This window comes from Cryobacterium sp. PH31-O1, from assembly GCF_030063455.1.
GTDB lineage: Bacteria > Actinomycetota > Actinomycetes > Actinomycetales > Microbacteriaceae > Cryobacterium.
Genome location: NZ_JASITB010000005.1, coordinates 229,504 through 286,111 on the forward strand (window position 1 = coordinate 229,504; position 56,608 = coordinate 286,111).

The 56,608-nt window shown below is 63.2% G+C and carries 53 protein-coding genes and 1 pseudogene (2 of these 54 running past the window's edge); 25 read left to right on the forward strand and 29 right to left on the reverse strand.

The genetic code is table 11. The features are described 5' to 3' along the window. Positions 1–2,000, reverse strand: partial view of a HelD family protein gene (locus tag QMK31_RS12195; protein ID WP_283501214.1) — the 5' portion only. 232 nt of this gene lie to the left of the window's left edge; the window shows 2,000 of its 2,232 coding nt (coding positions 1–2,000); its start codon is at positions 1,998–2,000; its stop codon lies beyond the left edge, outside the window. Positions 2,001–2,133: 133 nt separating this feature from the next. Here QMK31_RS12195 and QMK31_RS12200 point away from each other — a divergent pair, with 133 nt between their 5' ends. The 5 genes and pseudogenes from QMK31_RS12200 to QMK31_RS12220 all read left to right on the forward strand — a co-directional run. Further along, positions 2,134–3,330, forward strand: a complete 1,197-nt coding sequence (locus QMK31_RS12200; RefSeq protein ID WP_283501215.1) for a MalY/PatB family protein — start codon at positions 2,134–2,136, stop codon at positions 3,328–3,330. A 59-nt stretch (positions 3,331–3,389) separates the two neighbouring features. Further along, positions 3,390–4,757 carry an O-acetylhomoserine aminocarboxypropyltransferase/cysteine synthase family protein gene (locus QMK31_RS12205; protein WP_283501216.1) on the forward strand — a complete coding sequence of 456 codons (1,368 nt, stop codon included), beginning with the start codon at positions 3,390–3,392 and terminating at the stop codon, positions 4,755–4,757. Between the two features lie 20 nt (positions 4,758–4,777). Continuing rightward, a complete protein-coding gene (locus tag QMK31_RS12210; protein ID WP_283501217.1) occupies positions 4,778–5,347 on the forward strand; it encodes a hypothetical protein in 570 nt (189 codons plus the stop codon). Then, the gene (locus QMK31_RS12215) at positions 5,348–7,303 is read left to right on the forward strand and encodes an ATP-binding cassette domain-containing protein (protein WP_283501218.1); all 1,956 of its coding nucleotides are present in this window, start codon (positions 5,348–5,350) and stop codon (positions 7,301–7,303) included. Between the two features lie 209 nt (positions 7,304–7,512). Continuing rightward, positions 7,513–8,127 (forward strand): annotated as a pseudogene (locus QMK31_RS12220) (ECF transporter S component); the annotation flags it as partial. A 6-nt stretch (positions 8,128–8,133) separates the two neighbouring features. Here QMK31_RS12220 and metH read toward each other — a convergent pair. Further along, positions 8,134–11,751: a methionine synthase gene (metH, locus tag QMK31_RS12225; RefSeq protein WP_283501316.1), complete on the reverse strand. Its 3,618-nt coding sequence runs from the start codon at positions 11,749–11,751 to the stop codon at positions 8,134–8,136. A 488-nt stretch (positions 11,752–12,239) separates the two neighbouring features. Between metH and QMK31_RS12230 the strand changes: the two genes are divergently transcribed. The 3 genes from QMK31_RS12230 to QMK31_RS12240 all read left to right on the forward strand — a co-directional run bounded on the left by QMK31_RS12230 (position 12,240) and on the right by QMK31_RS12240 (position 14,196). Further along, positions 12,240–12,734 (forward strand): hypothetical protein, encoded by a 495-nt coding sequence (locus QMK31_RS12230; protein ID WP_283501220.1) that lies wholly within the window; start codon positions 12,240–12,242, stop codon positions 12,732–12,734. A gap of 131 nt (positions 12,735–12,865) precedes the next feature. Beyond that, positions 12,866–13,750 carry a DUF6545 domain-containing protein gene (locus tag QMK31_RS12235; protein WP_283501221.1) on the forward strand — a complete coding sequence of 295 codons (885 nt, stop codon included), beginning with the start codon at positions 12,866–12,868 and terminating at the stop codon, positions 13,748–13,750. Beyond that, the gene (locus QMK31_RS12240) at positions 13,747–14,196 is read left to right on the forward strand and encodes a hypothetical protein (RefSeq protein WP_283501222.1); all 450 of its coding nucleotides are present in this window, start codon (positions 13,747–13,749) and stop codon (positions 14,194–14,196) included. The genes QMK31_RS12235 and QMK31_RS12240 overlap by 4 nt, the downstream gene beginning before the upstream one ends. A gap of 11 nt (positions 14,197–14,207) precedes the next feature. On the opposite strand, the gene QMK31_RS12245 is transcribed toward QMK31_RS12240, so the two are convergent. Then, positions 14,208–14,534, reverse strand: a complete 327-nt coding sequence (locus QMK31_RS12245) for an antibiotic biosynthesis monooxygenase family protein (protein WP_283501223.1) — start codon at positions 14,532–14,534, stop codon at positions 14,208–14,210. 166 nt (positions 14,535–14,700) lie between these two features. Between QMK31_RS12245 and QMK31_RS12250 the strand changes: the two genes are divergently transcribed. Further along, positions 14,701–15,363, forward strand: a complete 663-nt coding sequence (locus QMK31_RS12250) for a histidine phosphatase family protein (protein WP_283501224.1) — start codon at positions 14,701–14,703, stop codon at positions 15,361–15,363. A gap of 105 nt (positions 15,364–15,468) precedes the next feature. On the opposite strand, the gene QMK31_RS12255 is transcribed toward QMK31_RS12250, so the two are convergent. From QMK31_RS12255 to QMK31_RS12265, 3 genes are all read right to left on the reverse strand, one after another. After that, positions 15,469–15,819 (reverse strand): MmcQ/YjbR family DNA-binding protein, encoded by a 351-nt coding sequence (locus QMK31_RS12255; RefSeq protein WP_283501225.1) that lies wholly within the window; start codon positions 15,817–15,819, stop codon positions 15,469–15,471. 9 nt (positions 15,820–15,828) lie between these two features. Further along, on the reverse strand, positions 15,829–16,827 hold the full coding sequence (locus QMK31_RS12260) for an LLM class flavin-dependent oxidoreductase (RefSeq protein ID WP_283501226.1): 999 nt from the start codon (positions 16,825–16,827) through the stop codon (positions 15,829–15,831). A gap of 68 nt (positions 16,828–16,895) precedes the next feature. Beyond that, positions 16,896–17,366, reverse strand: coding sequence for a methyltransferase family protein (locus QMK31_RS12265; RefSeq protein ID WP_283501227.1), 471 nt, complete (start codon positions 17,364–17,366; stop codon positions 16,896–16,898). Positions 17,367–17,650: 284 nt separating this feature from the next. Here QMK31_RS12265 and QMK31_RS12270 point away from each other — a divergent pair, with 284 nt between their 5' ends. Together QMK31_RS12270 and QMK31_RS12275 are read left to right on the forward strand one after the other, a co-directional pair. Then, positions 17,651–17,851 (forward strand): hypothetical protein, encoded by a 201-nt coding sequence (locus QMK31_RS12270; protein ID WP_283501228.1) that lies wholly within the window; start codon positions 17,651–17,653, stop codon positions 17,849–17,851. A 225-nt stretch (positions 17,852–18,076) separates the two neighbouring features. Further along, on the forward strand, positions 18,077–18,967 hold the full coding sequence (locus tag QMK31_RS12275) for a dihydrodipicolinate synthase family protein (protein WP_283501229.1): 891 nt from the start codon (positions 18,077–18,079) through the stop codon (positions 18,965–18,967). Positions 18,968–18,987: 20 nt separating this feature from the next. On the opposite strand, the gene QMK31_RS12280 is transcribed toward QMK31_RS12275, so the two are convergent. Further along, on the reverse strand, positions 18,988–20,463 hold the full coding sequence (locus tag QMK31_RS12280; RefSeq protein WP_283501230.1) for an MFS transporter: 1,476 nt from the start codon (positions 20,461–20,463) through the stop codon (positions 18,988–18,990). Between the two features lie 93 nt (positions 20,464–20,556). Between QMK31_RS12280 and QMK31_RS12285 the strand changes: the two genes are divergently transcribed. After that, positions 20,557–21,237, forward strand: coding sequence for a TetR/AcrR family transcriptional regulator (locus QMK31_RS12285; RefSeq protein ID WP_283501231.1), 681 nt, complete (start codon positions 20,557–20,559; stop codon positions 21,235–21,237). On the opposite strand, the gene QMK31_RS12290 is transcribed toward QMK31_RS12285, so the two are convergent. The 5 genes from QMK31_RS12290 to QMK31_RS12310 form a co-directional block, all read right to left on the reverse strand. Then, complete coding sequence (locus QMK31_RS12290) at positions 21,230–21,616, reverse strand: RidA family protein (RefSeq protein WP_283501232.1); 387 nt, start codon at positions 21,614–21,616, stop codon at positions 21,230–21,232. The genes QMK31_RS12285 and QMK31_RS12290 overlap by 8 nt on opposite strands. Positions 21,617–21,620: 4 nt before the next feature. Further along, the gene (locus QMK31_RS12295; RefSeq protein WP_283501233.1) at positions 21,621–22,394 is read right to left on the reverse strand and encodes an amino acid ABC transporter ATP-binding protein; all 774 of its coding nucleotides are present in this window, start codon (positions 22,392–22,394) and stop codon (positions 21,621–21,623) included. After that, positions 22,391–23,374, reverse strand: coding sequence for an amino acid ABC transporter permease (locus tag QMK31_RS12300; RefSeq protein ID WP_283501234.1), 984 nt, complete (start codon positions 23,372–23,374; stop codon positions 22,391–22,393). The genes QMK31_RS12295 and QMK31_RS12300 overlap by 4 nt, the downstream gene beginning before the upstream one ends. After that, positions 23,367–24,302, reverse strand: a complete 936-nt coding sequence (locus QMK31_RS12305) for a transporter substrate-binding domain-containing protein (protein WP_283501235.1) — start codon at positions 24,300–24,302, stop codon at positions 23,367–23,369. The genes QMK31_RS12300 and QMK31_RS12305 overlap by 8 nt, the downstream gene beginning before the upstream one ends. A gap of 275 nt (positions 24,303–24,577) precedes the next feature. After that, positions 24,578–25,846: an NAD(P)/FAD-dependent oxidoreductase gene (locus tag QMK31_RS12310; RefSeq protein WP_283501236.1), complete on the reverse strand. Its 1,269-nt coding sequence runs from the start codon at positions 25,844–25,846 to the stop codon at positions 24,578–24,580. A gap of 207 nt (positions 25,847–26,053) precedes the next feature. Between QMK31_RS12310 and QMK31_RS12315 the strand changes: the two genes are divergently transcribed. From QMK31_RS12315 to QMK31_RS12325, 3 genes are all read left to right on the forward strand, one after another. Next, positions 26,054–26,656, forward strand: coding sequence for a helix-turn-helix domain-containing protein (locus QMK31_RS12315; protein ID WP_283501237.1), 603 nt, complete (start codon positions 26,054–26,056; stop codon positions 26,654–26,656). Between the two features lie 39 nt (positions 26,657–26,695). After that, positions 26,696–27,550, forward strand: a complete 855-nt coding sequence (locus QMK31_RS12320; RefSeq protein WP_283501238.1) for a 3-methyladenine DNA glycosylase — start codon at positions 26,696–26,698, stop codon at positions 27,548–27,550. A 240-nt stretch (positions 27,551–27,790) separates the two neighbouring features. Beyond that, positions 27,791–28,345, forward strand: a complete 555-nt coding sequence (locus QMK31_RS12325) for a hypothetical protein (protein ID WP_283501239.1) — start codon at positions 27,791–27,793, stop codon at positions 28,343–28,345. A 54-nt stretch (positions 28,346–28,399) separates the two neighbouring features. Here the strand turns inward: QMK31_RS12325 and QMK31_RS12330 are convergent, their stop codons facing one another. Both QMK31_RS12330 and QMK31_RS12335 read right to left on the reverse strand, forming a co-directional pair. After that, positions 28,400–28,801 carry an ankyrin repeat domain-containing protein gene (locus QMK31_RS12330; protein ID WP_283501240.1) on the reverse strand — a complete coding sequence of 134 codons (402 nt, stop codon included), beginning with the start codon at positions 28,799–28,801 and terminating at the stop codon, positions 28,400–28,402. 276 nt (positions 28,802–29,077) lie between these two features. Then, on the reverse strand, positions 29,078–29,707 hold the full coding sequence (locus QMK31_RS12335; protein WP_283501241.1) for a phosphoribosyltransferase: 630 nt from the start codon (positions 29,705–29,707) through the stop codon (positions 29,078–29,080). 141 nt (positions 29,708–29,848) lie between these two features. On the opposite strand from QMK31_RS12335, the gene QMK31_RS12340 reads away from it, so the two are divergent. Beyond that, positions 29,849–30,625 (forward strand): alpha/beta fold hydrolase, encoded by a 777-nt coding sequence (locus tag QMK31_RS12340; protein WP_283501242.1) that lies wholly within the window; start codon positions 29,849–29,851, stop codon positions 30,623–30,625. Here the strand turns inward: QMK31_RS12340 and QMK31_RS12345 are convergent. Together QMK31_RS12345 and QMK31_RS12350 are read right to left on the reverse strand one after the other, a co-directional pair. After that, entirely contained in the window at positions 30,622–30,864 is a 243-nt protein-coding gene (locus tag QMK31_RS12345) for a toxin-antitoxin system YwqK family antitoxin (RefSeq protein ID WP_283501243.1), read from the reverse strand. The two genes, QMK31_RS12340 and QMK31_RS12345, sit on opposite strands and share 4 nt — an antisense overlap. Before the next feature lie 74 nt (positions 30,865–30,938). Then, complete coding sequence (locus tag QMK31_RS12350; protein WP_283501244.1) at positions 30,939–31,370, reverse strand: VOC family protein; 432 nt, start codon at positions 31,368–31,370, stop codon at positions 30,939–30,941. A gap of 246 nt (positions 31,371–31,616) precedes the next feature. On the opposite strand from QMK31_RS12350, the gene QMK31_RS12355 reads away from it, so the two are divergent. Further along, positions 31,617–33,473: a DEAD/DEAH box helicase gene (locus QMK31_RS12355; RefSeq protein WP_283501245.1), complete on the forward strand. Its 1,857-nt coding sequence runs from the start codon at positions 31,617–31,619 to the stop codon at positions 33,471–33,473. A gap of 66 nt (positions 33,474–33,539) precedes the next feature. Here QMK31_RS12355 and QMK31_RS12360 read toward each other — a convergent pair whose 3' ends face one another. Genes QMK31_RS12360 through QMK31_RS12375 form a run of 4 tightly spaced genes read right to left on the reverse strand, consistent with a single transcriptional unit; the run spans position 33,540 to position 37,751 of the window. Beyond that, complete coding sequence (locus QMK31_RS12360; protein WP_283501246.1) at positions 33,540–34,571, reverse strand: NADPH:quinone reductase; 1,032 nt, start codon at positions 34,569–34,571, stop codon at positions 33,540–33,542. A 45-nt stretch (positions 34,572–34,616) separates the two neighbouring features. Continuing rightward, positions 34,617–35,270, reverse strand: coding sequence for a YigZ family protein (locus QMK31_RS12365; RefSeq protein ID WP_283501247.1), 654 nt, complete (start codon positions 35,268–35,270; stop codon positions 34,617–34,619). Further along, positions 35,271–36,677, reverse strand: coding sequence for an APC family permease (locus tag QMK31_RS12370; protein WP_283501248.1), 1,407 nt, complete (start codon positions 36,675–36,677; stop codon positions 35,271–35,273). Between the two features lie 51 nt (positions 36,678–36,728). Continuing rightward, entirely contained in the window at positions 36,729–37,751 is a 1,023-nt protein-coding gene (locus tag QMK31_RS12375) for an EamA family transporter (protein WP_283501249.1), read from the reverse strand. Between the two features lie 79 nt (positions 37,752–37,830). Here QMK31_RS12375 and QMK31_RS12380 point away from each other — a divergent pair, with 79 nt between their 5' ends. Together QMK31_RS12380 and QMK31_RS12385 are read left to right on the forward strand one after the other, a co-directional pair. Next, complete coding sequence (locus QMK31_RS12380) at positions 37,831–38,391, forward strand: CGNR zinc finger domain-containing protein (RefSeq protein WP_283501250.1); 561 nt, start codon at positions 37,831–37,833, stop codon at positions 38,389–38,391. Positions 38,392–38,441: 50 nt separating this feature from the next. Beyond that, positions 38,442–38,939: a nucleoside deaminase gene (locus QMK31_RS12385; RefSeq protein WP_283501251.1), complete on the forward strand. Its 498-nt coding sequence runs from the start codon at positions 38,442–38,444 to the stop codon at positions 38,937–38,939. Positions 38,940–38,982: 43 nt separating this feature from the next. On the opposite strand, the gene QMK31_RS12390 is transcribed toward QMK31_RS12385, so the two are convergent. The 5 genes from QMK31_RS12390 to pxpA all read right to left on the reverse strand — a co-directional run bounded on the left by QMK31_RS12390 (position 38,983) and on the right by pxpA (position 43,327). Beyond that, positions 38,983–39,948, reverse strand: a complete 966-nt coding sequence (locus QMK31_RS12390; RefSeq protein ID WP_283501252.1) for a 5-oxoprolinase subunit C family protein — start codon at positions 39,946–39,948, stop codon at positions 38,983–38,985. Continuing rightward, a complete protein-coding gene (locus QMK31_RS12395; RefSeq protein WP_283501253.1) occupies positions 39,938–40,831 on the reverse strand; it encodes a 5-oxoprolinase subunit B family protein in 894 nt (297 codons plus the stop codon). Before QMK31_RS12395 ends, QMK31_RS12390 begins: the two co-directional genes overlap by 11 nt. Continuing rightward, positions 40,828–42,183 (reverse strand): acetyl-CoA carboxylase biotin carboxylase subunit, encoded by a 1,356-nt coding sequence (locus QMK31_RS12400; RefSeq protein WP_283501254.1) that lies wholly within the window; start codon positions 42,181–42,183, stop codon positions 40,828–40,830. The genes QMK31_RS12395 and QMK31_RS12400 overlap by 4 nt, the downstream gene beginning before the upstream one ends. Positions 42,184–42,273: 90 nt before the next feature. After that, positions 42,274–42,510 carry an acetyl-CoA carboxylase gene (locus tag QMK31_RS12405; protein ID WP_283501255.1) on the reverse strand — a complete coding sequence of 79 codons (237 nt, stop codon included), beginning with the start codon at positions 42,508–42,510 and terminating at the stop codon, positions 42,274–42,276. A gap of 73 nt (positions 42,511–42,583) precedes the next feature. Next, entirely contained in the window at positions 42,584–43,327 is a 744-nt protein-coding gene (gene pxpA / locus QMK31_RS12410) for a 5-oxoprolinase subunit PxpA (RefSeq protein WP_283501256.1), read from the reverse strand. Between the two features lie 98 nt (positions 43,328–43,425). Between pxpA and QMK31_RS12415 the strand changes: the two genes are divergently transcribed. Further along, the gene (locus QMK31_RS12415; protein ID WP_283501257.1) at positions 43,426–44,907 is read left to right on the forward strand and encodes a helix-turn-helix domain-containing protein; all 1,482 of its coding nucleotides are present in this window, start codon (positions 43,426–43,428) and stop codon (positions 44,905–44,907) included. A gap of 61 nt (positions 44,908–44,968) precedes the next feature. Here QMK31_RS12415 and QMK31_RS12420 read toward each other — a convergent pair whose 3' ends face one another. From QMK31_RS12420 to QMK31_RS12430, 3 genes are all read right to left on the reverse strand, one after another. Next, a complete protein-coding gene (locus tag QMK31_RS12420; RefSeq protein WP_283501258.1) occupies positions 44,969–46,357 on the reverse strand; it encodes a purine-cytosine permease family protein in 1,389 nt (462 codons plus the stop codon). Positions 46,358–46,628: 271 nt separating this feature from the next. Next, a complete protein-coding gene (locus tag QMK31_RS12425; RefSeq protein ID WP_283501259.1) occupies positions 46,629–48,626 on the reverse strand; it encodes a hydantoinase B/oxoprolinase family protein in 1,998 nt (665 codons plus the stop codon). Next, a complete protein-coding gene (locus QMK31_RS12430) occupies positions 48,626–50,662 on the reverse strand; it encodes a hydantoinase/oxoprolinase family protein (protein WP_283501260.1) in 2,037 nt (678 codons plus the stop codon). The genes QMK31_RS12425 and QMK31_RS12430 overlap by 1 nt, the downstream gene beginning before the upstream one ends. Before the next feature lie 187 nt (positions 50,663–50,849). Here QMK31_RS12430 and QMK31_RS12435 point away from each other — a divergent pair, with 187 nt between their 5' ends. Beyond that, complete coding sequence (locus QMK31_RS12435; protein ID WP_283501261.1) at positions 50,850–52,430, forward strand: helix-turn-helix domain-containing protein; 1,581 nt, start codon at positions 50,850–50,852, stop codon at positions 52,428–52,430. Position 52,431: 1 nt separating this feature from the next. Here QMK31_RS12435 and QMK31_RS12440 read toward each other — a convergent pair whose 3' ends face one another. Continuing rightward, on the reverse strand, positions 52,432–52,710 hold the full coding sequence (locus QMK31_RS12440) for a cupin domain-containing protein (RefSeq protein WP_283501262.1): 279 nt from the start codon (positions 52,708–52,710) through the stop codon (positions 52,432–52,434). Positions 52,711–53,075: 365 nt separating this feature from the next. Between QMK31_RS12440 and QMK31_RS12445 the strand changes: the two genes are divergently transcribed. The 4 genes in view from QMK31_RS12445 to QMK31_RS12460 are tightly spaced (at most 23 nt apart) and all read left to right on the forward strand, a layout consistent with a single transcriptional unit that may run on beyond the window. Next, positions 53,076–54,194 (forward strand): extracellular solute-binding protein, encoded by a 1,119-nt coding sequence (locus QMK31_RS12445; RefSeq protein WP_283501263.1) that lies wholly within the window; start codon positions 53,076–53,078, stop codon positions 54,192–54,194. A gap of 5 nt (positions 54,195–54,199) precedes the next feature. After that, entirely contained in the window at positions 54,200–55,108 is a 909-nt protein-coding gene (locus QMK31_RS12450) for an ABC transporter permease (RefSeq protein WP_283501264.1), read from the forward strand. Next, positions 55,105–55,890, forward strand: coding sequence for an ABC transporter permease (locus tag QMK31_RS12455; RefSeq protein ID WP_283501265.1), 786 nt, complete (start codon positions 55,105–55,107; stop codon positions 55,888–55,890). The genes QMK31_RS12450 and QMK31_RS12455 overlap by 4 nt, the downstream gene beginning before the upstream one ends. 23 nt (positions 55,891–55,913) lie before the next feature. Further along, positions 55,914–56,608: the 5' portion of an ABC transporter ATP-binding protein gene (locus QMK31_RS12460; RefSeq protein WP_283501266.1), read on the forward strand. 466 nt of this gene lie beyond the right edge of the window; the window shows 695 of its 1,161 coding nt (coding positions 1–695); its start codon is at positions 55,914–55,916; its stop codon lies off the right edge, out of view.

Consider the following 56,608-nt stretch of genomic DNA (forward strand, 5'->3'; position numbering starts at 1 on the left):
GCCCGCAGCGTCGCTTCGAGCGTATCGATACCGGCGTCGACGACGATCACGGCGAGGGTGCCGCCGGCCCCCAACGCACGGTCTCGGCGCACCGCCGTCGCGGCATCCGCTACCGTGTCGACCGGCCATTCACTCGAGCGCACCGTGCGTGATCGTGTGATCTGCAATTGATGCGACAGGGCCACCGTCTCGGCCGCCGTGGCGATCTGGCTCGGCGTGCGATAGTTCACCGTCAGCTCTTCGAGCCGCCAGCGATCGGCTTCGGGCGAACCGTCGAGCACCGGCTGCAACGCCTCTTTCCAACTAGCGGATGCCGCAGCACTCGCCGCCTGGGCAATGTCGCCAACGATCGTGAACGACCGACGCGGACCGCGCCGCAGCACCAGCCGCCACTGCATGGGCGAGAGTTCCTGCGCTTCGTCGATGACCACGTGGCCGTACGTCCAGCTGCGATCCCGCGCGGCACGCTCACTGGTCGTGGCCCGTTCATCGAGTTCGGCGAAACTGGCGGCGAGATCTTTCGCGTTGACCAGGCCCTTCACCTGCATGTTCTCGATGGCCGTTTCGGCGTTCTCCACGTCACGCTTGCGCTGCTCCTTGAGCGCGCGCTTCTTCGCCTGGTCGACCGCGTTGTACTCACCGAGCAGCTCGGCCGCCTCATCGAGCAGCGGAATGTCGGCGATCGTGAACTCCGCCGCTCGCCCGCGGGCGAGCAGCTTACGCTGGGCGTAGCGCCAGCGCGGGGTCAGCTCGGCCAGCCACTGCGGCCGGGCATAGAGGTCTTGCAGCAGTCTTTGTGGGGTCAGCGGCAGCCACGCGGTGTTGAGCGCCACCCGCACGTCATCGGCCAGGCGCAGATCTTCGCGCAGCATGGGCAGGTCGGTGTCGTCCATCGACCGGCCCTGCTTCTGTAATTGTTCGAGCCACACCCGGGAGAGGGCATTGATGGCGGTCTTCACGAACGTGACCCTGGCCTCGTTGTGCGTCTTGCCGGTGCCGCGAGCGCGCGCAATCGCGTGCGCCACGAGTTCCGACTGCAGCACGATGCGGTCGCCGTTCACGACCAGCACCTGCGGGGCCGACGGGGTGCGCTGCCGGGAATGCACGGCCCGGGCAATGAGGTCGGCCATGAAGGCCTGGCCTTTGAGAGCCGCGACGGCCGGGGCATCCTCTCTGGTCGCTTCGACGCCGGGAAAGAGCTGCCCGACCGACGCGAGCACAACGCCGGTCTCGCCGAGCGAGGGCAGCACCGCCTCGATATACTGCAGGAACGAGCGTGATGGGCCGATGATGAGCACGCCACTGTCGCGCAGGCGATCCCGGTGCGTGTAAAGCAGGTAGGCAGCCCGGTGCAGGGCCACGGCGGTTTTGCCCGTACCCGGCCCGCCCTGAACGACGAGAACACCGGCCAGCTCCGAGCGGATTATGCGGTCCTGCTCCGCCTGAATGGTCGAGACGATGTCGGACATGTGCCCGGTACGCTGGGCCGTGAGGGCCGCGAGCAGTGCGCCCTCGCCCTGATGTGTGGTGGCCGACGGGTCTGCCAGAAGTGCCGCGTCGAGAATCTCGTCTTCGATGCGAATGATGCTGCGACCCTTGGAGAGCAGGTGACGGCGGGCCCGGGCGCCGAGCGGCGTGGCGGCGGTGGCCTGGTAGAACGCACTCGCCTGCGGCACCCGCCAGTCCAACAGCAACGGCTTGTGGTCTTCATCGCGCAGCCCGACCCGGCCAATGTAGCGGTAGACCGAGTCGCCGGAGCCGTCGGGCATCGTTTCCAGCCGGCCGAAGGCGAGCCGATCGTCGACCTCGCGCAATTGCACAATGCGGTCTTCGTAAAGGCGCGCGAAGGTGTCGCGTTCGCTGCGGGACTGGTGGTTACCGCCCACGTCGAGGCGGCGCACCGCAATCAGCTGATCGGCGGCCTCTGACGCCAGCGCGTCCAGCCGTGCGTACAGCGCCTGCACATAGTTCTGTTCCCGAACAAGCTCCTGGTCGATCACGAACACCCCTTAAACCGAAGTCCCTAGTTTAGTCGCGGTCGGTGTGGGCCTTGCTGTGTGTTGCGAGGCCCGCATGTGTCGAATGTTTACGTACCTGTTCGCTTATTCGCGCCGGCGGGAACATGCTGTGGTCATGTCAGTCATCGAGGTCGCACCGCTGGATCATATCCGGCGCGAGCGCAGCAGCATCAAGTGGACTCGGTTTCCCGCCGACGTACTTCCCTTGTTCGTTGCCGAGATGGACTATCCCCTCGCTCCGGCCATCGTCGCCACCCTGGTCGAGCGGGTGCAGGCCTCTGACACCGGCTACCTCGACGGCCCCGGCCCGCTCGCTCCGGCATTCGCCGAGTTCGCCCTCAGCCGTTGGGGCTGGACCGTCGACCCGAGCCACGTGCACCTCGCGACCGATGTGAGCGTCGGCATCGTCGAGGCCCTCCGCCTGGCCGTTCCGGCCGGCGGTCGCGTCGCGATCACCCCGCCGGTCTACCCGCCGTTCTACGAACTCGTGGAAGAGGCTGCGGCATCCGTTATCGAAACACCGCTGCTCGAGCAGGGTGACAGCTGGGTGCTCGACCTGGCGGCACTGGAAACCAGCTTCGCGAGCGGCATCGACGCGTTTCTGCTGTGCAACCCGCACAACCCGCACGGCATCGTCTGGCACCGCTCGACGCTCGAAGCGCTCGCCCGCCTCGCGGCGCAGTACGACGTGTTCGTGATCTCCGACGAGATCCACGCGCCGCTGACCTACCCCGGTGTCGCGTTCACCCCGTTCGCCCCGCTGGCCCTGACGGCCGGAGCCCGCGCGGTCACGGTGACCTCGGCGAGCAAGGGCTGGAACGTGGCCGGACTCAAGTGTGCGCTCGTCATCGCCGTCGATGACGCCACCAACGCCCTGCTCAACACGCTGCCCGAGGAGGTTGCCTGTCGCACCAGCATCCTCGGCCTGCACGCGAACATCGCCGCGTTCGGTTGTACCGACTGGCTCGACAATGCCATCGACCAAATTGTCGCCAACGATTTACTGCTCTCTGAACTGCTCCGCGAACACCTGCCCGCCGTGATTTACCACCGGCCGCGCGCCAGCTACCTCGCCTGGCTGGATCTGCGCCATCTGGGTCTGGGCGAGAGCCCGTACCAGCGCATTCTCGACGACGCCCGTGTCGCCCTCAACAACGGCGAATGCTTCGGCCTCGGCGGCCACGGCTTCGCCCGCCTCAACCTGGCCTGCTCCCCGCACACCCTGCGCGAGGCCGTCGCCCGCATCGCGGCCCTCGTCGCGCGGGTCGCCACCGAGAAGTCGGCACCGCCGCTGGTTGCGCCGGCGGCCTGATGCCGCCGTCCACAACGGATGCCCCGCTCCAGTCCCACACCCACGCAACAGGAAGTTCCATGGCCACGCCAGCAGCAGCATCCGCTTCACTACTGAATTCTGACGCTACCGAGGTCGTGGCGCCGATCACCGACTGGGACGGCTTCAGCTTTGATACCCGCCAGGTGCACGTGGGCGAATACGCCGACGAGAACCGCGGCGCGCGCATTCCGCCGCTCACCCTCAGCGCCGGCTACGTCTTCGACTCGTTCGATGACGGGGCCGCCCGGTTCAACGGCGGGTCTCGCGAACCCATCTATTCGAGGCAGGGCAACCCGACCAACGCGGTCGCCGAGCAACGCCTCGCATCGCTCGAAGGCGGAACCGCCTGCGTCGCCGTGTCGAGCGGGCAGGCTGCGATCAGCGCCGCCCTGTTCGCCCTGGCCGAGTCGGGCGAGCACATTGTGTCGACCGCGAGCATCTACGGTGGTACCCGCATTCTGCTCGGCCGCAGCTTTCACCGCATGGGCATCGAGGTCGACTACGTCTGGGACACCGATTCCGACGCCGCCTGGGACGCTGTGATTCGGCCAGAGACCAAGGCCATTTTCACCGAAACCATTCCGAATCCGCGCAACGACGTTGTCGATATCGCCCGCATCGCAGCGGTCGCCCGCCGGCACGGCATTCCACTCGTGGTCGACAACACCGTGGCCACGCCGTACCTGATCCGCCCGTTCGAGCACGGCGCCGACATCGTCGTGCACTCAACCACCAAGTTTCTCAGCGGCCACGGCGCCGGAGTGTCCGGTGCGATCGTCGACGGCGGCACCTTCGACTGGGCGGCCAGCTCACGCCGCTACCCCCTGTTGACCGACTCGCTGCGCCCCGGCCTGCCCGCACTGCTCGACCGGTTCGGCCCGGCCGCCTTCGCCCAGTACGTGCGCGAAGCCGTCGTCAACGACGTCGGCCCATCCCTCTCTCCGTTCAACGGATTTCTGCTGCACCAGGGCATCGAAACCCTGTCACTGCGCATGGAACGGCACGTCGACAACTCGATCGCCATCGCGCACTGGCTCGAAGAACAGCCAGAGGTCGAGGTCGTCGACTACGCCGGCCTGCCGAGCAGCCCGCTGCACGAGGTCGCCCAGAAGTACTACAACGGCCGCACCGGGTCGGTGTTCGCCGTCACCGTGAAGGGCGGCACCGAGGGGGCCCGCGCCTTCACGAACGGCCTGCGGGTGTTCAGCCGCATGACCGGAATCGGTGACACCCGCTCGATGGTGCTGCATCCGCTCACCACCACTCACGCGTCGTTTGCCCCCGACCTCAACGCCCGCCTCGGCATTACCGCCGGGATGCTGCGCCTGTCCGTCGGTATCGAAGCACTGGATGACCTTCTGCTTGACCTACGCGGGGGGCTCGACCGAGTCGCCGGCATCCTCTAAACGCTAGGTACTCTGAAGTAATGAAGCTCACCGCGCCAACTTTCACCCTGCCCAAACGCACCTTCGCCCCACTGGGCGCCCTCATTCTGCTCGCCGCCCTAAGCGGATGCGCCACCGCCGATTCCCGCGCCGGCTCGCCGACATCCGCCGGCGCAACCGCAACCGCCGAAGCGGATGCCTCCACCGCCGACTGCGCCGGCGTCACCGTCGTCGTCGACTACGGCACGCTCGACGCCGCTACGGTCACCGACTGTGTCGACGCGACCGAGGCGTTGGCCGCGAGCGAAACCCTCGCCACGACCGGCGTCACGACCGAGGGCAGCGTGGAATACGGCGACCAGATCGTCTGCCGCGTCAACGACCGCCCGGCCGCCGACGAGACCGTCGTGGTCGAGGGCCAGCAGTCGTTCACCGAAACCTGCGCCTCGATGCCGCCGGCCTACGCCTACTGGGCCCTCTGGGTGAAGGCCACCCCCGACGCTGACTGGGATTACGCGCAGGAGGGCCTCGGCACGCTTGAGGTCAGGCCCGGCCAGTCCGTGGGACTCGTCTACACGACCGGCACCGAAACACCCACGCCCGGCAGCTAAGTGGTTCGTCTGCGCCTGGCCCCACTGCGCGCGGCAGTCGTGCTCGCCGTCGGCTTCGTGCTGCTGCGGGTCGTCTACCGCGTGGTGTTTGGTGGCGCCTCGGGCGTAGGAACAGTGCTCGTTGAGCTACCCCGGTTGCGCCTCGACGGGCCGTTCAGCCACGTAACAATGTTCGGTCCGATCGCCGTGGTCGGGCTCGGCAACGCCGCCCTGAGTGCGCTTCCAGTTGCCGCCGTGATCGTGTTCTTCGGACTGCTCAACGCCGTCGTCAACGTGCAGGCCCTGTTTGCCCGCGGCGCCAGCCGGGGACCACTGCGGGCCATTTCGCGCTCGCTCGTGATCGCCTGGGCCACCTTTCCGGCGCTCCTCACGGCGGTGCGGCGCGTGCGGGTCGCGCGTGCCCTGCGCGGTGAGCGGTCGATCGCGTCGCTGCTGGTGCCGGTTTTCGAGCAGACCATCGAGCGCGCGCTCGCGTTGGCGGCGTCGATGGAATCCCGAGGCTTCGCGGCCACCCGCGTCGTAACGGGCGTGTGCGAGGCACCCATAGTGCTCCGGGATGCTGCGCTCAGCTTCGGTGCCGGGCCTGACCAGACGAACTGGCACCTCGACGAGCTCACCGTCACGCTGGTGCCCGGCACCCTCACCGTGATCGTCGGCGCCACCGGATCGGGAAAGACCAGCCTGCTGCACAGCATGAGCGGCCTGTTTCAGCACTTCTACGACGGCGTTCAGCACGGCCGCATCGACATTGCCGGTGTCGACCGGGCGTCAACTCCCCCGCGTGACACCGCCGGATTCGTCGGGTTGGTCGGGCAGAACGTGCGGCTCGGCTTCGCCGCCGAAACCGTACACGACGAGATCGGCTTTGCCCTCGCCGTGCGCAATGTCGCCCCGCCGATCGTGCATGCCCGCGTACTCGAAGTGGCCGCACGGCTGCAGATCGAACACCTCGTCGATCGCCCGATCGAGCGTCTCTCGGCCGGTGAAGCCAGCCTCGTCGCGATCGCAGCGGCCCTCGTGAACCATCCCATCCTGTTGCTCGTTGACGAACCCCTCGCCAACCTCGACGCGGCCGCCCGCGAGCGGGTCGTCGCCGTGCTTGGCCAGCTTGCCCACGAGGCTGGCGTCTGCGTTGTCATCGTCGAACACAACGCTCGCGAGTTCAGCCGGGTGGCGGATGCCTGGCTGCAGATTCAAGGCAGCCGCCTGCACGAGATCTCCCCCGAGGAGATTCAGACGACGCCTATCGCCGAGATTGCCCCACCGACGCCGATCCCGAGTGTTGCTGCAGAGCCGCTCGCGAGCATCCGTCAGCTGAGTGTTCGGCATCGAACCGAGCTGGCCGTCGACGAGGTGTCCTTTCAGGTGCAGGCCGGCGAGCTCGTGGCACTTTGCGGCAGCAATGGCGCCGGCAAGAGCAGCCTGTTGCACGCGATCGCGCTGCCGACGGGTGCCGACATCGTCGTCGTCGCCGGGCGCGATGTTCATTCGCTCAAGCAGCGAACGCGTCGGCAGGCCGTGGCGCTCGTGCCGGAGAATTTCGATGACCTGTTGTTTGCGATCACCGTGGCCGAGGAATGCCGCCGCGCCGATCGCACGCTGGTCGGCGCTGACACGGCAGCGACGTTCGCCCACCTGCTCGGTTTCGACAGCACAGCGGATGCCGCGCCCCTGTTGCAGCGCCACCCGCGCGACCTCTCCGCCGGCGAACGGCTCTGCCTCGTGATGGCGCTTCAGCTCGCCGCCCGGCCCGCCCTGCTGCTCGTCGACGAACCCACCCGGGGTCTCGACCACCGGGCGCGTGCCCTCGTCAGCTCGGCGCTGCTCACGGCCGCCGGTCAGGCCTCGGCGGTCATCTTCGCCACCCACGACGACGACTTTGCGCGCGGCCTCGCCACGCGAACCCTGCGCATGCGCGCGGGCCGGCTCGAGACCCCAATCGAGGTGCTGTCGTGACCGTTGTGTTGTCCCCGCGCCGCAGCATCCGCTGGACCTCGTTCATTCTCGGTGGGGGTAGCCTGCTGGCCGCGGCCGCCTTCGCCTGGCCGTTCTTCGTCTCTGCGGTGCCGGCCGACGCACAGGTCGCGGTTCCGATCGTCGCGTTCGCACTCATTCCAGCGCTCATCGTGGCCCTCGCCCTCACCGTGGACCGCGAAATATACACGGCGAAAACCGTGGCGCTGCTCGGCGTGCTGTCGGCGGTCGGCGCTGCGGTGCGCATCGCCGGTGCCGGCGTTGGCGGGGTCGAGGCCGTGTTCGTGCTGCTCATTCTGGCCGGCCGAGTCTACGGCGCGCGGTTCGGTTTTCTGCTGGGTCTGCTCACCATCGCGGTATCCTCGCTGCTCTGGGGCGGCTTCGGTCCGTGGACCCCGTTCCAGATGTTCGCCTGCGGCTGGGTGGGCGCCGGTGCGGGGCTGCTCCGCCGCCGACCGAAAGCGTATTCGTCGAACGAGCGACCGCGGAGTGCGACGGCCCAGCGCTGGGGTGCCCGCGGGGAGATTGCCCTGCTCGCCGGCTACGGCGTCATCTCTTCATATCTGTTCGGGCTTCTGATGAACCTCTGGTTTTGGCCGTTCGCGGTCGGCGCTGGCACCGACATCTCCTACACGGCGAGCGCGGACCCCGGGCAGAACCTGGCCTCGTTCGCGCTCTACTCGCTCATCACCTCAACGCTCACCTGGGACACAGTGCGTGCGATCACGACGGTGGTCGGTATCGCCCTGGTCGGGCCAGCCGTGCTCGCCGCACTGCGCCGCGCCCGACTGAGTCCCGCCCGTTAGGCGAGGTCAGACCGAGAAGTACTTCGCTTCCGGGTGGTGAAAGACGAACGCGTCGGTGGACTGCTCCGGGTGCAGCTGCAATTCCTCCGACAAGACCACACCCATACGCTCCGGCTTCAGCAGTTCAACCACCTTGCGACGATCCTCCATCTCTGGGCAGGCCGGGTAGCCCAGCGAGAACCGGGCGCCACGATACTCGAGCTTGAACATGCCGGCAATATCGGTGGGGTCCTCGCCGCCCACACCGAGTTCAGAGCGGATGCGCGAGTGCCAGTACTCGGCGAGGGCCTCGGTGAGCTGCATGGTCAGTCCATTGAGTTCCATATAGTCGCGGTACTGGTTCGCGGCGAACATCTTGGCCGTGACCTCGTCAACGTGGGAGCCGGCGGTGACCAGCTGGAGGGCGACGACATCCGTTTGGCCGGCGTCTCTGGAACGCACGAAGTCGGCCAGGCAGAGGTGCTTGTCGCGGCGCTGGCGGGGAAAGTTGAACCGCAGGCGATCGGTGCCGAGCTCGTCGCCCGAGCCGCCGTCGGGTGCGAGCAGGCCGGCCTGGCCGACGAGCCCGGTGGGGTCGTCGCCGTGGTGGAGCACGACCAGGTCGTCGCCCTCGGCGACGACCGGGAAGTAACCGTAGGCTACGGAGGCGTCGAGCATGCCTTCGCCGAGGATGCGGTCGAGCCAGTAGCGCAGGCGCGGCCGACCGACGGTGTCGACCAGCTCCTGATAGCTGGCGCCGTCTTCGGCCCGGCTTGGTTTCAGCCCCCACTGGCCCATAAAGGTGGCGCGTTCGTCGAGAAAGGCCGAGAACTCGGCGAGGGCCACGCCCTTGACGATGCGGGTGCCCCAGAACGGCGGTACCGGAATGGGGTTGTCGCGGGACACCTCGGAGCGGCCGGGCATCTCTTCCGGCTCGGTGAGGGTGAGGAGGCTCTTCTTGTGAATGCGTTTTTTGAGCGCGGGCAGACCGACCGTTGACGGATCGGCACCGCGAGCGATGGCCACGAGTGGCTCCATCAACGCCAGGCCTTCGAAGGCGTCGCGGGCGTAACGAACCTGCCCGGCGAAGACACTGTCGAGGTCGTCTTCAACATAGGAGCGGGTGAGGGCGGCGCCGCCGAGCAGAATCGGCCATTTGTTTGCTAGTCCGCGCGACTCGAGTTCGAGCAGGTTCTCCTTCATCACGACCGTGGATTTCACGAGCAGGCCGCTCATGCCGATCACGTCGGCGTTGTTCTCCTCAGCGACCCGAATGAACTCGGCTATCGGCTGCTTGATACCGATGTTGATCACGTCGTAGCCGTTGTTGGTAAGAATGATATCGACGAGGTTCTTGCCAATGTCGTGCACGTCGCCGCGCACGGTGCCAAGCACGATGGTGCCCTTGCCGGCCGCTTCGGATTTCTCCATGTGCGGCTCCAGCAGTGCCACGGCGGCCTTCATAACCTCGGCGGATTGCAGCACAAACGGCAACTGCATCTCGCCGCTGCCAAACCGCGCGCCGACAACCTGCATGCCCACGAGCAGGTGCACGTTGACGATGTCGAGGGCGCTCAGGCCGCCGGCCCGGGCGAGGTCAAGATCGGCCTCGAGCCCCTTGGCCTCACCGTCAATAATGCGGCGTTCCAGCCGTTCCCCAACAGGTAGGGCGGCGAGCTCAGCGGCGCGTTCATCTTTCAGGGCGGCGGAGTCGACGCCCGCGAACAGGTCGAGGAGCGCGACCAGCGGGTCGTAGGTGAGGGTACCGTCGGCGTCGTATTCCCGGCGATCCCAAACCAGGTCGAGGGCTACCTTGCGGCGGTCGTCAGGTACAGAGGCGAGCGGCACGATCTTGGCGGAGTTGACAATGGCGGAGTCGAGGCCGGCCTCGGTGGCCTCGTGCAAAAACACCGAGTTGAGCACCGACCGGGCGGCCGGGTTCAGTCCGAACGACACGTTCGAGACGCCGAGGGTGGTGTGAATACCGGGGTACTTGGCCTTGATCTGCCGAATCGCCTCGATGGTCTCGATGCCGTCGCGACGGGTTTCTTCCTGCCCGGTCGCGATCGGAAAGGTCAGGGCATCCACGATGATGTCCTCGACGCGCATGCCCCAGACGTTGACGAGCGTGTCGACCAGGCGGGTGGCGATGCGCACCTTGTGTTCGGCGGTGCGGGCCTGGCCCTCTTCGTCGATGGTGAGGGCGATCACGGCGGCGCCGTGCTCTTTCACGAGCGGCATGATGCGCCCGAACCGCGAGGTGGGCCCTTCGCCGTCTTCGAAGTTGACCGAGTTCACCACCGGGCGTCCGCCGATGAGTTCCATACCGGCCTGCAGCACGGCCGGCTCGGTGGAGTCGACGACGAGCGGCAGGGTCGACGCGCTCGCGAGCCTTGAGACGACCTGCTTCATGTCGGCGATGCCGTCGCGGCCGACGTAGTCGATGCAGACGTCGAGCAGGTGGGCGCCGTCGCGCACCTGGCTGCGGGCGATGTCGACGCAGTCGTCCCAGTTTTCGGCGAGCATTGCGTCGCGAAAGGCGCGGGAGCCGTTGGCGTTGGTGCGTTCGCCGATGGCGAGAAAGGCGCTGTCCTGGTCGAAACTGACGTGCTGGTACAGGCTCGCGACGCCGGCATCCGCTTCGAGAACGCGCGGCTTTGCGGTGACGCCGCGCAACCGCTCGACCACCTTGCGCATGTGTGCTGGAGTCGTGCCACAGCATCCGCCCACCAGCCCCAGCCCGAACTCCTTCACAAACTGTTCGTGCGCCGTGGCGAGCTGGTCGGGGGTCAGCGGATAGCTCGCGCCGGTTTTGGTGAGCTGCGGCAAGCCGGCGTTCGGCATACAGATCACGGGCACGCGCGAGAACTTCGAGAGGTGCCGCAGGTGCTCACTCATCTCGGTCGGCCCGGTGGCACAGTTCAGGCCGATCGCATCGATGCCGAGCGGTTCGAGCGCGGTCAGCGCGGCGCCGATTTCACTGCCCATGAGCATGGTTCCGGTGGTCTCGACCGTCACCTCGACAAAAATCGGCAAGCGGATGCCGGTCTCACTGATTGCCTGCTTGCAGCCGTTCACCGCGCTCTTGGTCTGCAGCAGGTCCTGCGAGGTTTCGATGAGAAAGGCGTCAGCGCCGCCGTGAATGAGCCCGAGCGCCTGCTCGGCGAAGGTGGCCTTGAGATTGGCGTAGGTGGTGTGGCCGAGGCTCGGCAGCTTGGTACCCGGGCCCATCGAGCCGAGCACCCAGCGCATTCGACCATCACGGGCCTCGAATTTTTCAGCGCTGGTGCGGGCGATCTCGGCTCCGAGCCGGGCGAGTTCCTCGATGCGGTCTTCGATGCCGTAGTCGGAGAGGTTCGACCAGTTCGCGCCGAAGGTGTTGGTCTCGATGGCGTCGATGCCGGTCTCGAGGTAGACGTCGTGAATGGCCGCAATGATGTCGGGGCGGCTCACGTTCAGGATCTCGTTGCAGCCCTCGAGCTGCTGGTAGTCGTCGAGGGTGGGGTTGTGCTCCTGCAGCATGGTGCCCATGGCGCCGTCGGCAATCACCACGGAGTTCGTGACGGCAGCGAGCAGGGCCTGGGACCGAGCCGGGCGCGCCGCTTCGACGGGGGATTCGGCGTCGGTTGTTCGCTCGGTACTCATTGGCTCGGTGCTCATTGGATCAGCTTAACGGCGGGTGTGAACGGCCGGCTTCGCCGAAGTAACGTTTCTTAGCCTGAGCGGGTGCGCGCGGCTCCGGTTGAGACCGCCGCAACTCGGCGCCGACCCAGACTGCCGCCGCAACTCGGCGCCGACCCAGACTGCCGCCGCAACTCGGCGCCGACCCAGACTGCCGCCGCAACTCGGCGCCGACCCAGACTGCCGCCGCAACTCGGCGCCCCAGGGGCGCCGAGTGTCGTGCGGGCCGCGTGGCACGCGGTAACTACTCGGTGAGTGACGAAAGATCCTGTGCCAGGCACAGAGATCGGAGCCCCCGCATATTTCGCAATTCACGAGCGTCACCGCAGCCGCTTCCCCCCGGAAGCCACGTTAGACATGTCTATCGTAACCCATGGGGAGATGCCGCTGCACGCATCCGCTCTGGCCGCATCAGGCGGGCGGTAGGCTGGGTGGGCCAACAGGGGGTATCAATGAGCTATGCGTCACGCCAGAAACAGGCGCACGCCATGGTGGTTGCGCTGAACCTGCCCCGCCCCCTGACGGCCCAATTGCTGCACCAGCATATGGAAACGGTGCGTGGTAAGAAGATCGTGGTGCAGATCGCGACCCCGGCCATGCTCGAGGTTGGTCTCTGCGGGCTTTGGATTGCCGTGGCCGGGGAGAGTTTTGAGCGAATCCACCATGCGCCGACGACCTCCATGGTGCACCGTCAGCAGTTCATCAATCACGAATTCGGCCACATGATTCTCGACCAGGAACAAGTGCTGCTCTCGGCGGAGCGGGTCGCTCTGCTGGCACCGCTGATTCCGCTGGATGCCATCGCCTACGCACTGTCTCGCAGCCGGTTCACCGACGAGCAGGAGGCCCTCGCTGAGGTCATCGGCGATCAACTGGCATTGATGATGTTGCACGATGGGCCCGCAGCGGCCTATGGCACCCAAACCGGATTCGGACGAGTTCTCTAGTGCAGGCCGTCCTTATATCTCTCTCGACCGCGATCTGGATTGCCGCACTCATCTGCGTGCCTTCCGCCATTCATGGGCGGCGCCGACCCGTTCTACTGTTTCTTGTCGTATTCGCATTGTCCACAACGCTTATGCCCCAACTCGTCTACAGGCCAGTGGATGCGCTCCTCGGTGGCGGCAACGTGACCTACTTCGCTTTCCACGCTTTGAGTATTGTCGCCATCGCCATCCTCGATGTCATCGTGCAAGAAGCAACCCTGCCGAACGGTCCAACGCGTGCTCGTAAGCGTGCCACCGTGGGGATTGCTGCGGCGATAATTGTGGCCCAGTCCATTCTGTTCTTTGGAAGCGACTGGCGTGTCACAAAAAATATTTCTGCGGCCTTCATGTCCCGTTGGGACTTTGCTGCTTATGCGGCTACTACCTGGATCGCCATGGCAATCTTTGCGGTAACTTTTACCATCGCGTGTCTCTTAGATATGCGGCGGCAACACCGCTTGGTCACGCGAATCTCGTTGGGACTTATGGTGCTCGCCGGCCTCGGTGTTCTCGCTTACGTAGCAATCAGCCTGGCGAGCGCCGTGCTGGCCGTTCTATACCCGGACTTTCGCCTCATCGGCTGGGCTTTGACGCTCTATACCCTGATACTGCTCGTTTCACCGATCAGTCTCGTCGTCGGCCTGGGGCTCACAACAACGGTCGACGGACTCGCCGCCGGTCGAAAAAACTACCGCGACCGCACACTGCTCTGGCGCATCACTCCCATGTGGCAGCGCATACTAGGCGACACTCCGTACCTCAGCATCGAGCGTCACCTGTCCCCCCGGCAACTGCTCACGGTGCGTGCACCGGGCGTTCACCTGTATCGGCGGCATGTCGAAATTCGCGACAGCCTGCTGCTGCACCCCGGGCAGACCCTTTCTCTGGCCGAGCAGACCACCCTCGATTTGGCCGAAGCTCGTACCCGGGCCATATCACCGGTCGAACCCAGCGAAGTCTTCGGACGCAACCGATGATGGCCACGCCCGAATCCCACCCCGTGAGCCCGCAGCTCGAGCTGGCGCGCAAGCTCAACCTGCTGCTCGACGTCGTCGTGGCCGAGGGCAACACCCCCTACACGTATCGCCAGATTGAAGCAGGCTTGAACGAACGCGGCCTGACCCTGTCACGGGCACGCTGGGCTTACATGATCACCGGCGAGGGGCCTCTCGTTACCGATCCGGCGTTGCTAACCGGCATAGCCGAGTTCTTCCGCATCCCCCCGGAATACATGCTCGGCGGAGGCGGGGACCTGCCCGAACGCGTCGACGCTCAACTCGCGTTCGTGAAGAGTCTCCGCGTTCAACGCGTGGTGAGCTTCGCGGCGAGAATGCTCGGCGACGTCTCCCCCGAGACGCTGCAGTCGATCACCGAGCTGCTGGCGAACGAGAGCCCCCCTCCAGAGGCCAGCCCGCCCGTCTGAGAGCGGCCGGGTCAGTGCCCGGTACCGCCGGCGATCGTGTACGACCACAGCTCACTGCTCACACCGACGGGGCGTGCGGCCGGTTCGCCTTCCTTCGGCGTCTCGCTGCGGTGCCCGTGCGCGAAGGACGGGGAGCTCAGCCAGGCCTGAAACGATTCCTCGTCGGCCCAACGAGTCACGACGAGCCAGGTCAGGCGGTCATCCGTGGGCTTGAGCAGTTCGAAGCCCTCAAAACCGGGGCGGTCGTCGACGGCACCGGCACGGGCGGCGAAGCGCTGGGCCAGCTCGTCGCCGCCGTCGCTCGGCACGGTAATGGCGTTGATTTTGATGATCGTCATGGGGCTGCTTTCTGTTCGAACGCTCGAAGGTATTTCCACCATGCTGCCACTTTCCGCTGCGAGGCCGCGCCGTTTCCTCGGCGCGACCTCGCCGGGGGCCCATCCGGCTCCCCGAACCGAGCTGCGTTCCCTATTCGTAAAGACCATTGCTTATGCTGGAGAAACCATGCGACTTCTCCTGATCCGCCACGGCCAGACTCCCGGCAACGTTCTCGGACGGCTCGACACCGAACGTCCTGGCCCAGGCTTGACCGATCTCGGCCTGCGCCAGGCCGCGGCTATTCCCGACGCCTTGCGCTCCGACCCCATCGACGCCATTTTCGTGTCGACGCTGCTGCGCACCCAGCTGACGGCGCATCCGCTCGCCGCCGATCGCGGCCTCGAGCTGCAGGTCGCGACCGGCCTGCATGAAATCGAAGCCGGCGCGCTCGAGGGACTTCGCGATCGAGAATCCGTGCGCAGCTATCTGCAAACCGCAGTGGCCTGGGGTTCTGGTGACCTCGACCAGCGAATGCCCGGCGCTCACGACGGTCACCACTTCTTTCGGCGGTTCGATGCCGACATTGCTGTGGCGGCCGCGAACGCAGACGTCGCCGCGGTGTTCAGCCACGGCGCGGCCATTCGCGTGTGGACCGCCGCCCGCGCTCAGAACGTGCCGGCAACCTTCGCGGGCGAGAACGAGCTCGACAACACCGGGGTGGTCGAGCTCACCGGCTCGCCCGACGAGGGCTGGACCCTGCTGTCCTGGGCCGGCCTGCCGGTTGGCGGAATGGCTCTCGCCGACCTCGGCGCCGCAGACCCCCTGGGCGAGCCGCTCGACGAGGTCTGAGTTCGCGGCATCCGCCCGCCGACCCGTGAGTTTCGTGCGCCGACCCGCATCCGCTGGCCGAGCTTGTAGAGACCGCCAGAGGTGGCGGCGATCGATCTCGAAAGGCTACTGCGGCCCGCGCCGGGGCACTCGCGGGCGCACGAGCGCGTGGCTGTCGCGCAATAACTGCTCGACGAGCTCATCGGGTACGTGGCCGTCCTGCACGATCGTGATCCAGTGTTTCTTATTGAGGTGATAGCCCGGTGTGATCCACTCCGGAAACTCCTCGCGCAGGGCGCGGCTCTCCTCCGGATCGCACTTGAGCGACACAGTGAGCGGCTCGCTCGCCAGCGCCGCGAGGGCGAAGATCTTGCCGTTGCCGCTGGTCTTGAACACGCTCGTCTCCTCACCGAATGGAAACGTCTCCACAGCCTGCGGCAGGCTCAGGCAGAGGTCGACGAGCGCGTCAGGGGTCATGTCGCCAATCTACGCTGCGACGAGGTTCATCGCGTCGGCGGTCAGTTTTACCGAACGCAGACGGCCGTCGATGAACGGCGACTGGTGGGCGAGAATGAGCTCGTCTGCCCCGGTTCCCTCGGCGAACTCCTCAAGGTAGGCGCGCACCTCCTCGGCCGTGCCGACCGCGGAATAGCGCATCATCTTGGCGATATTGCGGCCCTCCGGCGTGGTCAGAAAAACGTCGATCTGGTCGTCGCTGTACTCGGGGGTCGCCGGTCCGCGGGATAGCATGCCGCGCACCCGCGTGCGGCGAGTGGTCTCGAACTGGTGCACGGCATCCGCTTTATCATCGGCTGCGATCACGTTGGCGGCCACGATGAGGTGCGGGGCGGCGAGCTGCTCCGACGGGGTGAAGTCGCGGCGGTAGAGCGCGATGGCGTCGTGCAGCGCGTCGGGAGCGAAGTGCGACGCGAAGGCGTATGGCAGTCCGAGCGCGGCCGCGAGCCCGGCACCGAAGAGCGATGACCCGAGAATGTACAGCGGCACATTGGTGCCGGCGCCGGGTACCGCCTGAACGCCGGGCACGATCGACTGGCCGCGGAGGTAGGCCTGCAGTTCCATGACGTCCTGCGGAAACTGGTCGGAGGCGCGCGGGTCCCGGCGCATCGCCCTGGCGGTGTTCTGGTCGCTGCCGGGCGCACGCCCGAGACCCAGGTCGATACGGTCGGGGTAGAGCTCGGCAAGGGTGCCGTACTGCTCGGCAATGACGAGCGGAGAGTGGTTGGGCAGCATGACGCCGCCGGATCCCAGCCGGATCGTGCGGGTCTGCCCGGCCACGTGGCCGATCAGAATGCTCGTCGCCGACGATCCGATGGTTGGCATATTGTGGTGCTCGGCGTACCAGACCCGCTCATAACCGTGTTTCTCGGCGGCCTGCGCGAGCGCGACACTCGCCGCGAAGCTCTCCCGAGCGGTCTGCCCGGGGGCAATCGGGGCGAGGTCAAGGATGGAGAGCGGAATAGTCATACTGGGGCCAACACGTACGCGCCCAAATCGTTACCCGGCATGCCAAAGCAACGCGAAGTCGTCGTGACTCAGCCGGCCTCGGGCAGTCGGCCGACGCCGGGCATGAAGCGTCCGACGCGCGAACCGTAGGAGAGATAATCGGGGTGCTCGGCCACGAGCATCCGTTCTTCCCAGCGCGTCTTCACCGACAGCAGCCCGACCAAAGCGATCCACACCACGACGTGCCACGCGGATGCCCCCACCAGCACGAGCGCAAGGCCGCCGGTCATGAGTCCCGCGTAAATCGGGCTTCGCATGAGGCTGTACACCCCCGAAGTGATCAGCGGGGCACGCTCGCGGGGAATCGGACTCGCGGTCAAGGCCGGACCGAGTGCTATAACTCCAAGCACCGCCAGTGAGGCACCGACCAGTCCCAACGCGACAGCGGCCACGACGAGGCCGACGCCGGTCGACCAGAGCGAGCCGTGCGGCAGAAAGGCGAGCGCACCCAGCAACAGAAATTGCCCGGCAACCAAGCTGAGTGCGAGAGCACGTTTCATAGCTTGAGGGTACGCCCAATAGTGCACGGCGCCAACGCAGATGAGCACTGCCTCATCACGGTGTAACGAAATGAAACATTTTCGACATAATGCAGACAATCCGCACACGCGCGCCTTAACCTCGAACGAAGAGACCAGCTCCGCCGATGCCGCCGGAGAGTGACATCGGGCTTCGATGCCGATTGCGTGCTTCACATTCGCGAATGATCAATTCGGGGCAAGCGCGTGCTTTGCCACGTGCATCCGCCCGGCAGCTCACCGAGTTGCCCCGCTGAAGTGGAACCATGACTATGACCGACGACGAACTCCTGCTTGAGATTGACTACACCGGATACGACAGCTCCTGCCGCGACCCCCACGTCACGCCGGCCGAGGACCTCGTGGAATGCCGCCGCCTGCGCGGCCATGTTGACGACATGCACGGCACCCGGGCCGGGGTGCGCGCCATTCGTTGGGCGTCCGGTGCCACTCCCCTGGCTGCCTGACCTGTACGGCTGCCTGACCTGTACGGCTGCCTAACCTGTCCGGCTGCGCCCGAACAACACCATCGCGCCAGAAGAACGGATGCGCGCGCCCGATTTGGGTAGCCGCTACGCCGGTTACTGTAGCGGCTACCCGTCTGGGGCGCGCGCATGGCCGTTCTGACCGTGCACGGTGCGAGAGGATGGTCACAGCGCCGCTAGCGCGCTCACCGACGAAGGAGCACACCCATGTTCACGGGCCTTAGCGCATTTCCCCTGACTCCCACGGACGAGAATGGGATCGATGAGCGTGCGTTCGTTGGTCTGGTGTCGCGGCTCGCCGCCGCCGGCGTCGACTCGATCGGAGCGCTCGGTTCGACCGGTGGGTACGCCTATCTCAGCCGCGAGCAGCGTGCCCGCACTGCCCGGGCTGCGGTCGAGGGGGCAGGCACGACCCCGGTGATCGTGGGAATCGGCGCTCTCCGCACCCTCGACGTGCTCAACCTCGCAGCGGATGCGCAAACCGCCGGCGCCGCCGCGGTACTGCTCGCGCCCGTGACCTATCAGCCGTTGACCGACGACGAGGTGTTCGGGCTATATGAGACCGTCACGGCAGAATTGTCCGTTCCACTGGTCGTTTACGACAACCCGGGCACGACGCACGTCACGTTCAGCGACGAGTTGCACGGTCGCATTGCCGCACTGCCGAACATCGGCTCGATCAAGATTCCCGGCATTGCCGCCGATGATGCCCCGGCCAGAATCGCCGCGCTCCGGGCAGTGGTACCCGCGCACGTCACCATCGGTGTCTCCGGGGACTGGCTCGCCGCTGGCGGACTCCTCGGCGGCGCCGACGCCTGGTACAGCGTGCTCGGCGGGCTCTTTCCCGAATCCGCGCTGGCCATCGCCCGCGTCGCCCAAGCCGGCGACCAGGCGGCGGCCGCGGCCTCCGACCGGCTGGAACCCCTGTGGGCGCTCTTTCGCCGGCATGGCAGCCTCCGCGTCATGTCAGCCGCGGCCGAGTTGCTCGGCCTGGTCAGCTCCCCCAACCTGCCGCTCCCGCTGCTCCCACTCGACCCGGCCAGCCGCCGCGAACTCGACGCCGCTCTCGGCGAGCTGGGCCTGGCCCAGCTGACCTGAACGAGCTGGCCCAGGTAGAGCTAGTGGCGCAGCGAGATGCCGTGCCCGATGCGACGAAACAGCAATGCGGCCACCAGGGCGCCGAAGAAGAAGAACCCGGAACCCCACCAGTACGCGACCGCGTAACTCTGCACGGCGGCCTGGGCGGCGACCGCGGCCGTCGCCGGCAGGTTCGCGGCGACATAGTTGGTCGCCGCAGTGGCCGCGAGGGTGTTGAGCAGGGCGGTGCCGATAGACCCGCCAACCTGCTGGCTGGTGTTGACCATGGCCGAGGCGACGCCGGCGAATTGCCCGTCGACACCGAGGGTGGCGGTCTGCATCGAGGCGGGCATGATGGTTCCCATTGCCAGTCCGAGAATCATCAGCGGCGGCAGCACATCAATGGCGTAGACGCTGTTCAGGTCGAGATGGGTCAGATAGATCATGCCAATCGCACCCAAGCTCATCCCGATTGGTACGAGAATTTTCGGCCCGAAACGCGGCACGAAAATATTCGTCGATAGCTGAGCCGCGAGCACGAGCATGGCGATCATCGGCAGGAACGACACACCGGTCTGCATCGGCGAGTACTGCAGCGAGGTTTGCAGGTAGTAGGTCACGAACAAAAAGATGCCGAACATACCAGCGCCGGCAATGAGGATAGAAATGTAGGCCGCAGCGCGGTTGCGGTCCAGCACGATCGCCAATGGCAGCAGCGGATGCGCCGCCTTACGTTGCCAGAGTACGAACCCGACCAGCAGAATCCCGGCGACCGACAGCGTGCCCCAGGTCAGAACGGAGTCCCAGCCGTCGGTCTCCGCGTTAGAGAAGCCGTAGACCAGGCCGAACAGGGCGCCGGAGACGAGTAGCGTTCCGGGGATGTCAAGCTTGGGGCGGGGGCCCGTGCGGGTGACGTGGCTGACAAAAATGACGGCACCAATGATGGCAATGGCGGCGATAAAGACGTTGATATAGAGGTTCCAACGCCAGTCGAAGTTTTCAGTGAGGTAGCCGCCGAGCAGCAGTCCGAAAGCGCCGCCGGCACCGGCGATGGCACCGAACACACCGAAGGCCTTGGCCCGTTCCCTGGGAATGGTGAACGTCGTGGTGAGAACAGCCAGGGCGGTCGGGGCGAGCAGCGCGCCGAACGCACCTTGCAGGGCCCGGGCACCGACGAGCATGCCGAAGCTGTCGGCCGCTCCACCGAGTGCCGATGCTGCGGCGAACCCGATCAGGCCGACAATGAACGTGCGTTTTCGCCCGATCAGGTCGGAGAGTCGACCACCGAGCAGCAGCAGGCTGCCGAAGGCAAGCGAGTATGCGGTGACGATCCACTGCCGGTCGCCATTCGAAAAGCCGAGGTCGGCTTGAGCCGACGGCAGGGCGATGTTAACAACGGTCGAATCGAGCACGACCATGAGCTGGGCCAGGCCAACAACAATAAGGGTCCACCAGCGGCGGGAGGTGGGCGGTGCGGCGACGATTTCGGGCGAAGCGACGGAGGAAGTCTGTGACATATCGGATACTCTATACGAAACCAAACAGTTCCGGATATGAACAGTTCCTGAATATGCAATAATTTACACAGGCGAAACGAAGGGGGCCCAGCAATGACGCTCGGCACCAGCCAGCTCGACACCAGCCAGCCTGGCCGTGGCCCTGATGCGAGCCCCAAACTGGGGCGCAAACGCGACCACACCCGCGATCCCGACATTCTCGAGGCCGCCCTGGAAGTGCTCGCCGAAACCGGCTATGACGGCATGACCATGGAAATGGTCGCCGCTCGGGCCAAAGCGGGCAAAGCCACCCTCTACCGCCGGTGGCCGTCGAAGGGTGAACTGGTCATCGACGCCGTCGCCTGCATGAAACGCGGAGGTTTCGACCGCGATCACCTTCCCGACACCGGTACTCTGCGCGGGGACCTCGTGGCCATGATCAAACCACACGCCGTTGAAGACGGCGCTCGCAAGATGCGCATCATGGCCGGGCTCATGTCGATGATCTCCCGCACTCCCGAGTTGGCAGAGGCGGCGCGGGCGGCGATTGTTGAGCCACGGGCATCCGCTAATCGCATTCTGTTGCAGCGAGCGATCGACCGCGGCGAGATCTCGGCCGACTGCGACATCGACAACCTCGCGATGCTGAGCCAGTCAATGGCCATCTACCGGGTTTTGGTGCTTCAGAAACCGGTCAATCGGGAATTCTTCATCGGCCTGATCGACGGCATCGTGCTGCCCGCCGTGGGCCTCGGCCGCCCGCAAGCTCAGCGGGACGGCAACACGGCTAGATAGTCACCGCCACGGCAACGGCGGTGACTTCGACGCGCATTCCGTCAACAGCCAAGCCCTGCACACCGATGGCGCAGCGCGATGGATACGGCCGAGGAACCAACCGGGCATAGACCTCATTGAATGCGGGCAGGTCCGCTATATTCGTGACGTAGATGGTCAAATGCATGAGCTTGGAGAGTCCACTACCCAACGACGTGAGCGCTTTCTGCAGATTCTGCAGGGTCTGTTCGGCCTGGAGGGACATTTCACCGAGTTCGATGCTGCCATCGGGCCTCCGCGGAATCTGCGTCGTGTAGACCAGACCCCCGTATGCGGTGCCGCCGGAAGCCAGGGCGCTCGGGTTGGGCGGTCCGATGGGAGGAATTCGGGCAATCGTCATTGGCTCACAGCTCGCTAAGAAATTCGATGGTGCGCTCAGCCTGCGGATTGTCGAGCACCTGACTTGGCGGGCCGACCTCAATCACCACGCCATCGGCCATGAACATGACTTTGTCGGCAACACTGCGGGCGAAAGAGATCTCGTGGGTGACAATCATCATCGACATTCCCGTTTCGGCCAACCCGCGAATAACGCTGAGGACCTCACCGACCAGCTGAGGATCGAGAGCGGAGGTCGGTTCGTCGAACAGCATGAGTTGCGGCTTCATAGCCAGGGCCCTAGCAATGGCCACACGCTGCTGCTGACCACCGGAGAGCTGACTGGGATAGGCACGTTCTCGTCCCTTGAGCCCCACCTGGTCCAGCAGCCGCTCGGCCTCGTGCCGCGTCTCATCTTTGTCTTGTTTCAAAACGAGCCGCGGCGCCAGCATGATGTTCTCGATGGCGTTGAGGTGACCGAACAGGTTGAAGTTCTGGAATACCATCCCCGTCATGCAACGCTGCGCGGCCAGACGATCGTCGCTCAGTTCGAAAAGCTTGTCGCCGCGCCGTTCGTAACCGATGAGCTCGCCGTTGATCTGAATCGAGCCGACATCGGGCTTTTCGAGCTGGTTTACACAGCGCAAAAAAGTGGACTTGCCTGACCCCGACGGCCCAAGCAGACAGACCACCTCGCCTTTCATTACCTCGGAGGTGATGCCCTTGAGCACCTCGTGCTCGCCGTATGACTTGTGCACGTCGAAAGCGTCCAGAATCAGGGGTGCGTCCTCGAGAATCATCCGCGGACCTCCATGTAGTTCTTCCTTCCGATCGACAGCAGCGAACGCACGAAACGTTTGTGAAACGGATGCGTGCGCGAGCGCAGCGAGTATTCCAGTCGCGACTCGAGGTAGCCTTGCAAAATTGTGGCGACGGCGGTCATGACCATGTACCAGCCGGCCGCAACGATGAGCAGTTCGATCGTGTAAAAGTTGGTCGAGTAGATTTGCTGCGTTGCGGTAAGTAGCTCCCGCGCCGCAATGACGCTCACGAGCGACGTGTTCTTGAGCACGATGATGAGTTGATTTCCGGTCGGCGGAACAATGGCCCGCACCGCCTGGGGAAGCACAACCCGCCACATAGCCTGCCGTTTGGTCAGCCCGAGCGAGCTCGCTGCTTCGTCCTGGCCCTTGGGCACCGAGATGATGCCGCCACGCACGATTTCGGCCATGTAGGCGGCCTCGTTCAGGCCGAGCGCCAGAATGGCGGCGGTCATCGCCGTCATGATGACGTTGGTCTGTGTTTCGAACCCAAAACCGGCCTGCGGCCAGCCGATCCGGATCACCGGGACAACGAGGGCGATGTTGAACCAGAAGATGATCTGGATCAGCAAGGGGGTGCCGCGAAAGGTGGTGATGTATGCGCTACTGATCACCTGGAGAACAGGGTTATTGGAGAGCCGCATGGTGGCCAGCACGGTTCCGAGAATCACCCCAACGGTGAGCGAAACGATGGTGAGCACGATCGTCAGCCGCATACCCTCAAGAATTGTTCCGTTGAGGATGTACGCCGCTACGACCGACCAGGTGATGTTCGGCGAGGTCGCGACCGTGTACAGTCCCCAGACGCACAACAGCAGCGCGATGCTGCCCCCAATCCAGCGGTACGGGTAGCGGGCGGGAATCACCTGCACGATCGATGTCGCGCCCCGGGGCCGGGGTCCGTCCGTGGCGGCCGTGCGATCCGCTCCGAGGAGGGCTTGTGCCCGCGTGCTATTCACCGGTTGCCGTTTCGGTCTGGTTGATGGTGATCGCTTTCACCCCGTACTGCTCCATGGCGTATTCCTTTAGGATCGTCTCGTACTCACCGTTGGTGAGCATCGTTTCGAGTGCCGTCGCGATGGCATCGCGCAGTTCGGGCTTCTTCTTGTTGATGACCAGGCCGATGTTGGCCCGTTCAACGACGGCATCGATCACGACGGCGAGGGGTTCACCCGGCTGGTCCAGCGACGCCTGATAGGTGGCTCCGGTGCCGTCCATAACGTGGATGTCCAGCTGCCCGCTGCGCAGGGCCAGAAGCCCGGCCGCGTCGGCGGGGAATGGGCTGAGCGCCATGGCTCCCGCATCGGGACGTTCGGTCAGGCAACGCTCGGACAGCAGCGGCAGCGCGGTGGCCGCTGCGACACCGGTCTGGAATCCCACGCGTTTGCCGCACAGATCGAGTACGTCTGAGTAGTCGCCGTCGGCGGCGGCGAGACCCATCGCGGCCGCTCCGGTCGTGAAGTAATCAACAAAATCACCGTTCATGCGGCGTTCTTCAAAGTCGCCCACCTGAGCAGCGACGACATTGAACCGTTCCGACCGCAGCGCCGGAAGCAAACCGTCCCACTTCATATTGGAGAACTCCACGGTCAGCCCGAGGGATTTTCCAATGGATTCCACGATAGCAATGTCGAGGCCCGTGAGGGTTGTGCCATCTTCTTCATACATCCGCGTGGGCGGTGACGGCGCGAATGTTCCAACGGTTAGCACGCCACCGTCGCGTATGTCATCCGGCAGGAGCGCCGCCGCCGCGGCATCCGTTGCTTCGACGGCCGGAGCAGCGTCGGCTGCGCAACCCGAAAAGAAAAGCGTTGACGCGATGGCGAGCCCGATAGTCGCCGTTGTCACGCCGTGCGCCTGAGCCTTCTGTGCCCGATGAATAGTCATTGACCGATCTCATTCCAGATTGTTGAAGCGGGAGGAATCTGCGTGGCTGATGCCGGATGATAGCTACCAGTGCGGCCGTCATCCGGAGAGTTTTCATTAGTCTAAACAGAGTGTGCAGAATACTCAATCAAAACGTTGATTATTTTACGTCGTCGAAAAATGACCGAAACACTCAACCCAATCCACCGCACGGGGTGCGACTTTCATCTCCGAATGAGGCCCGGATATGCCAAAATCCCCGCCGAAACGAGGACCTGGTGCAGAACGACGAGCTACTAGACGGCAATCCGACGCTTCAGCGCGAACGAGGCCATCGTTGCCGGCGTGATTTCTCCCGTGACCAATTGGGCAGCCCGAAAGCCCGTGGCCGGACCGAGCGTGAACCCGAGCATATTGTGCCCCGAGGCGAGTACGATGCGGCTTCGATTAGGCACGAAACCGATGTACGGCAGGCCGTCGGGGGTCATCGGCCGGGGTGCCGACCATTCCTCGATGCGCGCTTCCCAGTCCAGGTCGGCAAGATAAGGCTTCGAACTTTGCACGATCGCAGCGATCTTTTCAGCGGGGCTTCCCCGGAACGAGCCGCTGAAATCCATCGTGCCGGCGATGCGCAGGCGGGTGGCGTCCATGGGCGTGGCGCCGACATGGGCGTCGCCAAGTACGACCGTGTGCCGCGGCATGACCTTCGGGGCGACCGAAAAGCTATATCCCATGCCGGGCTGCATCTTGATACGGGTTCCCATCGGGCGCAGCAGCGATCGCGACCAGGGGCCGGCCGTCACGACGACCCTGGAGAACCGCGAGGTACGATCGCCGTGACGCACCGATACGGTGTCACCCTCTTCGCGAACCGTTTCGACCTCGCTCTGTTCGAGAAACCGCACGCCGCGACCACGCAGGTGAGCGATCAGCTGGTCAACGAACAACGACGGGTCGCCCCAGCGCAGACCGGGCTGCACGAAGCCCCAGCGGGACGCCTGGCCGAGCGCTGGCTCATACCGTCTTAAGGTCTCGCCTGCCATGAGGTCACGCGGCCGCGGAGACAGCTCCAGATCTGCAAGCGTCAGGGCTGCGGCATGATCGGCGACGGCAGATTTTTCGTCACCGAAGCAGCGCAGGTTTCCCGTCTCCTGGATCTCGGTGCCTATGCCGTCGAGCTTCATCTCGTCGAACAGTCCCATGGTCAGCCGATTCAACTCGTCCATCTTGAACAGCGACTCGCGGTACGTCGATGCTCTCGAGCTAAGGCTGAACCCCAGCAGGAACGGAATCATTTTGACGAAGCTCTGCGGGCGCACGTAGAACGCGCCGGACTTGCTGAACAAATGCTTGAGGCCATTCTCCACAGCGCCGGGGGCGGGCAGGGGCTTCGCGAAGACGATCTGCCCGCCGTTTCCCCGCGACCCGCCGCCGCCCAGGGCGCCCCGTTCGAGCACGGTCACCGAGCGGCCAGCACGTTCCAAAAAGTAGGCGGTGCACAGCCCCATGATGCCGCCACCGATGATGCCGATTTCCGTCGAAGTTTCGCCCGTGCCAGTGTGCATTAGTGCTCCCGTTGTCAACTCCGAGCGCTCGCCCGTCGCGCGGCTCCTCTCGACTCTAAACAGACTGTGCAGTTAATGCAATATGCGTTCAATTAATGAAACGACTTTCAAATGAAACAAGCTGTCTCATTAGATCAACAGAAAGGCAAGTTATAATACACAGCAGCGAACGAGCTCTTCACCCTGCTTCCCCCCACAGGAGACCCAATGGCACCCGAATCCGATGCGCCCCTGAAGACCCGGCCAATCGGCGACGGATCGATAGATCTGGGGGCTCGGATGCGCGAGGCTCGCAAGAGTCGCGGTCTTTCGGTGCGCGGGCTGGCTGCCCTCAGCGGCATCAGCGCCAGCTCGATCAGTCTGATCGAACGCAATATCGTCGCGCCACGCATAGACACCATTGTCACCGTGCTGCGGGCCATGGGGCTGACCTCCAGCCAGTTGTTCAGCGATGAGATGCGCATCCACGCTCCGCTCCGCAAGGCGGATCGCCCCCTCCTTGCCGGCGACGGCAACCATTTAGAGTACATCCTCACCCGTCGGCCGTTCGCCTCGTTTGAGGTATACAACGGGCATTTGCAGCCCGGCGTGGCCAACTTTCCCGCCAAGAAGACACACGGCAACTCGCAAGAGTTCGTGCTGATAGTGAAGGGTACGGCCACCATGGAGGTCGGCGCCGAAGAACACGTACTGGAAGAGGGCGACTCCATGGAGTATCTCTCGTCGGTCCCGCATCGTGTGCGCAATTCTGGCAGCACTCCCATGGAAATTCTCTGGGTGATCTCACCGCCCGTGCAATCCAACGAGTGACAAAGGTTGCAGGCGTAGTGTCGACGGGTGCAACTGCCAATGACTGAGCAGGCCCGAGTACTCGGGTCAACCGCATGGCGGGCCCTTGAGCGGGCCCACGAGGAACGAGCCGACGCGTTCACCCGCGGCCGCCGCGAGCGCGCGGCAACCGGCCAAACGCATCCGGTCGACGATTTTCTGTTTACCTACTACCCATTCCGTCCGGGTTTGTTGCGCCGCTGGCATCCCGGCGCTGGCGTGCTGCTGCAGAGCGCCGCCACCGAGCCCCGCGCGAACTGGAAGTGGTACGCCACCACGGGTAACGACAGCCAAGTGGATGCCGCCGCCTTCTCCGTAAAGAATGAGCGCGTCATTCACTTCATCGGTTCATTGCTGTCGGCGACCCGGCAACGCCCCGCCCACTTCGGGTGCTTTGGATTGCACGAATGGGCGATGGTTTATCGGCAGGGCGAGCACCGCCACGTCGCGCCGTTGCGCCTCGGCCAGGGCGACACCGACGCCGTCGTCGACGGCAACCGCGTGGCCTGCAGTCACTTCGATGCGTTCCGGTTCTTCACGCCCGCAGCGAGTCCGTTGAACCAGCTGCAGCCGTCGAGGGAGAACCAGCCGCTTTTGGAACAGCCCGGCTGCCTGCACGCCGGCATGGACATCTACAAGTGGGTGATCAAGCTCGGCCCGCTGGTTCCCGGCGAGGTCCTGCTCGACTCCTTCGAGCTCGCGCGCGACATACGCACCCTCGATATGGAGGCCTCCCCCTATGACTTGAGCGAGTGGGGCTACGCGCCCGTTGCGGTCGAGACTGCCACCGGCAAAGCCGAGTATGTGCGCCGTCAGCGCGGTTTCACCGAGCGCAGCAATCTGTTGCGCGACCGCGTCGTTGACCTGCTGGCTTAGAGAAGCGCGCCCGGTTGACTGTGCGGGTTGCCGGTCTCTTCTCAGGTTTCACCACCGCTACCCCTGAATGCCTCTCGTGGCGGCGATCTGCTCGTGTCGTAACGCGCATGGTGCCCGCCAAAATCGATCCTTGACACCCATTTAGGGTGCACCGACCAAACCGGATGAGCCGGGGCTCCGGACCATCTGTGCGGCCCGAATAAACATCGGGCTGGAACAGAACAACGAATAGGAGCTCTCATGAACAAGATCACGAAGCACACAAACATTCGCAAGATCACCGCGCTGGGAATCACCGGCGCCGCGGCATCCGCTCTCATTATCGGTGGCTTCGCCGCTCCCGCCCAGGCTTTCGACGGCGACCGCACCAGCAGCACCACGAGCAGCAATACCTCCACGGACAGTTCTTCGGAGCAGAACCGCCTCGACGTCATCGGCGACCTGTTCAACCTCTCCGGCAACGACTCGACCGGCAACGGGGTGCTCGGCAACGACACCTCGCTCGGCGGGGTCGCGAACGGCGGCATCGTCAACGGCCCGCTGGTTGAGGACTCGCTCACGAGCGATATCGGTGATGTTGCGTCCGGCAATGAGGTCGGCAACGGCGCGTCCGTCGGCAACGGCAACGATGTCGTCGCGCCCATCGAGGCTCCCGTCACCGCTCCGGTCGACGCCGGCAATGGCACCGACGTTGGCACCGATGTCGGCGGCGTTGATGTCGACGACATCGACGGTTCAGTCGACTCGATCGTCAACGACGTTCTTGGCGACGTCGGACTCGGACTTGGTCGCTAACCAAACCGACTAAAAGACAGGGCGTCTCCCCTCGGGAGGCGCCCTTCCTGGCTGTCAGTCGCGCGGGAACGACTCGATGACCTCGCGCATGCGCGGCAGCCCGAACTGGTCGGCGATGGCAACACCACTGTGCGTGCCGAGGCGAGGGTCGACATCCGCTTCAAGGAGCAATCGCAAAATAGCCTCATTGTTGCGAAAAACCGCGCAGGAGATGGCAGTTTGGCCCATCGCATTAATAGCGGATGCGTCCGCCCCGCGCCGCAGCAGCTCTGCGACGGTCTCTGGGTGCTGCTGATAGGCCGCGACGATCAACAGCGTGTCTCCGCGGGGGTTGAGCGTGTCGATGGGGACCCCCGCGTCGATCATCTCGCCGAGCGGGCCGGTCAGGCCGTCGCGGGCGAGGTCGAATACGCCCTCGATGACCTGCGGGCTAGGCCCGGATGTGTTCTCGTTCACTGACTGCTCCCGCTCGCTAAACCGTTTGTCCAGCGTAACCGGCGACGACCTGGTCGACCAGGGCACGGTCTTGCACCAGGGCGACGCCGAGCCGCAACTCTGCCCGGGCCCGATTAGGGAGTCTTACCCGCCGCAGTGCAGCGGCCCCACGATTCTCGGTTGGGATTGGTCGCCGGCGCGGCATTCTGAAACGGCGTCGAGGGAAACCTGGGGCACCGACGCCGTGTTCGGCACACGGTCACGGCGTCGTCATCGTGCAATCCGCCCTGCTCCCGGTCAGCTGACCATCCCCGCCGCGAGCAACGCCACCACCTCGGCGTCGGTCGTTGCTCTGAAGTCCCGATAGTGTGCTCCCACCGCCCAGAACTGCGGCGGTTCCAACACGCAGACGAGCTCATCAGCGCCCAGACGAAGCGCCGCACCCGCTGGCGCAACGGGGACTGCCACGACCACCCGGCCAGCGCCGAGCCGTCGGGCCACCAAGCAGGCGACCCGCGCGGTGGCACCCGTTGCGATACCGTCATCCACGATGATCACCACCCGACCGGTCAGCTCGACGCGGGATCGACCGCCACGCAACAGGGTTTCCCCGGCTTCGAGTTGCGCCCGTTCACGCTCTTCGACCGCGCTCAGTTCCCCCGCGCTCACGCCAACCTGCCGGAGGACGTCGTCGTTAAGCACCCGCACACCGTCCTCTCCGATGGCTCCCATGGCCACCTCAGGAGCAATGGGCACGCCGAGCTTGCGCACCACGATGACGTCCAGCGGCGCGTGCAGCGCCCGCGCCACCTCGAACGCCACTGGGACTCCCCCGCGCGGCAACCCGACGACGACGGGGTCACTGGGTCGCAGGTACTCGAGCCGGGCGGCCAGCTGGCGCCCGGCATCCGCTCTATTAGCGAACACGACCTCACCGTTCTCTCCGTCACGCTACGGCTTCCAGTCGCAGCGTGGCGGCCCAGAATAGTCTCCGCGCAGGGCTACGGGAAGGGCAGCCCGAGCGAATCTGAAAAATCGATGACGCAGCATCCGTGGTGAAATAGGGGGATGTTGCACCGAAGCGCCCCCGAGCATCGTTTTGTCCCCTCCCTCGACGGGGTGCAACTAGCCACCTACGAGCTGGGTGACCCGGATCATCCGACCGTGCTCGTGGTGCACGGCTTCGCGTCGAGCGCGATCGCGAACTGGCACGCGACCGGCTGGACCCGCGACCTGACCCGGGCCGGCTTTCACGTGATCGGCATCGACCAACGCGGCCACGGCGCAAGCGACAAGCCACACTCAGCCGAGGCTTACACGATGGAACTGCTCGTCGGCGACGTCGAGTCGGTGCTCGATGCCTACCTGGTCACGGAGGTACGTTACGTCGGCTATTCCCTCGGTGCCCGCGTCGGCTGGCAGGCTGCCCGCGAGCTCGGCGGGCGCATTACGCACGCGGTGCTCGGCGGCATCCCCGACGGCGACCCCCTCAAACGCTTTCAGATAGCGGATGCCCGCGCCCACCTCGAACACGGCGCGGAAGTCACCGACCGCCTCACCGGCGCCTTTCTCACAATGGCGAAGGCCCTGCCGGGCAACGATCTCGCCGCTCTGGTCGCCCTCGTAGAAGGCATGCGCGGCGGCCCGCAGCCCGGACCGACCAACGCCCCCTCTCAGCCACTGTTGTTCGCCACCGGCAGCGACGACAGCATTCTGGATGCTTCGCGGGCCCTGGCCGAGGCCACGCCGAACGGCAGTTTCTTTGAGATTCCGGGCCGCAATCACTTCAACGCGCCGACATCGCGGCCCTTCCGCGAGGCGGCGATTGCCTTCCTGACGGCTTAGCGCCGCGGCTTCATCCGGGTCACCTTGACCGGTTCGGATGAACGGTCGTAGGTGATCCATTCGCCCACCTGCACCCCGCGAGAGAAATTGCCGGAACGCATCTTGCTGCCGTCCTTGCGAAACCACTCCCAATAGCCGTCGAGCTCGCCAGCGGCCTTGGTGCCGCGGGCCTTGACGCCGCCGTCAGCGTAGAACTCGCAGTGTTCGCCATCGGGCGCGCTGTCCTTCATCGTGGGCATCGAGTCTCCTCTGTCTTTTCGAGTGGGTCAGCCTATCTTTGGCTTTTCGAGTGGGTCAGCCTGTCTTTGGCTGGTCAGGCGGACGAAACGGTGCCGTCGTCATCAACGTGCCAGCCGGGGTTGTGCGCGATCTCCCAGATGATGCCGTTCGGGTCGGCAACGTGCGCGTGAAAGATACCGCCGAACGCACCATCCTGCGCGGGTTTCAGCACGGTGCCACCGGCCGCCGCCATCGCGTCGACCGTTGCCCTGACCTCGTCACGGTTTTCGACGTTGTGCGAGAGGGTGACGCCGGTCGCGCCGGTGGTCGTGTGTTCGCGCTGCAGGTCTTCGTCGAACTTCTCGGCGTCGAACAGCCCCAGCATCAGCCCGGGCCCAACCTGAAAGAACACGATCTCACCGGGAACGTCGATGAACGGCGTCCAGTCGAGGCCGTCGCGGTATAAGGTGCGCACGGCCTCGAGGTCTCTCGTGGCCAGGGTGATGAAATTGACGCGTTGTTCCATGAGACGAGTGTTGCAGCCCGGCCTGAGCCTGGGGTCAGTTGTCTGCATACCTCTCGTGGCACGAGTTTGAGAAGTTGGCACTGGTTTAAACAGGGGCGAACTTCTCAAACACGTACCGCCAGGGGGGGCGGACGCATGGCGGACCAGCGCAGTACACGAGCGGATGCCACGACCGCGGGCATCCGCTTTGGCGTGCGGCGGAGCCGCCTTTACGCCGCGGGCGAACTCTTCGACTACCGTTGTACTATGACCGCACCAGACACCACAGCGCAGAACGAGGCAGACACTGCCACTGCAACCACGACATTTGCCGATCTCGGGCTCAACGACGCCATGCTCAAGGCGCTCAAAGCCGTCGGCTACGAAACCCCCTCGGCCATTCAGGCCGCCACTATCCCCCCGCTACTGGAGGGCCTGGACGTTGTCGGACTCGCCCAGACCGGTACCGGCAAGACGGCCGCGTTCGCGCTGCCGATTCTGAACCGGCTCGACCTGTCCCAGAAGAACCCGCAGGCCCTCGTGCTCGCGCCCACGCGTGAGCTCGCCCTGCAGGTGTGTGAAGCATTCGAGAAGTACGCCGCCCACATGCGCGGCGTGCACGTGCTGCCGGTTTACGGCGGACAGGGTTACGGCCAGCAACTATCGGCGTTGCGCCGCGGCGTGCACATCGTCGTCGGTACTCCCGGTCGCATCATGGACCACCTCGCCAAGGGCACCCTCGACCTCTCGGAGCTAAAGTTCCTGGTGCTGGATGAGGCCGATGAGATGCTCAACATGGGCTTCGTCGAGGACATCGAAACTATTCTCGCCGACACCCCCGACGACAAGCAAGTTGCGCTCTTCTCGGCCACGATGCCGGCGCAGATTCGCCGCATCTCCAAGAAGTACCTGCACGATCCCGAAGAAATCACGGTCAAGAGCAAGACCACGACCAGCGCGAACACCACCCAGCGCTACCTAATGGTGTCGTACCCGCAGAAACTGGATGCCCTTACCCGCATTCTCGAGGTCGAGAACTTCGAGGGCATGATCATCTTCGCCCGCACCAAGAACGAGACCGAGTTGCTCGCCGAGAAGCTGCGTGCACGCGGTTATTCCGCCATGGCGATCAACGGTGACGTGCAGCAGGTGCAGCGGGAACGCACGATCAACCAGCTCAAGAGCGGCAAGCTCGACATATTGGTCGCAACGGATGTCGCCGCGCGCGGCCTCGACGTGGAACGCATCAGCCACGTGGTCAACTACGACATTCCCATCGACACCGAATCCTACGTGCACCGCATCGGCCGCACCGGGCGGGCCGGCCGTAGCGGCGCAGCAATCAGCTTCGTCACCCCGCGCGAGCGTCGCCTGCTCACCGCGATTGAGAAGGCCACCCGTCAGCCGCTCACCCAGATGCAGCTGCCGAGCGTGGAGGACGTCAACGTGACCCGCCTCACCCGCTTCGACGATGCCATCACCGCGGCCCTCGACGAGACCGACCGCATCAGCAAGTTTCGCGACATCATCGCTCACTACGTGTCCCACCACGACGTGCCCGAGGTAGATGTGGCTGCGGCCCTCGCCGTGGTCTCCCAGGGCGAAACTCCCCTGCTGCTGTCGGCCGAAGATGTGCGGGCGCAACAGCGCATCGAACGCGACGAGCGGGTCGAGCGTTCAGAGCAGCGCGGCGACCGTCCCGACCGTGGCGGCCGTTCGGACCGCTTTAATAGAGATGACCGCAGCAGCCGCGACGATCGCGGAAGCTACAGTGCCCGCGATGACCGCCCGGTGCGCAGCGAACGCCCCGTGCGTTCCAGCGGCAAGCCAATGGCGCAGTACCGCATCGAGGTGGGCAAGCGTCATAAGGTGGAACCGCGTCAGATCGTTGGCGCCCTCGCCAATGAGGGCGGGCTGAGCCGTGACGACTTCGGACACATCAAGATTCTGCCCGAGTTCTCACTGGTTGAGCTGCCCGCTGACCTGTCCAATGATGTGTTCTCCAAGCTGGAGAACACCCGCATCAGCGGCAAACTCATCGAGCTGCGTGCTGACAAGGGTGGGGCCTCGCGCTCTGCCGAGCAGGGCGACCGCCCGGCGCGCGCACCACGCCGCGAGTACTAAAAACGCAAGCCGTGATGCCCCCTCGTCGAATTCGACGAGGGGGCATTTTGCGAGCGGGCACCGTTGTTATTGCGTCGAAACGTCGATGAGGACTTTTCCGGTGACGCCGCTTTCGACCAGCGCATGGGCATCCGCTGTGCGGGCGAGATCAAAGCGATGCAGCGGTAGTCCGGCATCCGCTCCAACGGGCAGCGCGCCGTCGATGAGGGCTTCATTAATGCTGGCAGCAGCCCGCTGCACGACCTCACTGCCAACGGTGTAGAGCAAGACGAACTGGTAACGCACGTTGAGGCTGAAGTGTTTGCGCACGTCGAGTGTCATCTCGTCGCCACCGTTGTTGGCATACACGGCAATGGAGCCGCGGTTGCGAATCACGGCGAGGTCTAACTCTGAGTTCTGGGCCGGCGCCACCTCCACAATGAGGTCCACACCGTGTGGAGCAATACGGCGAATGAGAGTCGCCACCTCGGAATCGGTGTAGGTGAGTACGTGCTGGGCGCCGGCAGCTGAGGCGAGAGCCGCTTTCTCCGGACCGCTCACCGTGGTGATTACGGTTGCTCCCGCCCAGCGTGCTAGTTGTATGGCGGCGTGACCGACCGCGCCGGCACCACCGGCGACGAGCACGGTTTTGCCCTCAAGAGCCCCTGGATGCAGTCGTCCTGGACCGTCCTCCGCCACGGTCAGCGCCCGATAGGCGGTGATAGCCGGCACGCCGAGGCTGGCTCCCTGGTCGAAGCTGGCCGGGGAGGGCAACAGAAAAACGCGCTCTGCCGGCAAGACGGCGAACTCTTGGGCGGTGCCGCTGTCAGCACGCTGGTAGGCAGCGAGAGCCAGCCAGACCCGATCGCCAACTGCAACGTTGGACACTCCGGCACCAACAGCATCCACAATGCCCGCGCCGTCTTGGTTGGGTACGATGTCGGCAAATGCCAGCGCCTGGCCCGGGGCCGAACCGCGCCTGGACTTCCAGTCGGTCGGGTTCACCCCACTCACAACAATACGCACCCGAACCTCGCCGGCGCCTGGCTCACTAGCCGGCCGATCCACGAGGTGCAGCACAGACGGGTCACCGGTTTCGCGATACACAATTGTCTTCATACGGGTGCCAACGTTGAGGCCACCAAAATGTTTCCCGCACGGCCCCTACACCGCGACGTCGACCCATTCGTGGCCACGAAGCTCCAAATTGGCGGCTCCAGCGGTGACCTGAGCAACCGTCGCCGCCAGACGCTCGGCATCGTCGTCGGCAATGTGCAGCACGGCCTCGCGCCCATAGTCTGTGCCGAGAATCAGCACTCCGCGCTGGCGCAACTCGGCCTCAATGCGCCCGGCATCGGCATGGGAGAGCGCGAGCGAGAACAGCTCGCGGCGTTCGCGCGCCACGACCAATCCGCCGGTATGGGCCAGATCGATCGCGGTCAGAACAGCCTCGGAGTAGGCGCGCACCAGGCCACCAGCACCGAGCAGGGTGCCGCCGAAGTAGCGACTGACGACGGCCACGCAGTCCACAAAACCGCGCCCGGCCAACGCCTCCAGCATGGGCCGTCCGGCCGTTCCCGACGGTTCCCCATCATCATTGGAACGGCGCACCTGGTCGGAGGCTGTTGCCGGTCCGAGTACGAAGGCCGAGCAGTGGTGGCGGGCGTTCCAGTGCTCCTTGCGGGCGTCGTCTATCGCGGCGCGGGCGGCATCCTCTGTCTCGGTTCGCACCAGCCGGCACAGAAATCGGGATCGTTTCACCTCGATTTCAGCATCGACGCGAGCGCCAAGGCCGCCGTGCAGGGTGAGGTCTGGCATCTAGGATTTCTGCGCGGTGGTGGCGGCCGCTGCGCTCCGCACGCCCTCTGGTCGGCCGGCCCGCACCCAAATTTGATGCAGGATGAGCGAGACTATGAGGGCTGCCGCGAGGCTGATCAGCGGCAACCCGCGCGAGAGATTCATGATGAGCGTGAACAAGACGACGATGGCGCCCACCATGTTCAGTGCGAGGGACGCGCGTCGGCCCTCCTTAAACGAGAATCTGGCCATCGCCAGCAGTCCGCCCAGAAAGCTGAGGAACACCGCAACCGCGTAGTACAAGACCAGTTTCTGATCACTCGCACCGGCGATGATCGTGATCGTCACAGCCAACGCGGTGAAGAGCGCCACTCCCCAAAAGGGAGTGTGCCGGCTATTGGTCCGGGCCAGGGCTTTGGGCAAAATCCCCACGAGTTGGCCATTGGATCGCTCATGCCGTGCCAGCGCTTTGAGCATTCCCGGGCCCGCTTGAAACGAAGAACTTGCCGCCGCGAGCAGGAGTAGGGCGGTGGCCAGCTGAAAAGCGGCAAAGAGCGGTGCCGGTGCTGCCACCCGGGCGAGCTCCGCAATTTGGGTGCTATCCGCACCCGGAATACCAATCTTGAGGTGAACCAGCTCCAGGGCGAGCCCCATGGTAATGGTGCCGACCACACCGAGCGTCAGCCACAGTGTGAGCCGACCGAATCGCCTGCGGCCGGCATCGTCGAGTTCGGCAAGCTCGGCAATGGCCGTCGAGGGGGCCTCCACCCCGGTAGCCAGCGCCATGGCAACCGGAAAAGCCAGCAATACGGCCAAAATCGGAACGTGGGGAGCGGTCGCGGAGATGGTTCCAGAATCCTGTGGAGCCACCCCAAGCCCGTACAGCAAGACGAGGGCCGCCAGCGCGATAAACGTGAGCGTCATCGCCGCGAAAATTATTCGCCCGAGGTGCCCGAACAGCGTGGCGAACCCGACAAAAAGAAGCAGCCCCACCGCTATTTCAATTCGCCAGGGCGCGAGCTGCGGAAAGTACGCGATCACAGCCGATGCCCCGGCCGAGACGCTCACAGCGATCGTCAGCACAAAATCCACCACGAGGGCACCGATCGGAATGAACGACCAGCCATCACCGAAGGCTTCACCGACGGCAGCCGATGCACCGCCACCCTTGGGATAGCGCGCGATCAGCTGCCGATAGTTCACGATGACGAGAGTGATGATGGCCACCACCAGGCCCATCGTGGCCAGCAGCAGCGAAAGATCGCCACCGAGCGCTCGGAGGGCCGCCTCAACGGCATAGGCGACGGACGAGACCGGATCGGCCATAACAGAGAAGGCAAAAGCTACCAGCAGCACGCCACGCGAGGCGAAAACCCGGCGAAACCGGCTGCCGCGTGGGCGAGCGGGCGATGCAACAGTGTCGGGCACGAGCAACCCTTCACTAGAGGCTCAACCCTGCAAGTTTAGGAGCCTGCCGCTCTACGGCCAAGTTGAACGGATGCCTCGGTCATCAGTTGTCGACTCGTGCAGCGCAGACTCGTGCGAATGCTCGTCATGCTGCATTGGCTCGTCTGGCAACAGGGATTCGGCAGCCAACTCCACGCGCTCCTCCCCCACGGCGGCGATGCCGCCCAAAATGAGCAGTCCGCCGAGCAGTTGCAGGGGCGTGAGCATTTCGCCCAGCAGCACCCAGGCAAACAGTGACGCAAAGATCACCTCGAGCAGTCCCGCAAACGAGGACAGCCTCGACCCGAGGATTCCGGCGGCGGTGATGCCCGCCGCATAGGCGATGGCTGTGCTGATGACCGCGAGGGCGAGCAGGGAAACCCACCAAGGCGTCACCACCCCGAGCAGCGACAGGTCGGTGAAGGCTGCCGTGAAGGGGAGCAGGCCAGTGATACCAAGCAAGCCGAGTGCGCCGCCGCCAACTAAGAGCCCAAACGCCGCCAAGGCAATGGGCGGCAGGCCCTGCGCGGGCCGTGCGGCCACGACGAAGAACACGGCACAGGCGACTGCGGCACCAAACGCGAACAGAACGCCCACCGGATCAACCGCTCGAATGGCGCCGGGTCCGATCACGAGCACGAGGCCGCTCACGGCGAGGGCCGAGCCGAGCAGAACCGTGCGGCGCGGCATCCGTTTTGTGGTCACCCAGACAAAGCCGACCAGAATGAGCGGGGCCAGAAACTCGATCAAGAGCGCGGTCGAGACTGGGATGGTTTGTAGGGCCGCGAAATAGGCCAACTGGGTGCTGGCCACACCAATAATTCCCATGGCGAGCACCCGCCAGCGCCCGAGCCAGAGGGCGGCCCAGCGACCACGCATGGAGTACAGCGCGATCGGCAATAGCACGATGCCGGCGGTGAGGGCGCGAGCGGTGACGGCAGCGGTCGGTGACCAGCCGGCCTCGAGCATCGGTTTAGCGAGTGCTCCGGAGGTGCCGAAAGATACCGCCGCGAGAACGGCGACGAGCAGCCCGCCCGGAATAGATGCCAGCTTCATGAGGTCCCTTCGTCGCTTTCGTCATGGTCTAAACTGGGCCATGACACTGACAGTACGACTCAGCTGACAAGGAGTCAACTTGCATTTTGCCCCTGACACCGAGGAGGCGTTGGAGTTCGTGGTGCGACTGGGCAACACCGACGCCGCTGCTTCTCGCAGCGCACGCGATGAGCTTACGACGCTCGCCGATCTCGCGGCCCTGCACTCCCCCATTCCCTTCACCGGTCGCGTCGACGGCGACGCTGCCGAATTGCGCGACGTGCGGCAGACCCGTGCCCTGGTGCGCCAAATCTGGAGCCTGAACCGGGACGACGCCGTGACCGAGGTCAACCGCATTCTGCGTGAGGCCAAGGCGCTTCCCCAACTCGCGCGCCACGATGCGTCGGACTGGCACCTTCATGCCACCGTGTCGGATGCTCCCCTCGGCGAGCGCATGCGGGTCGAGGCAGCGCTCGCACTCATCGACGTCATTCGCAGCGATGAGATGGGCCGGCTTCGAATCTGCGAAGCGGATGACTGCGCTGGCCTTCTGCTCGACCTCTCCCGCAATGGATCCAAGCGTTTTTGTAGCGTACGCTGCGGCAACCGCATGAACATGATCGCGTTTCGCGGGCGGCAGGCCGTTGACACGCCCAGCTGACCGGGTGCGGTTAGGCTTAACCTTTTGCCCCACTGGAGAAAGTGACGATTATGACCGACCCCAGCACCGTCTCAAGCACCGATGAAACCCATCTTCGCCACGCCATCGACGTGGCTCGTGCCGCTCGAGAGGTGGGCAATCATCCGTTTGGGGCCATTTTGGTCAGCGGCGAAGACATCATCATTGAAGGCCAGAACACCGTCGTCACCCTCGGCGATCCCACCGGTCATGCCGAGACCAACCTGGTGCGCATTGCTGCGACCCTCCTGGCTCGTGACGCCCTGCAATCGAGCACGCTCTACACGAGCGCGGAACCCTGCGCCATGTGTTCCGGGGCTATCTACTGGGCTGGCATCGGTCGGGTGGTCTATGCGCTACCCGGAGAAGAACTTGCCGCCATGGTCCCCAGTCAGGACGGCGCGGCAACCCTGAACCTGCCGTGTCGCGAGGTCTTTGCTCGCGGCAGCAATACGATCACCGTGGCCGGGCCGGCCCTGCTCGCGGAGGCCGCCGAAGTACACGCCGGCTTTTGGGATGCCCGGCGGTAACTCTCGCGGGCGCGGGCGCCGCACGGGTCGGATACGAGAACAGCTACGACCAGATTCTCGCGGCCCGCGCCGCGTTCTTTTGCCGCGCTTCCAGCGCCTGCTCCATCGTCACGGCAACGAAGCGAGTCTTGGTGCCCGGAGAACAGCGAGCGACGAGATCCATGTCGGCGGAGATGACCGTGGCGACCATGGCGTATCCCCCACCCGATACAGCATCACGGTGCAGAATGATGGGCTGGGTGCCGCCGGGAATCTGAATAGAACCAACGGCATACCCCGCATCAACGATGTTTGACGGGTCCTGCCCGGCACCAAAAGGCTGTTTCCGGTCTTTCCATTCCACCCCGGGTCCGCTGTAGCGAAGCCCCATGCGGTCGGCGACCGGGGTGAGCACCCATTCGCTGTTCAGCAGGCTGTCGAGCCCATTCGCCGACAGGTTGTGGTCGTAGAGCCCGAGCATCACGCGCACGTTAACGTCTTTGGAATACACTGGTCGGTCGACCTCTGCGATGGCGCTAAGTTCGGCCAGGCCATTGTCGATGCTGGCGCCCACCGGCACGCGGTCCCCCACAGCGATGGCGCGGCCCTCCATTCCGCCGATGGCACCGATCGGATACGTGGAACGCGACCCGAGGACCTCGGGCACATCGATGCCGCCGTGCACGGCAATAAAGTACTTGGTACCGCCCTTGATCACGCCAAACTTTAGCTCGTCTCCCGCTTTCAACGTCACCCGTTCGTACTCCGGCACGCTTTCGCCGTTCACGTAGATGTCAACGGGAGCGCCGGTGACGGCGATTACGGCATCCGCTTCAGTCACCAGTTTGGGACCGATGTAGGTGCACTCCAGCACCGCTTCCGCCACGGTATTGCCGACTAGGCGGTTAGCCAGCGTTGCAGCGTATTGGTCCATTGAGCCACCCTGTGGAATTCCGAAACGGTAGTAGCCAATTCGACCCTGGTCCTGCACCGTGGTGGAAAGACCGGGTTCGAGAATATTAAACGCCATTGAGTGCCTCCAGAAGTGATGCGTTATAGCCCTCGGTGTCGGCCAATGCCGCTTTCAGGTCGAAAACGACCGGTGCCTGCCGGTACCGAAACGTTCCGGCGTCGACCTCTGCGCGGATGCGACCGTACCCGATCTCGTCGATGGGGGTGAACTTTACGATGTCGCCCGGCTTGAAGAAGATCATGAAGTCCGAGAAATCTTCCAGCGCCTGGCTCGGGTCAAAAATAGGAGCGGCCGCGACACCGAACATCTGGTAGCCGCCAGCGCCTCGCACCGAGTAAATGCAGCTGAAGCAGCCGCCGTAGCCCACGGTGAGGGGCGGGGTGTCGGTGCGCGGGCTCAGATATTTGGGTACCTCGAGCTGCTGGTCGCGGTCAACCAATTGGTAGAGAAACGGCAGGCCGGCCACAAACCCCACCATGGAGACCAGCCACGGCGACTCGTGGTGTCGTTTAATGAACTCCTCGGCGTCGGCCAGCCCATTCACCTCGGCCGCATAATCCAGGTCGTTGCCTTCGGGCCGCTGGTGATAGCCCTCCCGAAACCGTGCTCCCGTTTCGTTCGTGTACGGGTCGTTGTACCACACGGGTATTTCGATAATGCGGGTCTGGAGTACCTGTTCGTTGGATGCCCGCACCTCACTTTCACAACCGCGCACCGTGCGTTCAAGCTCCTGCCAGTCCAGAACGTCGGGGTCGAACCGCACCAGCAACGACGCGTTGGCCGGGCAGATATCCACGATGCCAGAAAGGCCCCTGGCCTCGAGCGCATTGGCGATACTGTTCGAGATGAAGTTTGCTTCCAGGGACATGCCTTCCGCGATTTCGACGAACAAGAATTCGTCGCCGCCCCAGGTATAGCGGGCCGTGGTCTGCTGCTTCATTCTTTAGCTCCCAACGCGTCGAGAAAGGATTCGATGTATTTGGTGTGGTGCTTAACCTCGGCGAAGTCCTGCAAGGTGACAAGGGAGGAGAGCAAGCCGATGGTGGTGCGCACGCCGTCTATTGACGCTTCGTCGAGTGCGCGTTCGGCCCGGGCGATGGCCAGCTCTCGCGTGGGTGCCCAGACGATGATTTTGCCGAGTAGGGAGTCATAAAATGGCGCCACCGTCTTGCCCGCAATAAAGCCGAAGTCGGATCTCACCCCGGCTCCCCCGGGCAGGTGCATGGTTTTGATCAGGCCGGGGCTCGGCATGAACTTGTTATCGGGGTCCTCGGCATTGATGCGAAATTCAAGGGCGTGCCCTGAAAACTGGATGTCATCCTGAGTGAGAGCGAGCTTTTCGCCCGCGGCGATGCGCAATTGTTCCCGCACCAGGTCGAGGCCGGTGATGGCCTCGGTAATGGTGTGCTCCACCTGAATGCGTGTATTCATCTCGATGAACGCCACTTCATGGCTGGTCGGGTCGTAGAGAAATTCCACGGTGCCAACGCCCACATAATTCGCCTGGCGGGCCAGTTGCACCGAAGTTTCGCGCATCCGCTCTCGCACAGCGTCGGGCAGCCCGGGAGCGGGGGCTTCTTCCAGAATTTTCTGTTGCCGGCGCTGCATCGAGCAGTCTCGATCGCCGAGGTGCACGTAGGTATCACCGTCGCCAAGAATCTGCACCTCAACGTGTCGAGCGTTGGTGACGAACTTTTCGAAGTACACGTCTGAGGAGTTGAACGCACCCAGCGCCTCGGCTTGGGCAATTTCCACGATGCCACGCAGTTGGGCTGGGTCTTCCACCAAACGGATGCCACGCCCACCCCCACCGGCGCTCGCCTTGACGACCAGTGGAAAGCCGATTTCGGCGGCGATCGCCTCTAAATCGTCGCCCTCCTGCAGGGCGGACTCGGTGCCGGGAAGGGTTGGTACGCCGGCATCGATGGCAGCTCGGCGGGCCCGGGATTTGTCACCCATGAGTTCGATAGATTGCGGCGACGGGCCGACCCAGGTCAGCCCCGACTCGATAACCTTTCGCGCGAACTCTGCGTTCTCCGAGAGAAAACCGTAGCCGGGGTGCACGGAGTCAGCGCCGCTGTCGAGTGCTGCCTTCAGTATCGCTTCGTGGTTGAGGTAGCTGAGGCCGGCCGGTGCCGGACCGATAATAATGACCTCATCGGCGAGGTCAGCGGCAAAGGACGATTTATCAGCCTCGCTCACCACCGCCACGGTGGTGATGCCCATTTCTCGGGCGGTGCGAATGATGCGAACGGCTATTTCGCCGCGGTTAGCAATAAGAAGTTTCTGCATGGAGTCTTCCAGTGAGTCGAGTGAAACGTTGGAAAGGCGGGTGGATGCCGGGGGGGGGCAGGGAGGGACTACTACGTGTATACGTGATTGCTACGACGTGATGGCTATAACATCACCGGGGTTGACGACTCCGAAATCTTCAATTTCGAATCTTTCCAACTTGCCATCGAATTCGGCTCGTACCTCGCTGAACTGCTTCATGATCTCGACGAGACCAACGGTCTGTCCGGCTGACACCGTGTCGCCTTCGTTCACGTAGGGCTCCTTGCCTGGGCCGGGCTTGCGATAAAAAATGCCGGGAAGCGGAGAAATGATCTGGTGGCTCATAGGTTCACTTTCGTCGGAAGGTCGACGTGAATTCACGCCATGTGGGTGAAAAGTTCTCGGCACAGCTGTTGCTTTATAGGTTGCGGCCGAGCGCTCCCGCGACCGCCCTGGCAACAGCAGGCGAGTTCGGTGCGTCTGAATGCACGCAAATACTACCGAAATCAATGTTAAGAACGGTGCCGTCTTCGGCCAGGACTGTACCGTCCTCGAGCACGCGTCGCACACGTTCACACGCCCGGTCCGGGTCGGTCTGTTCCGGGCGCCGCAGAATGATGAGACCACCAGCGGCGTTGTAGTCGAGATCCACATACAACTCGCCCACAAATTTCGCGCCACTGCTGTCGGCAACGCGCTGGTGCGCACTCCCGGCGATGCCGAACAGCGGCACATCGTACGACTTGGCAACGTTGACGGCACCCTGCATCAGGGCATCGTCGCGCGCCAGCATGCCAAACAGCGAACCGTGCGGCTTGATGTGATTCAGCGGCAGGTCGTACTTACCGAGGAAGGCCACGAGTGCTCCTACCTGGTAGCGAATAAGAGACTCCACCTCATCCGGCGTCAGTTTCATCTCTCGGCGTCCGAACCCGACCAGGTCGGGCAATCCGGGATGGGCCCCCACACGCACGCCGTGCTCCTTGGCGAGCGCCACCGTCGTATCCATCACGTCGGGGTCTCCGGAGTGAAAGCCGCAGGCGACGTTGGCAATGTCGATCAGGCTCATCAGTGGCTCGTCATTGCCAAAACTGTGAATGCCGAGGGACTCGCCCATGTCGGAATTAATCGTAATGTTCGAGTTGGTACGCACGTCGTCCATGTGTCCACGGTACGGGGCACGCGCGCTCCCGCCCAGTAGGCAGTTGCACTAAGGTTGCAGAAAACTTTGTGCACAAGACCGAAAGTAGGGCGCCGCCCATGCGCGTAGTCGACTTGATTCTGGAACGTTCCCTACAACTTCTGTTGCAATCCCCCGCTTCGGAGGCGAGTTTGGCGATAGAGGTGAGCGGATGTGCGCCAACCGAGCTGATGGATCCCACACCATTTCTCGATCCATTCTCCCTCCTGCTCACCAGCGGAATCGGCATGAACTTCTCTGATGAACTCACCTGGGATGCGTTTGTGGAACGTTTGGTCGCTGTCCCCGTGTGTGCCATCGTCTTCGCCACCGGAATGGCCCATCGCGTGCTTCCGCCCGGGTTGATCGCGGCCTGCACCCACCACGATGTTCCTCTTCTTGAAGTACCGGCGGCCGTTCCTCCGCTCCAGGTCAACCGCTACATCGAAAGTGTCATGCAGGCCGAGCGCCTCGCGGTGGTCAACCGCGGCTGGACCCTGGCCGACGAGTGTGCTCGCTTAGCCAATCAAGATGCCGAGGTCGTCACCCTGCTCGCTACCGTCTACAACGTCATCCAGTCGCCCCTGGCCGTTTACGATGCCTATGGCATGGTTATCGCGCAGTATCCTGCCCTGGCCACCTGGACGTCGGGCGTACGCACCAAACCACAGGTCGGAATCCTCAATATTCCGTTGCCGATGGGCCTGAATAATCCGTGCCGGCTTGCCATCAGGGAGACGCATGGTGAGCAACCACTCGCTTCGCTCCTTGGTCCGGTCGCGTCCATTATTGCTCTGCAGCTCAACCGCTCGGTCACGGTAGATGCCAGCCGCCAGCAGGAAATCAAGAGTTTTGTGCTCGCCTGCGAATCGTGGGAGGAAGCAAGCCATCTTGAGGTTCGCAAGGCATTTCAAGACATTGGACTGGATCCGCGGGTGGAGACATCCGTTTTGGTTGCTGACATGGGCGGTGAATTTGCCTCGACGTCGTGGCAATTACGCGTTGCCCTGCACGAGAAATTTCACACCGTGCGCGTCACCGAGTTCGCCGACCGCCTTGTGGCCCTCACGCAGAACCCGCGCGATGACTTTGCCGGAGTGGCCGAGCGGTTACTGCACATTCATGATCGGCAACCTCTGGTCCTGAAAAGTGCCACCCCGAGCCTGTTCGAGTTGCGCTTGTCGGTCGTGCACCTGCTGCAGCTGGTTCAACACGCCGATCGCCCGCAGCTCGCGCCGGAGTTGGGCCTTTCCGCTGTGGTGACCGCCACCGCCGGCCGCGGCGCCAGGGAGGCAGCACGCAAGCTGCTCGCGCCCCTCCTCGAGCACGACCAGAAACGTACTGGTCCCCTTCTAGAAACGCTGCGCGCCTATCTCGACAATGATGCTCAGCCTTCAAAAACCTGTGCCGCCCTGTTCATTCATCGCAATTCCTTAAACTACCGGCTGCGCAAAATAGAAGCTCTGCTCCGGTTGAACCTGAATTCGGTCGAGGGTCAGGCCACCTGCTTGTTTGCCCTGCGCCTGGTCGCCGTGAGCGAAACCTACGTGAACGAAACCTAAGCGGTCACGTCAAACGGCGTGGAAGCGCCGAAGCACTTCCACGCCGCTGGCGTGAAATGGATTACGCGGCAGAGGTGACCAAGGCGGTCTTTGACGACGTCGAGTTCCACAGCGTTGCATACACAGCGGATGCCACCACAGCGGTCAGGATCGGACCCCACGTGGCGCCAACCCCGGCAAGATCGGCGTTGAACAGACCCAATTGCAGCATGATGATGCCGGCCAGTGTGGCAACGATCCACGCGATCAGGCCCGAGTTGTTGAATCTGCGGTAGTGCACGTCCTCCAGCATGCCGTGCTCCTGCGCCCGTCCCCGGGTGATGAGGATGTGCGTCATGGCGATAGCAACCCACGCAGTGACGAGGACCCCCTGCCAGGCAAGTGCCAGCAAAATGTATTTGACGATGGGCAGGAGCATCAGGAGAAAGATGATTACTGACGAGGTCAAGACCCAGACCAGGTTGGGCATCTTAATGCGGAACACCCGCTCGCCGAACGATTTCAGGTTGGCCGCGCCCAGGTAGTAGTTGGCCGTGTTGATGCGGGTTTGGGAAACAAAGACCACGATGAGTCCGAGAATTCCCATCATCGACACGATGCCGCCAGCAATCCCCGTCTCCGAGGCCTCCAGCCCGGGAATGGTGAAGGTGAGGAAGATGCCGACAAGGGCGCTGAAGCCGTACGCTAGAAGGTAGAACACCCAGCCGAAGCTCCAGCGTTGGTGAAATTTGGTGTCTTTGCGCTTGCCGAGAGAGGCGTAGTCGATGGTGAACATCATCATGATCCAGACGCCCATGTACGCGGCGAAGGTGGCGAGCCAGCCCGGTCCGCCCATGGTGACGGCCAGCCCGGTATCTGGCTGCTGGGTGAGCCAGGTGCTGCTGAACCCGTACTGCACACCCGCCCACACGACGGCGGCGACGAGGCCACCGATGTACACCGGGAGCAGCACACCGTTGAGCTTATCGAGGAACCGGCGTGCACCGCCCAGAATGAGCGGTGTGGAATATGCCACGACGATGAGGTACCACATCCACATCTCGCCCCCGAAGGCTACCTGGAAGGCGTAGGCCACAATCGACCCCTCGAATACGGCGTAGTAGATAGCGACCAGGGCGAAGATAATGGTGGCGATGGCCGACCCGGCGGTACCGAGAATGGTGCGTGAAAACAGCGCTACGGTGGTGCGATTATTGATGGCGTATTTTGACAACACGCGGTTGATCAGGCCGTAGGCCACGATTGTCAGGGCCAGGCCGATCAGCGCATCCTTGGTGCCATAGGCCACGGCCAGGGCAGCTCCGATGTAAACGAAGAACATGGCACTCGCGACGCCGTACCAGGCCATCGACAGCGAGCCCTTGGTCATCTGGTCTTCGTCGTTACCCTCACGGTAGAGGGCGTCGGTCGCCTCAACCGTGTTATTGCTGCCGGTCAAATTCACGTTCACTGTGTACCTCCACTAGGGCCGGTGACGACCGGCAAAATGTTTCGTGATTGGTGACGCCAACTACTCTGATTGACTACCGGAGCGACCGCGTCGTTGTGGTCGCCGCCGCTTTTGAAATCCGTGGCCGATTGGCATTCTGCAAGTATGTGAAGCCCCTGTGGATTGCGGCCAGTAGGCAAGTGCCAGAGAATATGCCCCGAAGTTGTGCAGATGCACTGGCACGTGCCGTACTCGTGAAACCGGCTGTGCGGCTCTATACCTGTGTTGCTGCCTAGACGACCGGAAGCCAGTGGGAAGAGGAACGACGTTCCATCAGTGCTCGGTGCTCTTGGGTGGTCTGCGCAAACAGCTCGCCCGTGCCCCAGTCGAGGATTACTCCGTAGCGACGAATCACGTCGAGCATGTCGAGATCACCGCTGATATACCGCGCCGACACCTGCTCCGGGTCTTCCGCCAGCCAGCCCAGGCGCTGTTGCGCGATGTCCCGGCGAAGTGCAACACTCGCCTCCTCATCAACCACGTAGTCGTCCAGGTCGGGATCGATTGCCGTGATGACGACGCCGTAGTCTTTCGCCGCACGCCCGAGCGAGACGTAGCCGTCAATGACATCATCGAGAACCTCAGGGTAACTGCGTTCGAGCGGGTCCCCGTAGCCACCGCCGCCAGCCGACGGCCGCACGAACGAGTCGCCCGACTGCACGGGAACGGAGGAGAAATTGGAACCGAGAAAGCGTTCCCCAACTGTGCCCTTATTTAGCCAGACTCCGTGCGGAATCGACGGCAGGCCACCCTCGATCCCCCAGGTAATGGAACGCGCACGGTCACAGCAGTAACTCATGACGGCGTTCTGGGCGTCGGTGAGCATGCCGCCCTTTTCGATACCGACACCGCCGCGAAAACGACCGGGGCCGCCTGAGTCCATGCCGATCTGGTGCATTGAAGTCAGCACCGGCGACAGGCGTTCCTGGCCCTCCACCGGCTGAACGGCGAGCCCAGCACCGAAGACGGGAGCGGTAGCGCCGCTGCCGTCCTTACTCGCGCGACCACCCCAGCCACCGGCCATCCAGTCGTACCACATGAAGTACGGGCTCTCCTCGGTGCGACCGTCTTTACCGCCGACCAGGAGATACTCAAGGTTGAAGGCACAGGCCATTGCCCGCTCGGGCATAATCTTCGACCAAATCTCAAAGATTCCGTTCATGAGCTTCTCATATGGGCCGGAGCAGAATCCGGTCACCGCGTTCGGCCAGCCGGCGTTCACGACCGTTCCCTCCGGTCCGATGTCGGCGGTGACCGCGGCGTAGAAGCCGGAGTTGAGCGGAACATCCGGAAAGAAGGTTTTCGTTCCGGCATAGATGGCCGAGAACGTCGTGCCGTAGCCGGAGTTGAGGAACGTCGCCACGACGGGAGCTGAACCGGCGAGATCGTAGTGAATACCGTTGTCATCAATGGTCAGCTTGATTTTGATCGGCACCAGTCCCTCGTCTTTACCGGGGTCGTTGTCCATGTAGTCCGTGGTTTCCCACACACCGTGGGGCAGCGTTTCCAGGCGGCGTCGAACCGTGCGTTCCACATAGTCCTGGGTCTCCTGCATGGCGTGCTGCACGGTTGCCTTGGAGTAGCGGTCGACGAGCCGAAGAACTTCACGTTCGCACACGGCGGTGGCTTCAGACTGCGCGTGTAAATCGCCCATTGCTTGGCGCGGCGCCCGGGTATTCGAGACCAGCAGTTGGGCAACGTCGTGCAGAAACTTACCGCGGCTCCAGATGCGCACCGGGGTGATGCGCAGTCCCTCCCCGAAGTGTTCCTTGGCATTCACGTCGAACGAACCGGGAACGTTGCCACCGATGTCGGCCCAGTGGCCCTTGTTTTGAGCGAAGGCGATGACCTCGCCATCGGAGAAGATCGGGCGAATGAAGCTCACGTCGTTGAAGTGGGTTCCACCACGATACGGGTCATTGATAGCGAAAACATCGCCAGGGTTGATGTCCGTTCCGAATTCCTCAAGCACCGCCTTGCACTGAAAGTGCAGGGTTCCCACGTGCACGGCAATATCACCGCTGCCCTGCATCACAGTATTTCCGGCGGCATCGCACAGTGCCGATGAGAAGTCCCGGGAATAGATGACGAAGGAGTAGCAGGTGCGAAGAATCTGCTCACTCATCAGGTCGACGCTCGTAGCGAATGCGTTTTTGAGCACTTCAAAGGTCACCGGATCCAGGGTCCCGGTGGGCTCCGGCACGGTCGTGGTGGCGACTGTTTCAGACATCAGATCTCCTTCAGGTGGATGAGGATATTCATCCACTCGTCTATTACGGCGGTGGTGTGAGGCGGAATCACGGTGGTGGAATCGAATTGATCGACAATGGCCGGGCCGCTAAACATGGCGCCGGCGGGCATGTTGTCTCGCTCAAACACCGGGGTGTCAATCCATCCCAGCTCCCCGAAGTACACCGGACGAATTTCGCGAGGTGTTCCCGGATCGGCGTTGAGTTCCACGGCCGGTTTAAAAGACGGTTTGGGAGTTTTTCCAATGGCGGTGAGGTGCAGCTGATAGACCTCCACCGGCTGGTCTTTCTGACTGAACGCGAATTCACGTTCGTGTTGCTCGTGAAAAGTTTCCACTGCTTCGGCCAAAGCACTGGGGCCCGAACCGATGCCGACCGACAGGGAACGCCACTGGCCCAGATAGCGCATGGAGATCTGCCGCTGCAACAGGGCGTTCTCGTCCGCGACGCGCTCCTGGCGCAGGCGTGCCATGGCCTCGCTTTCCAGCGACGTGTACAGACCTTCTAACTCATCGGTGTCGGCATCGGCGGCGATCCCCGTGAACATGGTGGACAGGTCGTGACGAATGTCGACGAGCAAGCAGCCCAAAGCGGATGCCACACCCGGGTTAGGCGGAATGATCACCGTAGGAATGTTCAGCTCCCTGGCCACCTCCGCCCCGTGCAGGGCTCCGGCCCCACCAAAGGCAACGAGTGCAAAATCGCGGGGGTCGTGCCCGCGACGGATGGAGACCAGCCGCACGGCATCCGCCATGTTGGCGTTGGCTACCTGAATCACTGCGTGTGCCGCCTCGGCGTCAGACATGTTCAGCGGGCCTCCGATGACACTCTTGATAGCCGTCGTTGCCAGATCCTTATTCAGGTTCTTCGCACCTCCGGCCAGCGACGTGCCCAAGCGACCGAGCACCACGTTGGCATCGGAGTTCGTGGGTTGGTCACCGCCGGTGTCGTAGCAGGCGGGGCCGGGATCGGCACCAGCGGACTGCGGCCCGTTTCGGAGGGAGCCGGCAATGTCGATGTAGGCGAGGGAGCCGCCGCCAGCTCCGATCGTGAGCACATCAATGCTGGGGAAAATGATGGGGTGGCCATACTCCACCTCCCACTCCTTGGTTATACGCAGTTCCCCGTTGCTCACCAGGGCAATATCGGTTGAGGTGCCGCCCATATCGAGGCCGACAGCATTTTCGTAGCCGCACTGCTGGGCCACGTGCTTGGCCGCGATTGCACCGGCCGCAATTCCCGAGGCCGCGAGGCGCACCGGGTACCGCTCGACCATGCGGGGTGTCATTGATCCACCGCCCGAATGCAGCACGAGCAGGTCGCCCTTGTAACCGCCGGCTTTGAGCTGGTCGGAGAGCCGATTGACATAGCCGGATACCAGCGGGGCAAGGACGGCGTTGGCGACGGTGGTGTTGAATCGGTCGTGCTCAAAAATCTCGGGCAGAATTTCAGCGGATGTCGACACGGTCGCGTTGGGCAGTTCTTCCTCGAGAATTTCCCGCATCCGAACTTCATTCTGTGGATTCGCGTAGGAGTTCATAAAGCACACCGCCACGGTGTTCACATTGCGTTTACGCAACAGCTGCGCAACACGGCGGGCATCCGCTTCATCGAGGGGCAGGACGGTGTTGCCGGCATAGTCGATTCGTTCCGACACTTCAAAACGGTCTCGACGTCGAATGTAGGGACCGGATACATCTTTGTAGGCGTCCCACAGGTCATCTTTGGTGCCATCGCGAATTTCGATGACGTCGCGAAAACCCCGGGTGGTCACCATGGCTGCGGGTGGAAAATTTCGGGTGATCAGCGCGTTGGTGGCCACGGTCGTTCCGTGGGAGAACAGCGTGACGTTGGCGAGGTCGATGTTGGCCCTGGCAACACCGTTCATGACGGCGACCAGCGGGTCATGCGGCGTCGATGGGACTTTGGTTACCCGGATCTTGTGCGATTCCTCGTCAAATATACAAACGTCGGTAAATGTGCCGCCGACATCGACGGCAACTCGGACTTGCGACATTGGTTGTCCTCCGGACTGTTTCAGGTTGTGGTCAAGTATGGGTACGCTTTTCGGCTCAGTCACTGGAGACTGTGCAAGTCTTCCGGCATTTTTTTGGATAAACTCCAAAGCATCGCTACTTCTGCCGCACGTCGTCGTCTGGACCACACCGACGGCTCGATCGAACGCTGAAAGATTTGGAGTCAACGTGGCAATCACCCTCGGCGAAGTCGTCAGTCAAGCGAGCCTCGGACTAATCGCCATCGTGCCAGGTGACGGGCGCAGCGCTGTTCTCGGCGCGCGAACGAGCGAACTCGGCGACCCTGGGCGCTGGGTTGAACCGGGTACGATCATGCTCACTACCGGGCTCCTCTTCATCGGCCATGAACGTGACGAAGGCCAGGCACTGTCATTGATCAGGAACATGCGTGAGGCGAAGACCACCGCGATGTTTTTCGGGGTGGGTGTGCATTTCGATGAGGTGCCACCGGCGCTGGTCGTGGCTGCGCGAGCAGAAAATTTTCCCCTCTATACCGTGGCCGCCGACGTGCCATTTTATGCCATTGAGAATTTTGTTAACCAATCCAAACTCTCCGCGGATGCTTACCTGCTCCGGCGGGCGGGATGGTTTATGAACGAACTTCTGCAAAGCATGTCGGCAGACCAGCCAATCGAGGCGCTGATCGCGAAGCTGGCTTCTTCCTGTCGTGGCTCAGCCGTGCTCTACGAGGACTCTGGACGCGTCGTCGCCTCGGCGGGCGAGGGCCCCATCCGCCTTATGTGGACGGAAATGCAGCGGTCGGGAGGGGTGCAAGACCGATTCACCGTTGGCCGTTGGGATGCCATTGGAAAGTCGCTGGTGCTGCGGGGAAAGACCTACCGTCTTGTTCTGGCCAGCCGCAATTCCACCATGCTTGATGACCTCGGCGATGTTCTTCTGCAGACTACGCAACGCCTCTTGGGCGCCATTAATGGCATCACGCAAATAGGGCTGTCACGCGAACTGTATGAAAATGCGCAGTTGCTGGTCGCTTTGCAAGATGGAATCTCTCCATCGCGCGAACACCGCTATTGGAATCGCATGAACCCGTTTCGATTCACCGCCTACGAGCCCCTGAGGGCCGTAGCTATTTCGACCCCCTCTGGTGATCCCGCCCCCAAGCACCTCATCGAAGGATTGCTGCAAGAAGCGGCGTTAGTGGGCCTCGGCCTGCTTCTCGATGAGAATGGCGGGGGGTCACGAACCATGGCCAGCATTCATGCTTTGGTGTCCAATTCGGCCGTCCTGCCTGAGTGGCTCAACCTCGCCGGTTCTGAACTCGTCGTCGGCGCCTCGGAACCCTTCAGCGAACTGGCCAGCACTCCTATGGCCTTTCGAGAGGCCGAAACGGCGCTCGAAATTGCCCGGCGCCGCGCGACCCAGACCGACCGGCATCCGGGAGCGCAACGCAGCGTGGTGCGCCTCGACGAAGTAGACCTCGCCAGTTGGCTGTTGGCTCGTCGTGAGGCGCCTCAGCTTGAAGACAAACTTCGCAAGTTCATCGCCACCCTCAATTTGGATAGCGACCTCATTGGCACCCTGATCGTGTATCTCGGCCTGGATCAGGACGTCGGGCGAAGTGCCCGGCATCTTTTTGTACATGCCAATACGATTCGGTATCGGCTACATAAGTGCGAGGAATTACTCGGGAAACCGATCAGCGATACCGCCACCGTCGCTAACCTGTACCTGGCCTTTCAGGACCAAATATTGGCCCTCCAAGACCGCCTAGAATATCAAGGCGAGTAAATCAGGCGAGTTTTTCGACCTCGACGAAGACGACCGTGCGGGTGCCGCGGTTTTCCACGGTGTGCTCGGCACCGGAGGGGCGCGTGTAGCTTTCTCCAATGCGAATGTCGGCGACGATCTCGGACCCGTCGGCGTTGATCACGTGCATGGTTTCATTCACGAGAGGCACGACCACATATTCATGTTCATGTACGTGCATGGGAATGGCATCGCCCGGTTCAATCGTCCACTTGGTGGAACGAAAAATTCCGTTGTCAATTTGCGTTGTGCTGGACGCCATTGTTTTGTCCTATCGTTTGATTGATATGCAAGCGATCCTATCGACTCCTCCGCGGCGGTCCCTGCCGTCTGCCCGTCGCGTGCGCCACCTCTCGGCCACCAGAATTGGGTTTCTTGCCGAGCGAAATAGACGACCACCTGCCCCGTAAATTCGTCACAGTAACCACGGCGCGGTACAGAATTGTTATCAACTTGGCACTTTTTGCGTAGTTTTCGTCTTTTCGGGCGGCTTTTTTTGATAAAACGTGTGCACATCGAGACCGGACTTGCTACATTTGCCGTACCGATCCTTCAAACGAGTAAAGCGTCGGATCTACACAGCCAGCCTCAAAGGGTTCACAACGGAGTGAGAGAAGAAGGTTCAGCATGCGAAATCACAAACTGAAGCGACAGCTAAGCGTGGTAGCTCTTGGCGGAGTAGCCACCCTGCTCCTGGCCGGTTGCGCTGGCGGAAACGACGCCGCACCGGTGGCGGATCGAGATCTCGCTGCCCCGGTAGCAGGCGTCATAGCGGACGGAGTCTTTGACGGTGTCACGCTCACCTACGCGGCCTCCGGCGGTATCTTTCAAGATGGCCAGCGTGATGCGGCGTGGGATCCGTTCGCAAAAATCTCCGGCGCCAACTTTCTGCAGGACGCTTTCGACGCCGGCAAGCTCAAGGCCATGGTCGATAGCGGTAACGTCACCTGGGACATCACCAACGCGACCCAGTTCGACACGGCGCGCGGCTGCGGAACGCTCTACGAGGAGTACGACTACTCACAGGTAGATATTTCAAAGGTTCCCGAGGGAACCATCACCGACAAGTGCATGGTGCCCAACATTCTTTATGGCCTCGTCGTGGCGTACAACACCGACGCGTTTGGTGATAACCCCCCCACGAGCGCCGCCGACTTCTTCGACACCAAGAAGTTTCCGGGCAAGCGCACGGTCAGCCAGTCTCCGTACGTAGACCCGCAAACAGTAGAGTTCGCCCTGGCGGCAGAAGGCAAGGACGTCAACGACGTCACCGTTGACGACATCGACGTGGCCTTCGACAAATACCGCGCCCTCGGTGACGACGTTATCGGCTGGACATCGGGCGCTCAGGCCCAGCAGCAGTTGGAATCGGGCGAGGCCGTTATGGGCTTGGTATGGTCGGGCCGTGGCTACGGCGCGGCTGCCGCTGGCGCACCGGTGGCTCCCATGTGGGACGAGTGGATGATCATGGTCGATTCGACCGCCGTTCCCAAGGGTGTCAAAGACCCGCAGGCGGCCTTCGCTGCCGTTAATTTTTACCTCGGCGCGGAACAGCAGGCACGCATGACCGAGCTCACCTCGTACGGCCCGGTGAACGTTGATGCAAAGCCGAAGGTTGACGCGACGTTGGAGACCTGGCTGACGACTGAACACCTGAAGACCGGAATCGCTCCGAACATCGACTTCTGGGTGGAAAATTACGACGCCCTGTCGACCGCATGGGCCAGCTGGGTTACCGGAAGCTAGACGGCATGGCTGATACAACGACCACCCACGCCCGGAGCAAACGCTCCGCTCCGGGCGGTGACACAGCGAAGCAGGTTCGAGAGCCAAAGAGTTGGCGCCCGTTTCTGCTGCTGATTCCAGCGTTCGTGGTCGTCTCGTTCTTCTTTCTGGCACCGCTGATTGATGTGTTCTACCGAAGCATCAGCGATCCAACGCTGGGCGTTCAGAACTACGTATGGCTGTTCACCACTCCTACCAACATGGTGGTGGCCTTTCGCACCTTCGCCACGTCTCTACTCGTAACGATCGTCTGCCTGCTCATCGCGTATCCATATGCGTACCTGATGACAGTGGTCAGTGATCGCACCCGAAATATGCTGCAGCTTTTTATTATGCTGCCGCTATGGACCAGCATTTTGGTGCGAACACTGGCGTGGCTGGTTCTCCTGCAAGACACCGGCCCGATAAACGGCATCCTGGAGGCGGTGTTTGGAATCGGGCCGCTGCCGCTCATTCGAAGCACATTTGGCGTGGCCCTGGGTATGTCCCAGGTGCTCCTGCCCTTCATGGTGCTGCCGATCTATTCGGCGCTGGCCAAGATCGACAAACGGTTACTGCCCGCGGCGGCAAACCTGGGGGCTCGGCCTGTAACGGCCTTCTTCACGGTGTACCTGCCGCTGTCAAGGCCGGGGATATTTGCCGGATCCGTCACGGTTTTCATTCTGGGGCTGGGCTTTTACATCATTCCTGCGCTGCTCGGTTCGTCAAAGGAAATCATGATGTCTGCACTGATGTACCAGCAAATCAGCGGTTTTCTCTTGTGGGGACACGGCACGGCTCTGGGCATATTTATGCTCGCTACGACCATTGTGGTTTTGGCGCTTTTGGGTCGCGCCTCTAAGGGAACAAACCTATTCGCGGGGCGTGGAAAATGACGCTCAAACGCGCGCTGGGTGCGCTGGCTGTTCTCACCGTTCTCTGGTTGCTCCTGCCTACGCTGGTCATCATTCCCATGTCGTTCAACTCTGCGGCGTCGTTCAACTTTCCCCCGCAGGGGTTCTCCCTGCAGTGGTACGAGAACTTCTTCACCGACCCGTCTTGGTTACGAGCATTGGGTTCCTCCCTTCAGGTGGCGCTCATCACCATGGTGGTGGCAACGGCACTGGGAATCATGGCGGCCATCGGCCTGTCTAAGGTGAAATTTCGCGGAAAGGCTTTGCTGGAGAGTTACTTTCTCACACCATTAATCGTTCCGGGCATTGTTATCGCTATCGGGCTGTACTCACTCTTTTTGCGATTCAACCTGCTCGGCACCCTTCCCGGGTTCGTGCTCGCCCACACCGTGGTGGCCCTGCCGCTGGTCATCATCAACGTGACGGCTTCGCTGCAGGGCGTCGACCCCAAATTGGAGCAGGCCTCGGCCACCCTGGGCGCCGGGCGGCTCCGCACGTTTTTCAGCATCACCCTTCCCCTCATCATGCCGGGGGTGACAGCGGGAGCACTTTTCGCGTTCGTCACCTCCTTCGATGAAATTATCCTGTCGCTGTTTATTCAAAGTCCCCAGTTGCAGACGTTGCCGGTGAAGATTTATAACAGCGTGACGCAAGCCAGTGATCCCACCGTCGCTGCCGTTGCCGTCATCGCTATGCTCACGTCTGTGCTGGTCATGCTCACCGCACAATTTGCTACCCGCAAGAGAAAGCGAGCTTCGGTATGAGACCGGAAAATACAACCTCCGCCGTGGATCAAAACGAACAAGAACTCCGGCAACTGCACCTCAATACCGAGGTCATAAGCGTGATCAACGACGCGGGCATCAGCCTTCGCGATGTCACGAAACGCTATGGCAACAAGGCTGTCGTCGACAACATCAATCTCGTTATTGAGCCAGGCGAATTCATGACCTTTCTCGGTCCGTCTGGCTCTGGCAAAACCACAACACTGAATATGATTGCCGGTTTCGTGTCGGCCACGGAAGGCCTGCTGCATATCTACGGTAAGCCCGTCGCCAAGCTGCCCGCCCATAAGCGTGACATCGGCATGGTTTTTCAGAACTACGCTCTGTTCCCGCACAAGACCGTTGCCGAGAATATCGCTTACCCGTTGGACCGTCGCAAGATCGCGAAGGCAGAGCAGAAAATTATGATCGCCGGCGCGCTCGAAATGGTGCGCATGGGAGAATTCGGCGATCGCTTTCCGACCGAGCTATCGGGCGGCCAACAACAGCGGGTTGCTCTGGCTCGGGCGCTCGTCTACAAGCCTCGCGTCTTACTCATGGATGAGCCGCTCGGTGCCCTCGACAAGAAGCTGCGAGAATGGCTTCAAAAGGAGATCAAGCGCATTCACCGCGAGGTGGGGTCGACGTTTGTGTACGTAACGCACGACCAGGAAGAAGCACTGTCGCTGTCTGACCGAATAGCGGTCTTCAATAATGG

Bases quoted from the DNA above. Each gene is read 5' to 3' on its own strand.
- QMK31_RS12265 (WP_283501227.1), bottom strand. From the start codon at position 17,366: ATGAAACGTGCTCTCGCACTCAGCTTGGTTGCCGGGCAATTTCTGTTG.
- QMK31_RS12455 (WP_283501265.1), top strand. From the start codon at position 55,105: ATGACGCTCAAACGCGCGCTGGGTGCGCTGGCTGTTCTCACCGTTCTC.
- QMK31_RS12385 (WP_283501251.1), top strand. From the start codon at position 38,442: ATGACCGACCCCAGCACCGTCTCAAGCACCGATGAAACCCATCTTCGC.
- QMK31_RS12280 (WP_283501230.1), bottom strand. From the start codon at position 20,463: ATGTCACAGACTTCCTCCGTCGCTTCGCCCGAAATCGTCGCCGCACCG.
- QMK31_RS12400 (WP_283501254.1), bottom strand. From the start codon at position 42,183: ATGCAGAAACTTCTTATTGCTAACCGCGGCGAAATAGCCGTTCGCATC.
- QMK31_RS12315 (WP_283501237.1), top strand. From the start codon at position 26,054: ATGGCACCCGAATCCGATGCGCCCCTGAAGACCCGGCCAATCGGCGAC.
- QMK31_RS12285 (WP_283501231.1), top strand. From the start codon at position 20,557: ATGACGCTCGGCACCAGCCAGCTCGACACCAGCCAGCCTGGCCGTGGC.
- QMK31_RS12260 (WP_283501226.1), bottom strand. From the start codon at position 16,827: ATGACTATTCCGCTCTCCATCCTTGACCTCGCCCCGATTGCCCCCGGG.
- QMK31_RS12270 (WP_283501228.1), top strand. From the start codon at position 17,651: ATGACTATGACCGACGACGAACTCCTGCTTGAGATTGACTACACCGGA.
- QMK31_RS12275 (WP_283501229.1), top strand. From the start codon at position 18,077: ATGTTCACGGGCCTTAGCGCATTTCCCCTGACTCCCACGGACGAGAAT.
- QMK31_RS12450 (WP_283501264.1), top strand. From the start codon at position 54,200: ATGGCTGATACAACGACCACCCACGCCCGGAGCAAACGCTCCGCTCCG.
- QMK31_RS12320 (WP_283501238.1), top strand. From the start codon at position 26,696: ATGACTGAGCAGGCCCGAGTACTCGGGTCAACCGCATGGCGGGCCCTT.
- QMK31_RS12345 (WP_283501243.1), bottom strand. From the start codon at position 30,864: ATGCCCACGATGAAGGACAGCGCGCCCGATGGCGAACACTGCGAGTTC.
- QMK31_RS12250 (WP_283501224.1), top strand. From the start codon at position 14,701: ATGCGACTTCTCCTGATCCGCCACGGCCAGACTCCCGGCAACGTTCTC.
- QMK31_RS12205 (WP_283501216.1), top strand. From the start codon at position 3,390: ATGGCCACGCCAGCAGCAGCATCCGCTTCACTACTGAATTCTGACGCT.
- QMK31_RS12395 (WP_283501253.1), bottom strand. From the start codon at position 40,831: ATGAAGCAGCAGACCACGGCCCGCTATACCTGGGGCGGCGACGAATTC.
- QMK31_RS12210 (WP_283501217.1), top strand. From the start codon at position 4,778: ATGAAGCTCACCGCGCCAACTTTCACCCTGCCCAAACGCACCTTCGCC.
- QMK31_RS12405 (WP_283501255.1), bottom strand. From the start codon at position 42,510: ATGAGCCACCAGATCATTTCTCCGCTTCCCGGCATTTTTTATCGCAAG.
- QMK31_RS12290 (WP_283501232.1), bottom strand. From the start codon at position 21,616: ATGACGATTGCCCGAATTCCTCCCATCGGACCGCCCAACCCGAGCGCC.
- QMK31_RS12230 (WP_283501220.1), top strand. From the start codon at position 12,240: ATGAGCTATGCGTCACGCCAGAAACAGGCGCACGCCATGGTGGTTGCG.
- QMK31_RS12355 (WP_283501245.1), top strand. From the start codon at position 31,617: ATGACCGCACCAGACACCACAGCGCAGAACGAGGCAGACACTGCCACT.
- QMK31_RS12365 (WP_283501247.1), bottom strand. From the start codon at position 35,270: ATGCCAGACCTCACCCTGCACGGCGGCCTTGGCGCTCGCGTCGATGCT.
- QMK31_RS12255 (WP_283501225.1), bottom strand. From the start codon at position 15,819: ATGACCCCTGACGCGCTCGTCGACCTCTGCCTGAGCCTGCCGCAGGCT.
- metH (WP_283501316.1), bottom strand. From the start codon at position 11,751: ATGAGTACCGAGCGAACAACCGACGCCGAATCCCCCGTCGAAGCGGCG.
- QMK31_RS12430 (WP_283501260.1), bottom strand. From the start codon at position 50,662: ATGTCGCAAGTCCGAGTTGCCGTCGATGTCGGCGGCACATTTACCGAC.
- QMK31_RS12235 (WP_283501221.1), top strand. From the start codon at position 12,866: ATGCCCCAACTCGTCTACAGGCCAGTGGATGCGCTCCTCGGTGGCGGC.
- QMK31_RS12240 (WP_283501222.1), top strand. From the start codon at position 13,747: ATGATGGCCACGCCCGAATCCCACCCCGTGAGCCCGCAGCTCGAGCTG.
- QMK31_RS12425 (WP_283501259.1), bottom strand. From the start codon at position 48,626: ATGTCTGAAACAGTCGCCACCACGACCGTGCCGGAGCCCACCGGGACC.
- QMK31_RS12310 (WP_283501236.1), bottom strand. From the start codon at position 25,846: ATGCACACTGGCACGGGCGAAACTTCGACGGAAATCGGCATCATCGGT.
- QMK31_RS12245 (WP_283501223.1), bottom strand. From the start codon at position 14,534: ATGACGATCATCAAAATCAACGCCATTACCGTGCCGAGCGACGGCGGC.
- QMK31_RS12360 (WP_283501246.1), bottom strand. From the start codon at position 34,571: ATGAAGACAATTGTGTATCGCGAAACCGGTGACCCGTCTGTGCTGCAC.
- QMK31_RS12415 (WP_283501257.1), top strand. From the start codon at position 43,426: ATGCGCGTAGTCGACTTGATTCTGGAACGTTCCCTACAACTTCTGTTG.
- QMK31_RS12305 (WP_283501235.1), bottom strand. From the start codon at position 24,302: ATGACTATTCATCGGGCACAGAAGGCTCAGGCGCACGGCGTGACAACG.
- QMK31_RS12325 (WP_283501239.1), top strand. From the start codon at position 27,791: ATGAACAAGATCACGAAGCACACAAACATTCGCAAGATCACCGCGCTG.
- pxpA (WP_283501256.1), bottom strand. From the start codon at position 43,327: ATGGACGACGTGCGTACCAACTCGAACATTACGATTAATTCCGACATG.
- QMK31_RS12390 (WP_283501252.1), bottom strand. From the start codon at position 39,948: ATGGCGTTTAATATTCTCGAACCCGGTCTTTCCACCACGGTGCAGGAC.
- QMK31_RS12340 (WP_283501242.1), top strand. From the start codon at position 29,849: ATGTTGCACCGAAGCGCCCCCGAGCATCGTTTTGTCCCCTCCCTCGAC.
- QMK31_RS12200 (WP_283501215.1), top strand. From the start codon at position 2,134: ATGTCAGTCATCGAGGTCGCACCGCTGGATCATATCCGGCGCGAGCGC.
- QMK31_RS12295 (WP_283501233.1), bottom strand. From the start codon at position 22,394: ATGATTCTCGAGGACGCACCCCTGATTCTGGACGCTTTCGACGTGCAC.
- QMK31_RS12440 (WP_283501262.1), bottom strand. From the start codon at position 52,710: ATGGCGTCCAGCACAACGCAAATTGACAACGGAATTTTTCGTTCCACC.
- QMK31_RS12350 (WP_283501244.1), bottom strand. From the start codon at position 31,370: ATGGAACAACGCGTCAATTTCATCACCCTGGCCACGAGAGACCTCGAG.
- QMK31_RS12375 (WP_283501249.1), bottom strand. From the start codon at position 37,751: ATGAAGCTGGCATCTATTCCGGGCGGGCTGCTCGTCGCCGTTCTCGCG.
- QMK31_RS12445 (WP_283501263.1), top strand. From the start codon at position 53,076: ATGCGAAATCACAAACTGAAGCGACAGCTAAGCGTGGTAGCTCTTGGC.